The organism is Acidovorax sp., assembly GCF_046314175.1.
Lineage (GTDB): Bacteria > Pseudomonadota > Gammaproteobacteria > Burkholderiales > Burkholderiaceae_C > Acidovorax.
Genome location: NZ_JBKBXG010000011.1, coordinates 1 through 56,658 on the forward strand (window position 1 = coordinate 1; position 56,658 = coordinate 56,658).

Annotated in this window: 51 protein-coding genes and 1 tRNA gene (1 of these 52 only partly in view); 26 read left to right on the forward strand and 26 right to left on the reverse strand. The window is 64.1% G+C overall.

Annotation, left to right across the window (positions count from 1 at the left end; translation table 11 throughout):
• The first annotated feature begins 104 nt into the window (after positions 1–104).
• From rpsP to ACK4OE_RS04640, 6 genes are all read left to right on the forward strand, one after another.
• Positions 105–356: a 30S ribosomal protein S16 gene (rpsP, locus tag ACK4OE_RS04615; protein WP_409883356.1), complete on the forward strand. Its 252-nt coding sequence runs from the start codon at positions 105–107 to the stop codon at positions 354–356.
• 75 nt (positions 357–431) lie between these two features.
• The gene (rimM, locus tag ACK4OE_RS04620; RefSeq protein WP_409883357.1) at positions 432–1,001 is read left to right on the forward strand and encodes a ribosome maturation factor RimM; all 570 of its coding nucleotides are present in this window, start codon (positions 432–434) and stop codon (positions 999–1,001) included.
• A 28-nt stretch (positions 1,002–1,029) separates the two neighbouring features.
• Positions 1,030–1,788: a tRNA (guanosine(37)-N1)-methyltransferase TrmD gene (trmD, locus tag ACK4OE_RS04625; protein WP_409883359.1), complete on the forward strand. Its 759-nt coding sequence runs from the start codon at positions 1,030–1,032 to the stop codon at positions 1,786–1,788.
• A gap of 128 nt (positions 1,789–1,916) precedes the next feature.
• Positions 1,917–2,309: a 50S ribosomal protein L19 gene (gene rplS, locus ACK4OE_RS04630; protein WP_409883360.1), complete on the forward strand. Its 393-nt coding sequence runs from the start codon at positions 1,917–1,919 to the stop codon at positions 2,307–2,309.
• A 118-nt stretch (positions 2,310–2,427) separates the two neighbouring features.
• Positions 2,428–3,123 (forward strand): CoA pyrophosphatase, encoded by a 696-nt coding sequence (locus tag ACK4OE_RS04635; RefSeq protein WP_409883361.1) that lies wholly within the window; start codon positions 2,428–2,430, stop codon positions 3,121–3,123.
• Positions 3,124–3,179: 56 nt separating this feature from the next.
• A complete protein-coding gene (locus ACK4OE_RS04640; protein ID WP_409883363.1) occupies positions 3,180–4,166 on the forward strand; it encodes a CobD/CbiB family protein in 987 nt (328 codons plus the stop codon).
• A 119-nt stretch (positions 4,167–4,285) separates the two neighbouring features.
• Here the strand turns inward: ACK4OE_RS04640 and rsgA are convergent, their stop codons facing one another.
• The 3 genes from rsgA to ACK4OE_RS04655 are packed head-to-tail and all read right to left on the reverse strand — an operon-like array spanning position 4,286 to position 6,908.
• A complete protein-coding gene (rsgA, locus tag ACK4OE_RS04645; protein WP_409883365.1) occupies positions 4,286–5,230 on the reverse strand; it encodes a ribosome small subunit-dependent GTPase A in 945 nt (314 codons plus the stop codon).
• A gap of 23 nt (positions 5,231–5,253) precedes the next feature.
• Positions 5,254–5,595, reverse strand: a complete 342-nt coding sequence (locus ACK4OE_RS04650) for a 4a-hydroxytetrahydrobiopterin dehydratase (protein ID WP_409883436.1) — start codon at positions 5,593–5,595, stop codon at positions 5,254–5,256.
• A complete protein-coding gene (locus ACK4OE_RS04655) occupies positions 5,592–6,908 on the reverse strand; it encodes a M48 family metallopeptidase (protein ID WP_409883366.1) in 1,317 nt (438 codons plus the stop codon). Before ACK4OE_RS04655 ends, ACK4OE_RS04650 begins: the two co-directional genes overlap by 4 nt.
• A gap of 37 nt (positions 6,909–6,945) precedes the next feature.
• On the opposite strand from ACK4OE_RS04655, the gene orn reads away from it, so the two are divergent.
• The 3 genes from orn (at position 6,946) to ACK4OE_RS04670 (ending at position 11,385) form a co-directional block, all read left to right on the forward strand.
• A complete protein-coding gene (gene orn, locus ACK4OE_RS04660) occupies positions 6,946–7,524 on the forward strand; it encodes an oligoribonuclease (protein ID WP_409883367.1) in 579 nt (192 codons plus the stop codon).
• A 310-nt stretch (positions 7,525–7,834) separates the two neighbouring features.
• Entirely contained in the window at positions 7,835–9,772 is a 1,938-nt protein-coding gene (locus tag ACK4OE_RS04665; RefSeq protein ID WP_409883368.1) for a DEAD/DEAH box helicase, read from the forward strand.
• Positions 9,773–9,915: 143 nt separating this feature from the next.
• Positions 9,916–11,385 (forward strand): diguanylate cyclase domain-containing protein, encoded by a 1,470-nt coding sequence (locus ACK4OE_RS04670; RefSeq protein ID WP_409883369.1) that lies wholly within the window; start codon positions 9,916–9,918, stop codon positions 11,383–11,385.
• A 27-nt stretch (positions 11,386–11,412) separates the two neighbouring features.
• Here the strand turns inward: ACK4OE_RS04670 and ACK4OE_RS04675 are convergent, their stop codons facing one another.
• The 3 genes from ACK4OE_RS04675 to ACK4OE_RS04685 form a co-directional block, all read right to left on the reverse strand.
• Positions 11,413–12,645, reverse strand: coding sequence for a multidrug effflux MFS transporter (locus ACK4OE_RS04675; protein ID WP_409883370.1), 1,233 nt, complete (start codon positions 12,643–12,645; stop codon positions 11,413–11,415).
• Between the two features lie 78 nt (positions 12,646–12,723).
• A tRNA-Lys gene (locus ACK4OE_RS04680) sits at positions 12,724–12,799 on the reverse strand.
• An 80-nt stretch (positions 12,800–12,879) separates the two neighbouring features.
• On the reverse strand, positions 12,880–13,800 hold the full coding sequence (locus ACK4OE_RS04685; RefSeq protein WP_409883371.1) for an NAD(P)-dependent oxidoreductase: 921 nt from the start codon (positions 13,798–13,800) through the stop codon (positions 12,880–12,882).
• 105 nt (positions 13,801–13,905) lie between these two features.
• Between ACK4OE_RS04685 and ACK4OE_RS04690 the strand changes: the two genes are divergently transcribed.
• Complete coding sequence (locus ACK4OE_RS04690) at positions 13,906–14,796, forward strand: alpha/beta hydrolase (RefSeq protein ID WP_409883372.1); 891 nt, start codon at positions 13,906–13,908, stop codon at positions 14,794–14,796.
• Between the two features lie 24 nt (positions 14,797–14,820).
• Here ACK4OE_RS04690 and ACK4OE_RS04695 read toward each other — a convergent pair whose 3' ends face one another.
• From ACK4OE_RS04695 to ACK4OE_RS04705, 3 genes are all read right to left on the reverse strand, one after another.
• On the reverse strand, positions 14,821–15,798 hold the full coding sequence (locus tag ACK4OE_RS04695) for a GMP reductase (protein ID WP_409883373.1): 978 nt from the start codon (positions 15,796–15,798) through the stop codon (positions 14,821–14,823).
• A gap of 206 nt (positions 15,799–16,004) precedes the next feature.
• Complete coding sequence (locus ACK4OE_RS04700; RefSeq protein WP_409883374.1) at positions 16,005–16,724, reverse strand: hypothetical protein; 720 nt, start codon at positions 16,722–16,724, stop codon at positions 16,005–16,007.
• Positions 16,703–17,311, reverse strand: a complete 609-nt coding sequence (locus ACK4OE_RS04705; protein WP_409883376.1) for a hypothetical protein — start codon at positions 17,309–17,311, stop codon at positions 16,703–16,705. Before ACK4OE_RS04705 ends, ACK4OE_RS04700 begins: the two co-directional genes overlap by 22 nt.
• Positions 17,312–17,384: 73 nt before the next feature.
• Between ACK4OE_RS04705 and ACK4OE_RS04710 the strand changes: the two genes are divergently transcribed.
• Together ACK4OE_RS04710 and ACK4OE_RS04715 are read left to right on the forward strand one after the other, a co-directional pair.
• The gene (locus ACK4OE_RS04710) at positions 17,385–19,838 is read left to right on the forward strand and encodes a UvrD-helicase domain-containing protein (RefSeq protein ID WP_409883378.1); all 2,454 of its coding nucleotides are present in this window, start codon (positions 17,385–17,387) and stop codon (positions 19,836–19,838) included.
• A gap of 41 nt (positions 19,839–19,879) precedes the next feature.
• Complete coding sequence (locus ACK4OE_RS04715; protein WP_409883380.1) at positions 19,880–20,347, forward strand: hypothetical protein; 468 nt, start codon at positions 19,880–19,882, stop codon at positions 20,345–20,347.
• A 136-nt stretch (positions 20,348–20,483) separates the two neighbouring features.
• Here ACK4OE_RS04715 and ACK4OE_RS04720 read toward each other — a convergent pair whose 3' ends face one another.
• Genes ACK4OE_RS04720 through ACK4OE_RS04735 form a run of 4 tightly spaced genes read right to left on the reverse strand, consistent with a single transcriptional unit; the run spans position 20,484 to position 25,504 of the window.
• The gene (locus ACK4OE_RS04720; RefSeq protein WP_409883381.1) at positions 20,484–21,653 is read right to left on the reverse strand and encodes a DUF1513 domain-containing protein; all 1,170 of its coding nucleotides are present in this window, start codon (positions 21,651–21,653) and stop codon (positions 20,484–20,486) included.
• On the reverse strand, positions 21,643–22,776 hold the full coding sequence (locus ACK4OE_RS04725; RefSeq protein WP_409883382.1) for an imelysin family protein: 1,134 nt from the start codon (positions 22,774–22,776) through the stop codon (positions 21,643–21,645). Before ACK4OE_RS04725 ends, ACK4OE_RS04720 begins: the two co-directional genes overlap by 11 nt.
• Positions 22,773–24,266 carry a di-heme oxidoredictase family protein gene (locus ACK4OE_RS04730; protein ID WP_409883383.1) on the reverse strand — a complete coding sequence of 498 codons (1,494 nt, stop codon included), beginning with the start codon at positions 24,264–24,266 and terminating at the stop codon, positions 22,773–22,775. The genes ACK4OE_RS04725 and ACK4OE_RS04730 overlap by 4 nt, the downstream gene beginning before the upstream one ends.
• Before the next feature lie 5 nt (positions 24,267–24,271).
• Positions 24,272–25,504 carry an imelysin family protein gene (locus tag ACK4OE_RS04735; RefSeq protein ID WP_409883384.1) on the reverse strand — a complete coding sequence of 411 codons (1,233 nt, stop codon included), beginning with the start codon at positions 25,502–25,504 and terminating at the stop codon, positions 24,272–24,274.
• 395 nt (positions 25,505–25,899) lie between these two features.
• Between ACK4OE_RS04735 and ACK4OE_RS04740 the strand changes: the two genes are divergently transcribed.
• Positions 25,900–28,125, forward strand: a complete 2,226-nt coding sequence (locus ACK4OE_RS04740) for a PhoX family protein (RefSeq protein WP_409883386.1) — start codon at positions 25,900–25,902, stop codon at positions 28,123–28,125.
• 127 nt (positions 28,126–28,252) lie between these two features.
• On the opposite strand, the gene ACK4OE_RS04745 is transcribed toward ACK4OE_RS04740, so the two are convergent.
• The 4 genes from ACK4OE_RS04745 to ACK4OE_RS04760 form a co-directional block, all read right to left on the reverse strand.
• Entirely contained in the window at positions 28,253–29,038 is a 786-nt protein-coding gene (locus tag ACK4OE_RS04745; protein WP_409883387.1) for an iron dicitrate transport regulator FecR, read from the reverse strand.
• Complete coding sequence (locus ACK4OE_RS04750) at positions 28,971–29,840, reverse strand: BPSS1780 family membrane protein (RefSeq protein ID WP_409883388.1); 870 nt, start codon at positions 29,838–29,840, stop codon at positions 28,971–28,973. The genes ACK4OE_RS04745 and ACK4OE_RS04750 overlap by 68 nt, the downstream gene beginning before the upstream one ends.
• Before the next feature lie 166 nt (positions 29,841–30,006).
• On the reverse strand, positions 30,007–30,960 hold the full coding sequence (locus tag ACK4OE_RS04755; RefSeq protein WP_409883389.1) for a homoserine kinase: 954 nt from the start codon (positions 30,958–30,960) through the stop codon (positions 30,007–30,009).
• Positions 30,961–31,065: 105 nt separating this feature from the next.
• Positions 31,066–31,425, reverse strand: coding sequence for a hypothetical protein (locus tag ACK4OE_RS04760; protein WP_409883390.1), 360 nt, complete (start codon positions 31,423–31,425; stop codon positions 31,066–31,068).
• 53 nt (positions 31,426–31,478) lie between these two features.
• On the opposite strand from ACK4OE_RS04760, the gene polA reads away from it, so the two are divergent.
• The gene (polA, locus tag ACK4OE_RS04765) at positions 31,479–34,277 is read left to right on the forward strand and encodes a DNA polymerase I (protein WP_409883392.1); all 2,799 of its coding nucleotides are present in this window, start codon (positions 31,479–31,481) and stop codon (positions 34,275–34,277) included.
• Between the two features lie 157 nt (positions 34,278–34,434).
• Here the strand turns inward: polA and ACK4OE_RS04770 are convergent, their stop codons facing one another.
• The 3 genes from ACK4OE_RS04770 to ACK4OE_RS04780 are packed head-to-tail and all read right to left on the reverse strand — an operon-like array spanning position 34,435 to position 35,814.
• A complete protein-coding gene (locus ACK4OE_RS04770; RefSeq protein ID WP_409883393.1) occupies positions 34,435–35,067 on the reverse strand; it encodes a demethoxyubiquinone hydroxylase family protein in 633 nt (210 codons plus the stop codon).
• Positions 35,046–35,351 carry a high-potential iron-sulfur protein gene (locus tag ACK4OE_RS04775; protein WP_409883394.1) on the reverse strand — a complete coding sequence of 102 codons (306 nt, stop codon included), beginning with the start codon at positions 35,349–35,351 and terminating at the stop codon, positions 35,046–35,048. Before ACK4OE_RS04775 ends, ACK4OE_RS04770 begins: the two co-directional genes overlap by 22 nt.
• 49 nt (positions 35,352–35,400) lie before the next feature.
• Positions 35,401–35,814 carry a thiol-disulfide oxidoreductase DCC family protein gene (locus tag ACK4OE_RS04780; RefSeq protein WP_409883395.1) on the reverse strand — a complete coding sequence of 138 codons (414 nt, stop codon included), beginning with the start codon at positions 35,812–35,814 and terminating at the stop codon, positions 35,401–35,403.
• Positions 35,815–35,913: 99 nt separating this feature from the next.
• On the opposite strand from ACK4OE_RS04780, the gene ACK4OE_RS04785 reads away from it, so the two are divergent.
• From ACK4OE_RS04785 to ACK4OE_RS04810, 6 genes are all read left to right on the forward strand, one after another.
• Positions 35,914–37,056 carry a MerR family transcriptional regulator gene (locus tag ACK4OE_RS04785; protein WP_409883396.1) on the forward strand — a complete coding sequence of 381 codons (1,143 nt, stop codon included), beginning with the start codon at positions 35,914–35,916 and terminating at the stop codon, positions 37,054–37,056.
• Positions 37,057–37,128: 72 nt separating this feature from the next.
• Positions 37,129–37,521, forward strand: a complete 393-nt coding sequence (locus ACK4OE_RS04790; RefSeq protein ID WP_409883398.1) for a DUF4149 domain-containing protein — start codon at positions 37,129–37,131, stop codon at positions 37,519–37,521.
• A 51-nt stretch (positions 37,522–37,572) separates the two neighbouring features.
• Entirely contained in the window at positions 37,573–37,770 is a 198-nt protein-coding gene (locus ACK4OE_RS04795; protein WP_409883399.1) for a hypothetical protein, read from the forward strand.
• A gap of 208 nt (positions 37,771–37,978) precedes the next feature.
• Positions 37,979–39,103: a YihY/virulence factor BrkB family protein gene (locus ACK4OE_RS04800; RefSeq protein WP_409883400.1), complete on the forward strand. Its 1,125-nt coding sequence runs from the start codon at positions 37,979–37,981 to the stop codon at positions 39,101–39,103.
• A 395-nt stretch (positions 39,104–39,498) separates the two neighbouring features.
• The gene (gene yghU / locus ACK4OE_RS04805) at positions 39,499–40,407 is read left to right on the forward strand and encodes a glutathione-dependent disulfide-bond oxidoreductase (protein WP_409883401.1); all 909 of its coding nucleotides are present in this window, start codon (positions 39,499–39,501) and stop codon (positions 40,405–40,407) included.
• Positions 40,408–40,429: 22 nt separating this feature from the next.
• A complete protein-coding gene (locus ACK4OE_RS04810) occupies positions 40,430–41,062 on the forward strand; it encodes a glutathione S-transferase family protein (RefSeq protein ID WP_409883402.1) in 633 nt (210 codons plus the stop codon).
• 187 nt (positions 41,063–41,249) lie between these two features.
• Here the strand turns inward: ACK4OE_RS04810 and ACK4OE_RS04815 are convergent, their stop codons facing one another.
• Entirely contained in the window at positions 41,250–42,140 is an 891-nt protein-coding gene (locus ACK4OE_RS04815) for an NAD-dependent epimerase/dehydratase family protein (RefSeq protein ID WP_409883405.1), read from the reverse strand.
• 95 nt (positions 42,141–42,235) lie between these two features.
• Positions 42,236–44,614: a PAS-domain containing protein gene (locus ACK4OE_RS04820; RefSeq protein ID WP_409883406.1), complete on the reverse strand. Its 2,379-nt coding sequence runs from the start codon at positions 44,612–44,614 to the stop codon at positions 42,236–42,238.
• 249 nt (positions 44,615–44,863) lie between these two features.
• Here ACK4OE_RS04820 and ACK4OE_RS04825 point away from each other — a divergent pair, with 249 nt between their 5' ends.
• From ACK4OE_RS04825 to arsA, 3 genes are all read left to right on the forward strand, one after another.
• On the forward strand, positions 44,864–45,760 hold the full coding sequence (locus ACK4OE_RS04825; protein WP_409883407.1) for a dienelactone hydrolase family protein: 897 nt from the start codon (positions 44,864–44,866) through the stop codon (positions 45,758–45,760).
• Positions 45,761–45,913: 153 nt separating this feature from the next.
• The gene (locus tag ACK4OE_RS04830) at positions 45,914–46,768 is read left to right on the forward strand and encodes a ZIP family metal transporter (protein WP_409883409.1); all 855 of its coding nucleotides are present in this window, start codon (positions 45,914–45,916) and stop codon (positions 46,766–46,768) included.
• Positions 46,769–46,857: 89 nt separating this feature from the next.
• Positions 46,858–48,684, forward strand: a complete 1,827-nt coding sequence (arsA, locus tag ACK4OE_RS04835; protein ID WP_409883411.1) for an arsenical pump-driving ATPase — start codon at positions 46,858–46,860, stop codon at positions 48,682–48,684.
• 230 nt (positions 48,685–48,914) lie between these two features.
• On the opposite strand, the gene ACK4OE_RS04840 is transcribed toward arsA, so the two are convergent.
• Positions 48,915–49,664, reverse strand: coding sequence for a LytR/AlgR family response regulator transcription factor (locus tag ACK4OE_RS04840; protein ID WP_409883412.1), 750 nt, complete (start codon positions 49,662–49,664; stop codon positions 48,915–48,917).
• Positions 49,645–50,919, reverse strand: a complete 1,275-nt coding sequence (locus ACK4OE_RS04845) for a sensor histidine kinase (protein ID WP_409883414.1) — start codon at positions 50,917–50,919, stop codon at positions 49,645–49,647. Before ACK4OE_RS04845 ends, ACK4OE_RS04840 begins: the two co-directional genes overlap by 20 nt.
• A gap of 51 nt (positions 50,920–50,970) precedes the next feature.
• Here ACK4OE_RS04845 and argH point away from each other — a divergent pair, with 51 nt between their 5' ends.
• The 3 genes from argH (at position 50,971) to ACK4OE_RS04860 (ending at position 55,097) form a co-directional block, all read left to right on the forward strand.
• Entirely contained in the window at positions 50,971–52,458 is a 1,488-nt protein-coding gene (gene argH, locus ACK4OE_RS04850; RefSeq protein ID WP_409883416.1) for an argininosuccinate lyase, read from the forward strand.
• A gap of 42 nt (positions 52,459–52,500) precedes the next feature.
• Positions 52,501–53,490 carry a Bug family tripartite tricarboxylate transporter substrate binding protein gene (locus ACK4OE_RS04855; RefSeq protein ID WP_409883419.1) on the forward strand — a complete coding sequence of 330 codons (990 nt, stop codon included), beginning with the start codon at positions 52,501–52,503 and terminating at the stop codon, positions 53,488–53,490.
• 98 nt (positions 53,491–53,588) lie between these two features.
• On the forward strand, positions 53,589–55,097 hold the full coding sequence (locus ACK4OE_RS04860) for a diguanylate cyclase domain-containing protein (RefSeq protein WP_409883420.1): 1,509 nt from the start codon (positions 53,589–53,591) through the stop codon (positions 55,095–55,097).
• A gap of 30 nt (positions 55,098–55,127) precedes the next feature.
• On the opposite strand, the gene ACK4OE_RS04865 is transcribed toward ACK4OE_RS04860, so the two are convergent.
• Positions 55,128–55,736, reverse strand: a complete 609-nt coding sequence (locus ACK4OE_RS04865; RefSeq protein ID WP_409883422.1) for a hypothetical protein — start codon at positions 55,734–55,736, stop codon at positions 55,128–55,130.
• 51 nt (positions 55,737–55,787) lie between these two features.
• Positions 55,788–56,658: the end of a catalase gene (locus ACK4OE_RS04870; protein WP_409883423.1), read on the reverse strand. Its footprint extends 1,247 nt past the window's final position; the window shows 871 of its 2,118 coding nt (coding positions 1,248–2,118); the start codon falls outside the window, past its right edge; its stop codon occupies positions 55,788–55,790.

A 56,658-nucleotide genomic window follows, 5' to 3' on the forward strand; every position in this document is an offset into this window, starting at 1 on the left:
CTGGCCGGGTGGCCATGTCGCGTGTCTCAAGCGTTGCGAATATGGTTGCGAACACTGTGGCTCAAGGCAAATGTTGCCGGAGTTCACCACCCGAAGGATAAATCATGGTCGTCATTCGACTTTCCCGCGGCGGCTCTAAAGGTCGTCCTTTTTTCAATATCGTCGTTGCTGACAAGCGCGTGCGCCGTGATGGCCGCTTTATCGAGCGCATCGGCTTCTACAACCCCACCGCCAAAGAAACCGAAGAAGGTCTGCGCATCGTGCAAGACCGTCTGTCCTACTGGGTTGGCGTGGGTGCTCAAACGTCGCCTACTGTGGACCGTCTGATCAAGCAAGCCGCCAAGAAGGCTGCTTAATAGCTCCCTGAAAAGGGCGGGTTTCGCTGGGCATGCCCACGGAACCCGCCCTTTTCCTATTCTGGAATCACTCCCATGGCTACCAACCTGACCCTCGAACCCGCAGAGCTGCCCGCCGATGCCATTGAAGTGGGGCGCATTGCAGATGCCTGGGGCGTCAAGGGCTGGTTCAAGGTGGTGTCACACAGCAGCAGCCCCGAGGCGCTGTTTTCGGCCAAGCGGTGGTATCTGCAGCCCTCCGAGCGCGGCGCCAAGACGTTCGCTGGAACCGTGCAGCTTTCGATTCGCCAGGCCAAGGACCATTCGGACGCCGTGGTCGCCTGGGCGCAGGGCATTGATGACCGCGATGCGGCCGAAGCCTTGCGCGGCGCGCGCATCTTTGTGCCACGCTCGAGCTTTCCGTCCACCACTGAGGACGAGTATTACTGGGTCGATCTGATTGGCCTTGATGTTGTCAACCGCGAAGGCGTGGCGCTAGGGCAGGTGAAGGAGCTGATGTCCACCGGCCCGCAGACGGTGCTGGTGCTGGCCTATGAACAGGACGGCAAGGCGCAGGAGCGCATGATTCCTTTTGTCTCTGCCTTTATTGACAAGGTGGACTTGGCTGAAAAGCGCATCACGGTGGACTGGCAGCCCGACTACTGACCAGCGCCCACGTCCTGTGCTGCGTACCATGCGCTTTGACATCATCACCCTGTTCCCGGAGCTGTTCGCCCCTTTTCTAGCGAGCGGCGTCACGCGGCGTGCCTATGCCAGTGGCCAGGTGGATGTGCGTCTGTGGAACCCGCGCGACCATGCTGACGGCAACTACCGCCGTGTGGATGACCGCCCGTTTGGCGGCGGCCCCGGCATGGTGATGATGGCCGAGCCGCTGGCGCGATGCCTTGCCGCTATCCGGGTTGGGCGTGAAGAGCCCGAAGGCAGCCATGCGCCGCTGGTCCTTTTTTCCCCCATTGGCGAATCACTCAACCATGCTGCTGTGGAACGCTGGTCTGCCAGCGAAGGCGCCATCTTGCTGTGTGGTCGGTACGAAGGTATCGACCAGCGCTTTATAGATGCCTATGTCGATGTGCAGATGAGTTTGGGTGACTTTGTGCTGTCTGGTGGCGAGATCGCCGCGATGGCCCTTCTGGATGCAGTGGCGCGCCTGCAGCCCGGCGTGCTCAATGACGAGGGCAGTCACCAGCTCGACAGTTTTAATCCTGCGCTCGATGGACTGCTCGACTGCCCGCACTACACACGCCCAGAGGAGTGGGCGGGGCAGCAGGTCCCGGCTCCCTTGATGTCTGGCCACCATGCGCAAATCGAGCGCTGGCGGCGCGATCACCGGCTGTCCATCACGGCGCGCCATCGCCCCGATCTGATTGCGGCAGCGCGGCAGGCGGGACTCTTGGCTGCTGCTGACGAGGCTGTATTGGCCAATCTTGGCTGAATTGCTATAATCAAAGGCTTTTCGATCCTCTGCCCGGCCGTTTTGACAGGGAATTCTCCCGCAGAACACTGAGACGTCAATCCCGACGCAGCCATTTGTGGCGCGGCCAAGATCGTTGGATATCAAACATGAACCTGATTCAGACCCTGGAAGCGGAAGAAATTGCCCGCTTGAACAAGACCATCCCCGAGTTCGCCCCTGGTGACACCGTCATCGTGAGCGTGAACGTGGTGGAAGGTACCCGCAAGCGCGTGCAGGCTTACGAAGGCGTGGTGATTGCCAAGCGCAATCGTGGCCTGAACAGCGGCTTCACCGTGCGTAAGATCTCCAGCGGCGAAGGCGTGGAGCGTACGTTCCAGACCTACAGCCCGCTGATCGCCGGCATCGAAGTCAAGCGCCGCGGTGACGTGCGCCGTGCCAAGCTGTACTACCTGCGCGACCGCAGCGGCAAGTCGGCACGTATCAAGGAAAAGCTGCCACAGCGCGTCAACAAGGCCAAGGCTCCTACCGCAGCCGCATAAGGCGCGGGCTTGCCCTGACCTAAGCCGCTACAGCGTTTGCCTGTAGCGGCTTTTTGCATTTTGAGGTTGTCCTGTTATTTGTAGTGAGCCCGTTGCTTTGAACCCGTCTGCCACCCCTGTGTCGTCTGTGATCGCGCCGCTGACATCGCTGCCCGATTTCGATCCGCGCCTTGTCCCGGTGTTGGGCGTGGATTCGCACCTTCCTGCAGTCTCGCGGAACGCCCAGACGCATCAGGCCCTTCGTGCACGTTTTGCGAAGCCTCCTCTGTGGCAGCCTGAGGTGGTGCTGGAAAAGAAGTTCATGAACCGCGAGCCCGCACATGCTTCAGTGCTGCTCGCCATCGTGCTGCGACAAGAGCCCATGGTGCTGTTGACGGAGCGCACGGCACATCTGTCCACCCATTCGGGACAGGTGGCCTTCCCGGGCGGCAGGGCCGATGCCGAAGACGCCAGTCCGGCGGACACGGCCTTGCGTGAGGCGTACGAGGAAGTGGGCCTGGGCCGCGAGTTTGTTGAGGTGCTGGGGAACTTGCCGACTTATGTCACCGGTTCGTCCTTCATCATCACGCCGGTGGTGGCGCTGGTGCAGCCCGATTGCGTGCTCACCCCAAACCCCTATGAAGTGGCAGATATCTTTGAGGTGCCGCTGGCGTATCTGCTAGACCCCGCCAATCACCAGCGCCACGTGTTCGACCTCGATGGTGTGCGTCGCGAGTGGTTTTCCATGCCTTACCAGGATGGTTCGAACAACCGCTACATCTGGGGTGCTACCGCGGGCATGCTGCGCAACTTCTATCGCTTCATGCAGGCCTGAACCCAGTCTGGCCATGATAGGAGCGCGGGGGTGAAGCCCCAGTATCATTACTCCCCATGAGTTTCTTCGCCATCCTGTTCGCATTGCTGATCGAGCAGGCCCGACCCCTGGCACGCAGCAATCCCATTCATGCAGGCCTTCGGGCATGGGCGCTTTCCGTGAGCCGCAATTTTGATGCGGGCAAATCGCACCACGGCTGGGTGGCGTGGAGCCTGGCGGTGCTGGTCCCCGCGCTTGTTACCTTGGCCATTCATTGGTTGTTGCTGTGGGGGCTGGGTTGGCCTTTTGCGGTGCTGTGGAGCGTGGCGGTGCTGTACGTCACGCTCGGGTTCCGGCAGTTCAGCCACCATTTCACCGGCATTCGTGATGCGCTGGAAGAGGGCGATGAGGATGCCGCCCGCGAGCGCCTTGCCCACTGGCAGCAGGTGGATGTGGGTGCGCTGCCGCGCAGTGAGATCGTGCGCCATGTGATTGAGTATTCGGTGCTGGCGGCACACCGCCACGTGTTTGGCGTGCTGGCCTGGTTCTCGGTGCTTGCCGCGCTGGGCCTGGGGCCAACCGGGGCCGTGTTGTACCGGCTGGCCGAGTTTGTATCGCGCTACTGGCACTACAAGCGGCGCACAGGCGCCCAGCCCGCCAGTGCCTCACTGCAACAGGCATCCGCCCAGGCATGGACGGTCATTGACTGGTTGCCGGCCCGCCTCACGGCGCTGAGCTTTGCCGTGGTGGGCAGTTTTGAAGAGGCGATCGAGGGCTGGCGCTTTCATGCTCAGAGGTTCCCAAATGACAACGACGGCGTGGTGCTGGCTGCTACGGCGGGAGCCATCAATGTCCGCCTGGGCGGCGAGGCCCTCAAAGCACGCACGGAGATGCACACGCCGCCGGGACTGGAGATTGACGCCGACATGGGCGACAGCGATTCCACCCCTGGCCGCGCGCCGGAGGTCGGGCATCTTCGCAGCGTGGTGGGGTTGGTGTGGCGCTCGGTCGTTGTCTGGATGCTGCTGCTGGCCCTGCTGACCTTGGCCCGGCTGCTGGGGTAGGGCAAGAAGCCCCCCTGAGTGGCCTTCGGCGCTTTCCCTCGGGGGGCGCAACCCCTGGACTGGCGAAGCCAGATCCACGGTGGCGCTGGCAGCGCCCGTTGCGGGCGCCCTCGGCCATATCAATACCGTGTGTGGCTCAGTTCTTCAAACAAGTCACTATAAATTTTGTAGCGTTTGGCGCTTATTCCACCAGCGCTAGGGCCCATTTTGACTGCGTCCAACACGCCGCAGCCCGGCTCGTGCAGATGGGTGCAGTTGTAGAACTTGCAGTGGTTTGCATGCGCCGCGATGTCTGGCATGCAAGCAGCCAACTGCATGGGTGCGATGTGGTGGAGCCCAAACTCTTGGAATCCGGGCGAGTCGATGAGTGCCGTGGTGCGCGCTGGATCCATCCAGTACCAGTGCGTGCTGGTGGTCGTGTGCTTGCCCGAGTTAAGGGCTTGGGATATCTCGCCGGTAAGCACCGTGGCACCCGGCACCAGCAGGTTGATCAGAGTGCTTTTGCCGGATCCGGAGGGGCCCAGCACCAACGTGGTCTTGCCCGCAAGGTGTTCCATCAGCAATGCGCGGTCTACATCGCTGGATAGTGCCAGCGACAGCGGCAGCACACCATAGTGTTTGCCTTCGCCCATGTGGCGGTAGGGCAGTAGCCGCTCCCATGCGCGGGCGAACGGTTCGACCAGGTCGCTCTTGTTGAGCGCGATGATGGGTTTGATGCCCTCGGCCTCTGCCGCGATCAATGCGCGGGAGAGCTGGCTTTCAGAAAATACAGGCTCGGCCGCGATCAGGATGAGCACCTGGTCGAGGTTGGCGGCGAAGGATTTGGTGCGGATCTCGTCCTGGCGATAGAAAAGATTCCGCCGCTCCTTGACCTTTTCGATGGTGCCTTCGTCGCCCTGGCCTGGTGGCGGCGACTGCCACAGCACATGGTCACCGACCACGGCCTGGCTCTTTTTGCCGCGGGGGTGGCAGATGCGGCGTTCTCCGTCGGGTGTCTCGACCATGCAGTGGCGCCCATGGCTGGCCACCACCGTGCCGTCCATCAGGGCACTGCGTTCAGCCATGGTGTTTTTGCTGGGTCATGCGGTCAGGCCACCAGCGCATCGAACTGGGTCGCGCAATCGAAGTCGGTGGCAGAAATTCCGTTGACATCGTGGGTGTTCAGGCGAACCACGCAGCGGTTGTAGTGCACCGACATGTCGGGGTGGTGGTCTTGCGCGTTGGCGATGAAAGCCACAGCGTTCACGAACGAAATCGTCTCGTAGTAGTTGGCGAACTGATAGGTCTTTTCGATGGCCACATCGGCACCATCGCCGCTCAGGCTCCAGCCTTCGAGCTTGGCCAGGTTTGCTACAACTTCAGTAGCTGTCAGCGCTCGGCGGGTAAGCGCTGACCAGTCTTTTTTCTTCAACATAGTGGTCATGGTTATGCAGGGGCGTTCATGCGCGCCAGCCGTTCTGTGGCGGGCGGATGAGAGTAGTAGAACTTGACGTACACCGGGTCAGGGGTGAGGGTGGAGGCATTGTCCTCGTACAGCTTCAGCAGGGCTGATGAAAGATCTGCACCGCTGGCCTGGGCTGCGGCATAGGCATCGGCCTCGAACTCATGGCGGCGCGAGAGCTGCGAAAACAAGGGGGAAATGAAGAACGTGAAAACCGGCAGCACCAGCATGAACAGCAGCAACGCCAGCGCATCGTTGGGCGCTACCGCCGCCACGGAAGGGTCAAACGAGATGTTGGGCCGTACCCCCAGGCCCGTGTAGAACCACACCTGGGCAGACAGCCAACCCAGCAGGGCGAACCCCGCCAGGCTCAGCGCAAACATCATCACGATGCGCTGGATGATGTGGCGGTGCTTGAAATGTCCCAGCTCATGCGCCAGCACAGCCTCTACTTCACTGGGCGCCAGCTGGCGCAAAAGGGTGTCATAAAACACCACCCGCTTGGCGGCACCGAACCCGGTGAAGTAGGCGTTGGCATGGGCGCTGCGGCGGCTTCCATCCATCACGAAAAGGCCTTTGGCAGAAAAGCCGCAGCGCTGCATAAGGGCAGTTACGCGCGCCTTCAGCGATTCGTCTTCAAGCGGCTGGAACTTGTTGAACAGGGGCGCGATGAAGGTGGGGTAAATCACCATCAGCAGCAGGTTGAACCCCATCCAGAACGCCCACGCCCACAGCCACCACAGCGGGCCAGCGGTACCCATCAGCCACAGGATCAGCGCTGCAATAGGCAATCCAATGAGCGCGCCCACCAGCAGTCCTTTGAGGGCATCGGCCAGCCACAGGCGCCAGGTCATTTTGTTGAAGCCAAACCGCTCTTCCACCACAAACGTCTGGTATAGCGAAAGTGGCAGGTCGATGAGGCCACTGATGGCTGCAAATGCCCCCAAGAGCGCCAGTTGCTGCCACATGCCACCGCCCAGAGCTCCCAGCAGGGTCTGGTTCAAGGCGTCGAGGCCGCCGAGCAGCGTCCAGCCGAGCAGTACTGCGGCGCCCAGGGCCATCTCTACCAGCCCTAAGCGTGCCTTCGTGATGGTGTAATCCGCGGCTTTCTGGTGTGCTGCCAATCCAATGCGTGCTGCAAAGGGCGCTGGGACCTCCGCTCGGTGACGGGCCACATGCCGCACCTGGCGCGTTGCCAGCCAGAATTTGAGCGCCAGGCCCAACACCAGGGCAGCGGCAAACGCCAGCGTGAGCACCATGGAGGGCGAAAAAGTGTCGGTGAGCGTGTCGGTGGTGGGCATGTGCGGCGAGTTTAGGCCATCGGCGACAATGCGCGCCATGTCAGAAGCCAACAACCCTACCCCTCCCACACTTGCCAAATCTGACCAAAACCTGGTCTGGCTCGACTGCGAAATGACCGGGCTGGAGCCCGACACGGACCGTTTGCTGGAGATTGCCGTCATCGTGACAGGCCCCAGCCTAGAGCCCCGCATTGAAGGGCCGGTGTTTGTTATTCACCAGTCAGATGAGCTGCTGAACAAGATGGATGCTTGGAACAAGGGCACCCATGGCCGCAGCGGCCTGATCGACAAGGTAAAGGCTTCCACCGTGACCGAGGAAGAGGCCGAGCAGCAGATCCTTGCCTTTCTGAGTAAATATGTGCCCAAAGGCACTGCGCCCATGTGCGGCAACAGCATCGGCCAGGACCGGCGGTTTTTGGTGCGGTACATGCCCAAGCTCGAACGGTTCTTCCACTACCGCAACGTCGATGTCAGCACCCTGAAAGAACTTGCTAAGCGCTGGAAGCCGGAGGCCTATACCAGCTTCAAGAAGGCCCAAAAGCACACGGCGCTGGCAGACGTGTATGAGTCGATTGATGAACTGGCGCACTATCGGCAGCACCTGCTGTCTGTGTAGGGCCAAACTCGCACGGCGGCTGGCTGGCAGCCTTCTTCCAGCGCTTTTGTAAAAGGGCCTTGCGGGGAAACCCTAAAGCATGCAATAATCGTCGGCTGCGCAGGAATCACTACGCAGATTGTGCATCTCCCCTCACACACCGGGCTGCCAGCCGACTGTCTACGACAGTTCAGGACTTGCAAGTAACGCCCACCCGCACCGGCCTAGCTACAGAGCCAGCGCAGGTTTCGTTTGATGGTTGATGTTTTTTAACCATTTGACGAAGCCTATCGCGGGCAGCGCCTGCGACCGTCTTCGTGAGAGAAAAATCATGACCGACACTTCTTTGGTGCAGGGCGAATTCGCGCCTGCCGACACTTCCTTTGCTGCCGACCTTTCCGTGCAGTCTTCTCCCCTCGACGCCGTGCTGGAATCCGCTGCTGAAGCCGATGCCGCCGTGACCGCCGAACCCAATGGTTTCGTAGAACTGGGCCTGGCGCCTGAGCTCGTGCAGGCTGTGGCCGATCTGGGCTACACCCAGCCAACAGGCGTGCAACTCAAGGCCATTCCCCTGGCCATGGGCGGTGGCAATGACTCTACCAAGTTCATCGACCTGATGGTCTCTAGCCAGACAGGCTCTGGCAAGACTGCCGCCTTCTTGCTGCCTGTGCTGCACACGCTTATCAACCAGCAAGCCGCCGCTGAAGCCGAAGAGCGTGCCGCTTTCGATCGCTCCGTGGCTGAAGCCGCCGAACGCGGCGAACCGGCTCCCAAGCGCGCCAAGCGCAAGGACCCCACCAGCTCGCGCAACTTCAAGGCCGCCACCCCTGGCGCACTGATCGTTTGTCCAACACGTGAACTGGCCCAACAGGTCGCTCATGACGCCATCGATCTCGTCAAGCACTGCCGTGGACTGCGTGTTGCCAACGTGGTGGGCGGCATGCCTTACCAGTTGCAAATCGCTAAGCTGCAGAACGCTGACCTGGTAGTGGCCACCCCCGGCCGCCTGCTGGACCTGCAGCGCTCGATGCAGATCAAGCTCGACAAGGTGCAGTTCCTGGTCGTCGACGAAGCCGACCGCATGCTCGACCTGGGCTTCTCGGACGATCTGGCCGAACTGAACCAGCTGACCAGCCAGCGCAAGCAGACCATGATGTTCAGCGCCACGTTCGCGCCCCGCATCCAGCAACTGGCCATGCGTGTGATGCATGACGGCGGTTCGTCCGTGCAGAAGGTGACCATCGATTCTCCGCAAGAGAAGCACGCCAACATCAAGCAGATGCTGTACTGGGCCGACAACGCCCAGCACAAGCGCAAGTTGCTGGACCACTGGCTGCGTGACACCACAATTAACCAGGCCATCGTTTTCGCCAGCACCCAGGTGGAGTGCGACGGCCTGGCCAACGACCTGCAACAAGAAGGCTTCTCGGCCGTGGCATTGCACGGCGCCCTGAGCCAGGGCCTGCGCAACCGCCGCCTGATGGCGCTGCGCGCAGGTCAGGTGCAGATCCTGGTAGCAACCGATGTCGCAGCCCGCGGTATCGATGTGCCCACGATCACCCACGTGTTCAACTTCGGCCTGCCCATGAAGGCAGAGGACTACACCCACCGCATTGGTCGTACCGGCCGTGCAGGGCGTGATGGCCTGGCCGTGACCTTTGCCGAGTTCCGTGACCGCCGCAAGATTTTCGACATCGAAAGCTATAGCCGTCAGCAGTTCAAGGCAGAAGTGATTGCCGGGATGGAGCCTTCGCAGCGTTCGCCCCAGGCACCTCGTGGTGGTGACTTTGGCGGTGGCGGTGGCCGTGGCGCTCCAGGCCGTTCGTACGACAACCGTGAAAATCCATCGCGCGGCCGTTTCGGTGGTGCTGCACGCAGTGGCGGTGACCGTGGTGGCAACGACCGTGGCGGTTTCGGTGGTGGCTTTGGCGGCGGCTTCGCTGGCCGCGGCAGCGACAACCGTGGCGCGCCGCAAGGCCGTGATGCTGGATACCAGGGCCAAGGCGGCAATGGCGGTGGTTTTGCTGGCCGTGAAGACCGCGGCTTCGGTGGTGGTGCTCCCCGCCGCGATGCGGGTGACAGCTATGGCCGCAAGCCAGGCTTCGGTGATGCCGGCCAGGGTCGTTTTGCTCCCCGTGCCGATGCAGGCGCGCCGCGTGGTGACTTTGCTCCCCGCAAGCCAGCGTTCTCCAAGCCGGCGGGTGCGGGCGGTGGCAAGCCGTTTGTGGCCCATGACGCGCGCAAGCGTCCAGCCCGCCCAGCACGCTGATCTCTGTTCGCGCTGAATCCTTGATTTGAAGGTTTCACAAAGGGCTGGCACCGTAAGGTGTCAGCCCTTTTTTGTGTTGGAGAAGCACGCGACCGGGGTTTTGCGTGGCACGTCGTCAATAATTGCCCACGGAGGAATTTGTTGTGGTGTCTTCTCTATCCTCGGGGGCCGATTTCGAGAACATGTTCGAGTTGGCGCCGGTCTCGCTGTGGCTGGAGGATTTCAGCCAGCTCAAGCGATTGTTTGACAGCTGGCGCGAACAGGGGGTGGTCGACCTCCGCGCGCATCTGGCGCAAGATCCCGCTCGGCTGCGTCAGTGCAGCGCCTCGCTGCGCATCTTGCAGGTCAACCGCCGCACCTTGGAACTGTTCTCCGCAGATAGCCAGCTGCACCTGGAGGCCAATCTGGACCAAGTCTTTCGCGATGACCGGCACGATACCGCCACTCACGAGCTGGCGCAGTTGTGGGACGGCCAGCTGGAGTTCTCCAACCAGACCGTGAACTATGCGCTCGATGGCAGGCGTCTGGACGTGCTTGTCCGTGCGCGCATCCTGCCGGGTCACGAGCACGACTGGAGCCGTGTGTTGGTTTCGCTCGAAGACAACACCGTGCAGCTCAGTGGTGCGCGTCGGGTCCAGCGCAGCGAGCAGTACGCGCGTGACCTTTTTGAGCACTCTCCTGTATCGCTTTGGGTGGAAGACTTTAGTGCCGTGAAAAGCCTGCTCGACGGCGTGCGCGCCCAGGGCATAGGCGATTTCAAGACCTTCCTCAAAGTGCATCCGGATTTCGTCGCCCGCTGCATGCAGGAGATCCGTGTGATTGACGTCAACCAGCAGACCTTGCGCATGTTCGGCGCATCCAGTAAGGATGTATTGCTCAACAACATCGGCCGCGTGTTCAGGGGCGAGATGCACGAATCGTTCGCCGAGCAGCTGCAGGATCTGTGGGATGGCAAAACCTTCCAGCAGCGCGAGGTTGTGAATTACTCACTGGCAGGTGACGCGGTGAACATTCACATGCAGTTTTCGGTGCCCGACAGCAATCTGCACGATTGGGGTCTGGTGCTCCTATCGCTGGTGGACATCACTGCGCGCAAGAAGGCAGAGGCCTATCTTGAATACCTTGGCAAGCACGATGTGCTGACCCAATTGCGTAACCGCGCCTTCTATGCCGAAGAGCTCAACCGGCTTACGCGCAAGGGGCCGTGGCCGCTGTCCGTCATCGCTATCGACCTCAACGGCCTCAAGGTCGTGAATGACGAGCAGGGTCATGCAGCGGGTGACTCCATGCTGCGCCGGGTGGGAGAGGTACTGGCCAAGGCGGTGGACGCCCCTGCATGTGCGGCGCGCATTGGTGGTGACGAGTTCACCGTACTGCTGCCCGGAACTGACGAGCGCGGAGCCCTGGCATTGCAAGACCGCATCATCTCCATGCTGGAGTTGAACAACCAGTTCTACCCAGGGCAGCATCTGAGCCTGGCTATGGGCATTGCCAGTTGTCACTCGGGCGATGTGGTGGAAGCGGCAATAAACCGCGCCGACCAAGCCATGTATGCAGAGAAAAACCGCTACTACCAGCAAAAGAACATCGACCGCCGGCATCCAAGCGCTTAGCGTGCAGCGCCACGTTGCACTGTCTGGCTACAGATTGGCTGGTGTGCGGCCGATATCAGGCCAGCGGTGGTGCAAATAGATCCATGCCAAAAGCCCGATACCCAACATCAGCAGTGATGCCAGGGCGAGCAGGGCGGTCGAGTGCATCACCAGCGGCGCGATGACGCCTGCCACAAGACCATTGGCCGTGGAGCCGACGAATGCTTGCATCGAAGAGGCCAAACCGCGGCGCTCGGGGTACAGGTCCAGCACCAGCAGCGTCACCACGGGCACCATCAGCGCCCAGCCAAAAGCAAAGACTGCAATCGGCGCCAGTGCCCACCAGGCGTGGGGTGCAAACAGCAGGTTGGCCGCCAGGTTCAGGACTGCAACGGTGAACATGATCACAAATCCGTGTCGGATCTGCCGCTTGGGCGGGATGCGCCCCGCCAAGCGGCCGCTGAGCCAGGCCCCGCCCATGATGCCGGAGATTGTCAGTACAAAAAACCAGAAGAACTGCGTGGGTGCTAGCGCCAGGTGTTCGCCCAGGAATGCAGGTGCCGACAGCACGTACAGGAACATGCCGTTGAAGGGCACGCCGCTGGCGAGGGCCAGCAACACAAACCGCGCGCTGGAACCCAGTTGAACATAGCCCTTCATCAGGTGGCGCACATTGAACGGCTGGCGCTGTTCCACATGCAGTGTTTCGGGTAACAGCCGGAAGTTGGCTGTCCACAGCGCCACACCCACGAGGGTTAGGAACCAGAAGATGCTGTGCCAGCCGGTATGCACGAACAGCCAGCCGCCGATGATGGGCGCTATCGCCGGGGCGACGCCGAAGTAGATCGTGACCTGGCTCATCACCTTCTGGGCCTGCGCGGGCGGGAACATGTCGCGGATCACTGCGCGCGAAACCACGATACCTGCCCCGGCAGACAAACCCTGCAGCGCGCGGAACATCACGAGTTGCCCAATGGATTGGGACAGCGCGCATCCTGCGGATGCCAGTGTGAATACGGCAATGCCCCAGAGGATGATGGGCCTGCGGCCAAAGCTGTCGGCCAGCGCGCCGTGGAACAGGCTCATGAAGGCGAATCCGAACAGGTAGGCAGACAAAGTCTGTTGCATCTGCACCGGCGTAGCGCCCAGTGCCGCAGCAATGCCCGAGAACGCGGGGATGTACGTGTCGATAGAAAAAGGCCCCAGCATGCCCAGCACCGCCAGCAAGACCGCCAAGGCCCAACGGGGCGCTGTCCAGAGCAGATGGGCTTGAGGATTCATGAGAGCGGCTTCATGCGTTGGAAATAAAAAAGCCTGCTACTTTGGGTAGCAGGCTTTTTATGCCCTTGGGCTTTGATTTGGTGGGTCCTGAGTGACTCGAACACTCGACCTACGGATTAAGAGTCCGCTGCTCTACCAACTGAGCTAAGAACCCAAATCTAAAATTTGTCTGCATTGCTGCAGAGCCTCGAATTATGCACCAGTTTTCTGGCTGCTGGCAAGTGACGTCAAAAATTATTGCATGGCGTTGCGGCTGGCCAGCTCAACAAAAAGCCCGCTGTGGTCGAGTTCGCCCAGTCCGTGCTCGATGCCTTCGGCATACAGCGTTTCAAACAGCGTGGTCACCGGTGCGTCAAAACCAATTTCGCGAGCAGTGGCCAGGGCGTTGCGCATGTCTTTGAGCTGCACCGCCATGCGGCCGCGCGGGGCGAAGTCGCGGTCCACCATGCGCTGACCATGCAACTGCAGGATGCGGCTGTCTGCAAAACCGCCGCTGATGGCTTCACGCACTTTGGCCATGTCCGCACCCCCCTTGGCGGCGAACAGCAATGCCTCGGCCACCGCGCCAATGGTGATGCCCACGATCATCTGGTTGGCAAGCTTGGTCAGTTGCCCCGCGCCGTGGGGCCCCACATGCGTGGCGCGACCAAAAGCCGCAAACACGGGTTGCGCTCTTGCAAAGTCGTCAGCCCGCCCTCCGACCAGAATGGCGAGGGTGCCAGTTTCAGCGCCGACCGTGCCGCCAGACACGGGTGCATCCAGATGCGTCAGACCCATCTCGCCCAGGCGGGCAGCATGGTCGCGGGCTTCGCGGGGCTGGATGGATGCCATGTCGATAAACAGCGCGCCCTTGCGCATGGCCTGGGCAACGCCCATTTCAAAGAGCACCTGCCCCACCACCGGGCCGTTTTCCAGCAGGCTGACCACCATGTCGGCGCTGCGGACCGCGTCGGCGGGCGATGAATGCACCGTGATGCCAAAAGTCTCCAGCGGTTCAGCCTTGGAGCGGGTGCGGTTCCAGGCGTGAACCTGGTGGCCGGCTTCACGCAGGCGGTATGCCATGGGTCGCCCCATCATTCCAATGCCGAGAACGGCGATGCGAAGTGGTGTTGTAGTCATGGCGTCACTCTTTTTGGGTGTTGTCTCTGCCTGCATCATGGGCTTTTTTGGTGCGCCTCCCTGTCATGGAGCTTGCAGCTTGGGCAGATTGCAAAGATGATGGCCGCGCAACGAGGGATTCACCTAAAGGAGACATCATCCATGACCTTGCCTCTGCACGACCCCGCCTGGCTGGAGCGCATGTACAACAACCGCGCGCTGGTGCCCGACCACATGGACTATCTTCAGCGCTGGGCCCAGGACTCTGCCCAGGTGCGCGCCAATCTGCCCTGTGTGCTTGATGTGGCTTACGGCGCGGGCGCCGGAGAAACGCTGGACATCTTTCCGTCTGCGCGAGCTTCCGGAGCAACGCGCGCACCCGTGCCGGTGCTGGTCTTCATCCACGGCGGCTACTGGCGAGCCCTGGACAAGTCTGACCATTCCTTCATCGCACCGCCGTTCACGCAGGCCGGGTTCTGCGTGGTGGTCGTCAACTATGCGCTGTGCCCTGGCACACCAGAGGCGCCCGTGACAATTCCGCACATCCTGCGGCAGATGGAAAAGGCGCTGGGCTGGGTGTGGCACAACATCGCCGCCCACGGGGGCGACCCGAAGCGAATCACCGTGGCCGGGCATTCGGCAGGAGGGCACCTGGCCGCCATGCTGTTGACCAGTGTCTGGTCGCTGATCGGGAAAGGTCTGCCGGACGGGCTGGTGCGCAATGCGCTGTCGATCTCAGGCATCCATGACCTGGATCCCATCATGTACACCCCGATGTTCCAGTCCGTCCTGCATCTGACAGAACAGCAGGTTCTGCAATGCAGCCCGGCCCGGCTGCTGGAGCCGCCCACAGGGCAGTTGTACTGTGTGGTCGGCGGCGATGAAAGCCCCGAGTTCCTGCGGCAGAACCAGTTGATGCAGGACGCCTGGGGCAGCCACTATGTGCCCCGCAGCCAGGCGTTGCAGGGGCTGCACCATTTCAGCGTCCTGGATGCCCTGGCAAAGCCTGGGCATGATCTGCATCACATGGCGCTTAATCTGCTGCGAGCCTGACCGTGCTCGCAGCAAAGGCGGCGTTTACATCAGCAGGTGTTCCCCTGCGTTGTCGCCGCCCAGGATCACGTAGTTCACCTTGCGGACATCCATCAGTTTTTTGCCGCCCGCATAGCTGATGGAGCTTTGCACGTCCTGCTCCATCTCGATCAGCGTGTTGGCCAGCTTGCCCTTGATGGGTTCGAGGATGCGCTTTCCTTCGACATGCTTGTACTCACCCTTGTTGAAGTCGCTGGCAGAGCCGTAGTACTCCTTGAACAGCTCGCCATCCACTTCCACAGTCTGCCCGGGTGACTCTTCATGGCCTGCAAACAGCGAGCCGATCATCACCATGCTGGCGCCAAAACGGATGCTCTTGGCGATGTCGCCATGGCTGCGGATGCCGCCATCGGCAATGATGGGCTTGGTGGCCACGCGGGCGCACCACTTGAGCGCTGACAGCTGCCAGCCGCCCGTGCCAAATCCGGTCTTGAGCTTGGTGATGCACACCTTGCCTGGGCCCACGCCCACCTTGGTGGCGTCCGCGCCCCAGTTTTCCAGGTCGATGATGGCCTCGGGCGTGGCCACGTTGCCCGCAATCACAAACGCCTTGGGCAGGTGTTGCTTGAGATAACCGATCATGTTCTTCACGCTGTCGGCATGGCCATGGGCGATGTCGATGGTGATGTACTCGGGCGTCAGGCCCAGCGCCACCAGCTGGTCCACGGTGTCGTAGTCGGGCTTTTTTACGCCCAGCGAGATCGACGCGTAGCAGCCCTTGGCATGCATGTCTTTGACGAACTGGATGTTGTCCAGATCGAACCGGTGCATCACGTAGAAATAGCCGTTTTGTGCCATCCAGGCACAGATTTTCTCGTCCACCACCGTTTTCATGTTGGCCGGCACCACAGGGATGCGGAACGAGCGGCCGCCCAGTTCCACGCTGGCGTCGCATTCCGAGCGGCTTTCCACACGGCATTTGCGGGGCAGCAGCAAAACATTGTCGTAGTCGAAAATTTCCATCAGATTCCAAGCTCCATAAAAGGACGCAGCAAAACGATTTCTGCTGCGGTGGGCGCTTGGCTTTCAGGCCGGCCTTGTGGGCATGAACGTGACAGTCCGTACCGAACCCTGCTGAGCGCAGGCACAAAAAAACCGGACGTCAAGAAACTTGGGCCCGGTGATTGATTCTACCCGCCTCAAAAATAGCCGTCATAACGGCGGCGGTATTACCTGCATACGGACTGGGCTGCTGCCACGAGGCGGCCTGTGGGGTCTTGCACCCAGCCCACAAGGCGTAGCCGCTCAGCTTGAGCACCATCTGGAATTCGCATTGGGCGGTTTTCCATCCATGCCTTCGATGTATTGGTTCGGCCATCATCCTTAAGCCACGTTCCTTGCAAGCTATTTCTCACCAGATTACGAGGTACCGGACTCCCTTCCTCGCCCGCAGGTATGGACTCCACCAAAAGCATCGTGAACTGGTAGCTGGCGGCGCCGCTGCCGCGATGGGTGAAACGGATGCCAGTCCCCAGATAGTCATTGAATGCCGGCCCCTCCGCAACGCGCAACTGAGCAGATGCAGCCGTTGGGCGCCCGATGTCTGCAATGTGGCTGTCTGTTTGTTCGGGGATGGGGCGATTCAATTCTTGAAGGCGCGTCAACGCGTCACGGGTTGCTGCCGCCGACAAGGGGGCGTCATCACCCAGGCGGCCGGGAACGACCCAGTCCACCACCAAAGCCGAGGGCCCGGGGACATGGGATGGTGCGCTGACCCAGCAAGTGTCGCAATCCGCATTGATGAAGCGTTCGTACACCGCTACAGCGCTGGGTTGCCCATCGCTGGAACATGTGGACTGTGCAGCGACCAGCACCGGCGCACTGGCCAAGAGGGCAAGACTTAAAGAGGCGCGCATGGCGAAACGGGTCACAAGGAGGTAGTTGTACATTCTGGCGGCAGGGGCGGCGCCGTGGGGAACACCGGTCCTGGCTTGCACGGGTCGGGTGCGGGCACCTGCTGAACGCCGCTGGTGTACTCCTCTTTGGCGATCTGGTCGGCTGTGCTGTCCTGCATGTAGGCACTGAAAGAGTATGAAAACGCTGTTAAGTTTTGGGCGTCCACGCTGAAGCCGTATTTGCACGAGGCTTCCTGAGCCCACACCTGGCTGCTCGAATATGCCGCCATCCCTTTTGCATCGATCTGGGGGACGTAGTGAGACTGCAGTACCCAGAGGTTGCTCCAGACTTGATACTGCGCAAGCCCAGCGGCATTGCGCAACGGCTTGTCGACCTTTTGGATTTCAACAGGAGGCCATGTGCGCGGTCCGACCGTTTGTGCTGGCCACACAAAGGGCTTGATATTTGCAACCATCCAGGCGCACACGGTAGGGTCGGGTGTGTACGTCAGTAATGGGGCGGGCGTGTTCACCAGTGGGGGCTCGGAAGGCGTTGTGCTGTCGCCGCCGCCGCAAGCCGACAGACCCATGCAGATACTTGTCGTCCACACAAGGCTTTGTTTGAAGAAGTTGCGGTTCACTGTGTACCTTTCTCTGTGTGAATGAAGAGACCCGGGTTCGCCGGTTCGACGCATGGCTTTCTACAATGGTCGCATGTTCCCACAAGACCCGTTTTCGGGCGCACCAGATGCCCTGGTGCCCCCACACGCTGGTGCGGCCTCGGCCGCATCGCCCCTTCTGGCCAATCTGAACGACGAGCAACTGGCTGCCGTCACGCTGCCCGCAGGCCACGCGCTCATCCTGGCGGGCGCGGGCTCGGGCAAGACCCGCGTGCTGACCACCCGCATTGCATGGCTGCTGCAAAACGGCTATGCCACGCCCGGCGGCATTCTGGCCGTCACCTTCACCAACAAGGCCGCCAAGGAGATGGTGGCGCGGCTGTCGGCCATGCTGCCCGTCAACGTGCGCGGCATGTGGATTGGCACCTTCCACGGCCTGTGCAACCGCCTGCTGCGCGCACACCACAAGGCGGCAGGTCTGTCGCAGTCCTTTCAAATTCTGGACACGCAAGACCAGCTCTCGGCCATCAAGCGCCTGTGCAAGCAGCACAACGTGGACGACGAGCGCTTTCCGCCCAAGCAGCTGTCGTACTTCATTGCCAATTGCAAGGAAGAAGGCCTGCGCCCCGGCGATGTGGAGACGCACGACAGCGACGCCCGCAAGAAGGTCGAGATCTACCAACTGTACGAAGAGCAATGCCAGCGCGAAGGCGTGGTGGACTTTGGTGAGCTGATGCTGCGCAGCTACGAGCTGCTGCGCGACAACGACCCGATCCGCGAGCACTACCAGCGCCGCTTTGCGCACATCCTGGTCGATGAGTTCCAGGACACCAACAAGCTGCAGTACGCGTGGCTCAAACAACTAGCGGGCAATGAGGTGGACGGGCGCTTTGAAGCCCGCGGCAGCGTGATTGCCGTGGGCGACGACGACCAGAGCATCTACGCCTTTCGCGGCGCGCGCGTGGGCAACATGACCGACTTTGTGCGCGAATTTGATGTGCAGCGGCAGATCAAGCTGGAGCAGAACTACCGCAGCTACAGCAACATTCTTGATTCGGCCAACGCCCTCATCAGCCACAACAGCCGCCGCCTGGGCAAGAACCTGCGCACCACGCAGGGCGCGGGCGAGCCGGTGCGCGTGTACGAGGCCAGCTCTGACCTGGCGGAGGCGCAGTGGATGGTCGATGAGATCAAGCAACTCGTGCGCAACGACGGTTTTGAGCGCAAGGAAATCGCCGTGCTCTACCGCAGCAATGCGCAAAGCCGGGTGATCGAATCGGCGCTGTTCAATGCCAGCGTGCCCTACCGCGTGTACGGCGGCCTGCGGTTTTTTGAGCGGGCCGAAATCAAGCATGCGCTGGCCTACCTGCGCCTTTTGGAGAACCCACACGACGACACCAGCTTCACGCGGGTCGTCAACTTTCCGCCGCGTGGCATCGGTGCGCGCAGCATTGAGGTGCTGCAAGACGCCGCCCGGGCCGCAGGTTGTTCGCTGCACGATGCGGTGAGCGCCGTGCCCGGCAAGGCGGGCGCCAACCTAGGGGCGTTTGTGGCGATGGTGGATGTGCTGCGGGAGCAGACGCAAGGCCTGAACCTGCGCGGCATCATCGAGCAGATGCTCGAATCCACGGGCTTGGTCGAGCACTTTCGCACCGAGAAGGAAGGCGCTGACCGCATTGAGAATCTGGAAGAACTGGTCAACGCAGCCGAGAGTTTTGTGACGCAAGAAGGCTTTGGACGCGACGCCGTAGCCCTGCCGCTGGACGAGCACGGCACGCCGCTGACGCAAAGTGCCGTGAGCCAGGGAATCGACCCCGACGCGCCCGTACTGGACGAGCCCCTGAAACCTGCCATCCCAGGCATCGTTGATATTGACACCGGCGAAACCCTCTCGCCCCTGGCTGCCTTCCTGACCCACGCTGCACTCGAAGCGGGCGACAACCAGGCCCAGGCTGGGCAAGACGCTGTGCAACTGATGACCGTGCACGCCAGCAAGGGGTTGGAGTTTGACGGCGTGTTCATCGGCGGCATGGAAGAGGGCTTGGTGCCGCACGAAAACTCGTCTACCGAACGCGACGGACTGGAGGAAGAACGCCGCCTGATGTACGTGGCCATCACCCGCGCGCGCAAGCGCCTGTACCTGAGCCACTCGCAAACCCGCATGCTGCACGGCCAGACGCGCTACAACGTCAAGAGCCGTTTCTTCGACGAACTGCCCGAAAGCGCGCTCAAGTGGATCACGCCAAAGCAGCAAGGGTTTGGATCATATGCTCCTAATTCAGGAGCTGGTAGCGCTTATCCATCAAGCGCTAGAGGCCAATTTGGCTTTAAATCCGAGACATTTGCCAGTCCACCGGTACCCGTGCAGAAGACCGCGCCGTCCCACGGCCTGCGCGCAGGCATCAACGTGTTCCACACCAAGTTCGGTGAAGGCAAGGTGCTGGGCATTGAGGGCACGGGCGACGACGCGCGTGCGCAGGTCAGCTTTCCACGCCATGGCACCAAGTGGCTGGCGCTGTTGGTGGCCAAGCTGACGGTGGTGGAATGACGTGACGGAACCTGGCACGGTGGCGGCTGCGCCCGCGCACCGTGGTTGCCGCAGTGGCGTGCGCGGTGCTGCTGTCCGTGGCGTTGATGTGGGCCGCATTTCTTTTCCTGGTGTCGCAAGAGGACTACCAGCCAGCGCCCGGCACGCTCACCTATTACCTCGGCATCTCTTCGCTGGTGCGGGGTGTGGTGTTGCCGGGCGCTGCAGGGGCCCCGCATTACTACGGTACCGTTGGCGACGGCAATAAGCAGGCGCGCTCAGAAGTGGCGTACGACGTGCCGCCCGAGCGCCTGGACGAGGCCGTGGCCGCCGTACACGCCTACCTGCTGCGCAATGGTCTGCATGAACGCGCGATGGACGCACAGGGGCGTGCCGTGGTGCAGACGCACTACGGAGAACTGGTGCGGTATGCCGAATACAAGTCGCCGCGAGGTGGGCTTGTGGTGCTGATCGTCGAGCCGCTGCGTGGTGAGCCCAACCATCGACTCAGCGTGTCGGATTACGAATGAGCATGTGGCAAGGTGGAGCCAGTCCTTTCGCAGCGGCGTCGTTCACCCGCTTCATTGTGCGGCGGGTGGGTGTCTGAGTGCTATGTTTTGAATAGCTGTCAGCGCTTATCCATCAAGCGGTAGGGCCGTTTTCTATTCATATTTTCCAGTTTGTGAGGGGACTTGCCACCACCCAGTGGTTGTCCAGCCGTGCCCCCTGTAGCCCAACGCCGTGCAGGTGCTCTAGCGGTGCCGCAGCCTGTGAAGCTTGCAGGCTACTGGCAAGCCCGCCCGACCACAGCGTGCCGCCGTGCACCGCCAGCGGGCAGACCTCGGGCAGGGGCATCAGGCCCCGCCATTCGCCGTGCAGTGAAAACGTGGCGATGCCATGGGCGCGCGGGCAGCTCACGGCCCAGCCCGTGGGGGTGGCGGCCATGCTGCCGCCGTAGCCGCGAAGCTGGGCCGCGATGGCGTCTGGCGTGGGCGCGGTGTGCAGCGTGGTGCCGCCAAACAGGGCGAGCACGGGGGCTGCGTTCTTGCGTGCGACGTCGTCGTGCTCGGCCTGCAGCGCAATGCCCAGCGTGCGTCCATCGGGGCTCCAGGCCAGGTGGCGCAGGCTCAGGCGCGGGTCGGCCTTCAGGCGCCACTGGCCCAGCAATTGGCCAGTGCGCGCGTTGAGCCGCACCAGGGACGAGTCCATGCTGTGCAGGTCGCGCTTGACGCGGCCGGTTTCGGGCGCGGTGGGCACGCCGCCGTTGGCGACGATGAGGGTGGGTGCGCCGCTGGCGGTGTGGCGCATGTCCCAGACCAGCTCATGCGCGTCGATGCCGTGGGTGGGCCATTCGGCGGTTTTTTGCAGGGTGCGCGCATCGCGCACGGTCACCCAGCTGGCGCCCGTTTCGGCGTCGGTCTCTGTGGTGTAGAGCTGGCGGCCGTCGGGGCTGGCCAGCACGTGGCCGTTGAAGGTCCGCTCTCCGTCTTGCCACAGCCATTGCGGCTCTGTGCCCCGGCCGGGTTGCCAGCGCGCCAGCCAGTCGCCGGGGCGGCGCGCTGTGGCCACCACGTCACCACCCGGTAGCACGCACAGGCCGTGGGCGCGGGTGGGAACGCTGAGGCTGGTGCGAACGTGCAGGGCTTGCCCGGCGCCTGATGGCGTGGTCAGCACGCCGATGTGAAAGCTGCCTTGGTGCTCCCAGGCCGCAGCCAGTTGCACAACACCGTGCCCCGCAGCCCTGGACCACGCGGCGCGTGGCGCCAGCGCCCACACGCCCAGCCCCGCCGCCATGGCGGCCAGCGCGGCGCGGCGGTGGATGGGATCAGTCCCCATCGGCGTCCGAGAACCCAATGCTCACCTGCAGCGCAGGCGCTATTTCGGATTCGGCCAGGAACTTGAGCGCGGCCAGGTCCTTGGCGGTTTGCTGGATGGCACCCTTGTCCTTCAGGCCCGCCTTTTGCACTTGCGCCATCGACGCGCCCACTTTGCCGGTGGCCTGGTGCAGCTTGTCGGCCAGCGGGTTCAGACCCTTGCCGCGCAGGTACATCTCCAGCGGCACCAGCGCCTCGCCGGGTGCGGGCAGGGCGGTGCGGGCAGGCAAGGCGGTCACGCTGCGCAGGCCTTCCCAGGTGGCGGCCCAGGCACTCAGGGTGCTGCCGCTGGCGGTGCGGGGGTAGTCCGGCGCACGTGTTCCTTGCGCGGCGCGCAGGGGCTTTTCCATCTGCGCCCAGCGCAGGCGTTCGATGCCGCCCACCCACTGGTTCACAAACTCGCTGATGGCCTGGGTGGATGCATCCTGCTCGTCCTCGGCGCCCCAGTCGGTGCCTGCGGCGGTGGTGAAGGCGGCTTGCAAAGCGGCGGATTCGCGCGCCACGTCCTGCGCCACTTCGTGCGCGTAGCTGCAGGCGGGGCTGCCGGGCTGAACGGGGCGGGTCCAGAGCAGCCATTCCAGCGCGGGCAGTCCCTTGGCGGGCGTTCCGATGCGCTCGAACGCCTTGGCGCCCTGGGGCTGGGTGACGATAGCTTTCTCGATGAGCGCAGGGCGGGTGGGCGTGAAGTCAATGGCGCGCTGGCTGCTGCGGGCGATGACGGGGCCGATCGACACGGCCGCCAGTTGCTCCCAGGCACGTGCTGTCGTTTGCCATGCGGTGCGTGCGACGGCCAGGGCGGCTTTGCTGTCGCTGGCTGGGGCCTGGCACAGCGCAGCCACGGCAGGCACCAGGGCGCGGGCGCTCTGGTCAAAGTCTTTGGCGCGGGGTAGGGCCCAATGCCCGTAGATGCCATGCAGCGCGTGCACGGTGTCGTAGAACGGCACGGCCTCGCGTTGCCAAGTGGGGGCGGCTGCCGCTGTCTGGGCCTGCGCAGCTACGGGGGGCAACGCAGCCACTACAGACGCCAGCAACAGCGCCGAGGCGCGTGTCGCTGTGCGGAGGGCTTTTGGAACGGGGGTGGTCACAGCGACTCCACAAATTTCACCAAGGCGTCCCGGTCGGCCTTCTTCATTTTCAGCACCTGGTCCTTGGCCTCTTCGGCCTCGCCGCCGTGCCACAGCACAGCCTCCAGCACGCCGCGCGCGCGGCCGTCATGCAGCAGGCGGGTGTGGCCGTTCACGTCCTTGATGAGGCCGGTGCCCCACAGCGGCGGGGTCTTCCACTGGCGGCCGCTGGCACCAAAGTCGGGGCGGTTGTCGGCCAGGCGTTCGCCCATGTCGTGCAGCAGCAGGTCGGTGTAGGGCCAGATGCGCTGGCCGTTCAGCGCCTTGCTCGACAGCGTGGGAAACGGACCTTCCTTGGTCACGTAGCTGGGCCGGTGGCAGGTGGCGCACTGTGCTTGCGCAAACAGGGCCTGGCCGCGCAGGACCTGCGTGTCGTTCACGTTGCGGCGGGCGGGGGGCGCCAGCGTGGCCTGGTAGAAGATCACGTCGGCCAGTGTCTTGTCGTCGATCTCCACACCCGGCTGGCCTTGCACGCTGGCACCCTCCTTGCCACTTTGGCCGCTGGGTGCTGCCAGGCAGTCTTTTTGCGCGGGGGTGCAGGTTTCATTCGAAAAGTGGCGCGATGTGATGCCCATATCGCCCTGAAACGCGCCACCCGTCTGGTGCGCAACGGTGGCGACGTTGGCCTTCCAGCCAAAACGACCCAGCATCATGCCGCCCGAGGGCGCGTCCCACACCTTGTTGGCTTGCCCCTTGATGGGGCCAGGCGCCGCCGCCTGGTCGGCTGCGTTGGCCAGAATGTCGGCTTCTGCAATCGCTTCGAGCAGGCCCACGCCGATGATCTGTGGCGCAATGCGCGGGCTTGCCATCACGTCGGGGTGCATGGGGCCGTAGCCCAGGTCGGCAAAGCCGTACACCGGCTTTTGCAGCGTGTACGGCGTGCCGTCGGCAAACTTGCCGTTGATCGTTTCGTAGCGCAGCGTCACGCGGCCCTCGGGCTTGACGCCCTGAATGGCGGCGTTGTTGAACTGGTCGCCATACACAGGGTCGGGCTTGGGGCCGCCGTGCGTGTCTTTGCCCGGAATGGACAGGCGGATCAGCAGCGCAACGGTGGGGTCTTTGGTCTCGCCCAGTCGGTTGAAGATTTCTGGCGGCTCGCCGCGCCCGTCCTGCACATGGCAGCCGCCGCACGACCGTGCAATGAAGTGCGGGCCCAGGCCATCGCGCGCCTTGGTGGAGGCGGGCGCCTCGACCCAGTTGCGCTTGAAGAACGAGTTGCCGATGACAAACCGCGTGCGCTCGGCGTCTTCCAGATTGGCTGCGGGGAACGAGAACGCGTTGCGGCCGGTGGCGTACACCGTGGTCTCGCCTCCAGTTTTTTCACCCAGTGGGTCGGGCTGGGGCGCTGCCGTCAGCGATTGAATGCCCACGCCACCCAGGACAACGATGACGGTGCTGGCTGCCGCCAGGCGTACGGTGCGCTGGCGGCGTTTGTCTTGCGAAAGCTGCATATACGTCAGGGCTGGACCAGCGTCAACTTGGTGATGCCAATGGCGTTGGCGGCGGCGACCAGGTCTTTGCTTTGTTGCGTCAGGCTGTCGATCGTCTTTTGAATGCGCAGGCGGCCCGGGGCGTCCTTGCCGCCAATGATTTCTCTGTCGAACGGTGCCTGAATGCCTTCGGCAGCGGCCACCGACGCGGCGATCTGCAGCGTGGTCTTGTCGGCCAGTGCTGCGTCCTTGGCGGCCACCAGGTCACGCAGCGAAGGGCCTTGCAGCACGGTGCCGTTGGCCTGCTTGTACTGGCCCAGCCACACGTTCTGGATGCCCAGTGCGTTGGTCACCGCATCGCGGTGGGTGTTGTCCGAAAAGCATGAGTGCTCGTCTTCCTGGTCCTGGCTGTTCAAGGCCACTTCCAGGCGCTCGCCCGCCAGTTCACCGCGCGACAGCGAGCCCAGGCCCACCAGCATCTTGCGCACCGATTCACGTCCGCCCTTGGCAAAGCGTGCGCGGTAGTTGTTCTTGGCGTCGGGCGCCCAGGCCTTGACCAGCGTGGTGAGGTCGTCGATGAGCAGCTCGGTCACCACGTGCAGGTACTGGCGGCGGCGGTCGGCATTGGGGGCCTTGCCATCCACAAAGTCTTCAAAGTTGCGCTCGCCGGGGCCGGTGTCCGACAGGTCCTGGCCCCACAAAAAGAACTCAATGGCGTGCCAGCCCGTGGCAATGTTTTCCTCGCCGCCGCGCTCGTTCTGGGCAGACAGGTTCTTCTTGTTGATGGCGAACTTGCGGTTGTTCACCAAACCGGCGTTGGGCTTGCCTTCCACGCTGTCCACAAACGATTCGTCCATGGGCCAGGCGTTAATGCGGCCTTCGGGCCCGTTGTCGTCGTCGATGGGGCCGCCGTAGAAGCGGAAGGCCTCGGTCTGCCCATAGAACTCGCGCGCGGCCAGCCAGGTCTTGCGGGCCTCCGCCAGAGTTTCTGCAGAGGGCTTGGCGGTGAACGCCAGCACGGCGGTCTGCATGGCCTTGGCGGCGTTCAGGGTGTCGTTGTAGTTGGCGTGCACCAGGTGCGCATAGTGCGCGGCCACAGGTTGGAATGCGGCGGCTGACGACGCTGCTGTGGCGACTGATTGCGCTGGCTTTGCGGCGGCCGCAGTGCCCGTCTGCGCGTGCGCGCTGGCGGCAAATACCCCCGTGGACAGGGCCGCAATCAGGATCGAATGCTGGAACGAGAAGTGGGGGAAGGTCATGCCGTGGTCTCCGCAAAAATGGCATGCAGGCCGCTGTCCGCCACCGCAAAAAAGCGGCAAGCGGGCCGGGCGCCGCAAGGGTGATGGATTCGGACGGGGCGCTCTGGCTTTGACGGGGCCGCACGGGAGGCGCTTAGCGCGCACCTTGGCGGGGGCATGGCTGGGGCGACAGGGAAGCCGTGATTATACAAATGGCAATGATTCGTATTTGCTCTCCATCCAGGCAGCGAAAGGGTATTGCAGCAGGCGGGTCCACGTTTGCGATGGGCCGTGGCGCGTCTGCCGGTGGGTTTCGCAGCGCTGTCATCAAAATGCCGCAAAAGCTTCATGGTCACGTCACGGTGTGTTTCTACGCTGCAAGGGTTTTGTTACACCCACAACCCTAAGGAACCCCGATGAACCACCGCGTGGATGCGCCCGAGCAGGCGATTGACTTCAACAACGAGAACTCCAACACCTCTGCCAACCCCACGTTTGACTCTGTGCTGGGTGCGCGCCTGTCGCGCCGTGGCTTGTTGCGCGGTAGCGTGGGTTCGGTGGGCACTGCGGTGCTGGCCGGTTTTGGCGTGACGGCCTGCGGTGGCAGCGATGACCCGGTTGTGGTGGAGCCACCCGCAGCCCCCAAGCTGTTGGGTTTTGGCGCCGTGCCCAAGAGCCTGGCCGACGTGGTGGCCGTGCCTGCGGGCTACACCGCCAGCGTGCTGTTTGCGTTGGGCGACCCCATGGCGTCTGGCGTGGCTGCTTACAAGAACGACGGTACGGACACCGACTACGACAAGCGCGCTGGTGACCACCACGACGGCATGGAGTGGTTTGGCCTGGGCGCCGACGGCAAGCGCAATGACAACGCCATCGAGCGCGGTCTGCTGGCCATCAACCACGAAGCCACCACAGACGAAAAACTGTCCTCGTTCTTCCTGCATGCCAACGGCGGTGCATCGACCCTGCCGCGCCCAGCATCCGAAGTGGACAAGGAAACCGACATCCACGGTATCGCTGTGGTCGAAGTGGCCAAAAGCGGTGGCAAGTGGTCGTATGTGCAGAACTCTGCGCAGAACTTCCGCCTGACTGCGCTGAGCCCTATCGAAATCGCAGGCCCCGCCCGCGGCAACGCTCAGCTCATCACCAAGTATTCGCCTACCGGCACCATGACCCGCGGTACGCTGAACAACTGCGGCACCGGCAAGACGCCTTGGGGCACCTTCCTCACCGGTGAAGAAAACTGGTTTGGCTACTTCACCCGCAGCGCTGCCGACGATGCAGCGCGTGGCAACGACAAGAGCGTGACATCGCTCAAGCGCTATGGCCGCACCCAAGGCGCCGCATCGCGCCACGGCTGGGAAACCGGTGGTACTGACGACAAGTACCAGCGCTGGAACAACAGCAAGACGGGTACGTCGGCCAACGGCAGCGACGACTACCGCAATGAAATGAACGGCATGGGCTACATCGTCGAGATTGATGCCTATGACAAGACCCGCACGGCCAAGAAGCGCACGGGCCTGGGTCGCTTTGCACACGAAAGCGCCGCGTTCGGCAAGGTCGAAGCCGGCAAGCCGCTGAGCGTGTACATGGGTGACGATTCGCGCGGCGAATACATCTACAAGTTCGTGTCCACCGCAACGTGGAACCCAGCAGACGCCAACGCCAACGACCGTTTGGCCATTGGCGACAAGTACCTGGATAGCGGCAAGCTCTACGCGGCGAAGTTCAACGCAGACGGCACCGGTACCTGGGTGGAACTGTCGCTGTCCAACACGGCTATTTCGGGCTATGCCGCGTACAGTTTTGCTGACGCTGCCGACATCGCCATCAACACCCGCATTGCTGCCGATGCAGTCGGCGCCACCAAGATGGATCGCCCCGAGTGGAATGCGGTGAACCCTGCCAACGGCGAGATCTACTTCACGCTGACCAACAACAGCAACCGCAGCGTGAACCCCACGGGCAGCCAGTACCTGCCTGACGCAGCCAACCCACGCGCCTACACCGACATGAAGGGCACATCGGCACAGAACGGCAACCCCAACGGTCACCTGGTGCGCATGAAGGAAGGTGCATCCACCACCAGCTTCAGCTGGGACGTGTACCTGTTTGGCGCTGAAGCGGGTGCCGACAAGGCGATGGTCAACATCTCTGCACTGACTGCAGATCAGGACTTCTCCAGCCCCGACGGCCTGGTGTTCAGCAAGGCCACGGGCATTTGCTGGATTCAGACAGACGATGGCGCCTACACCGATGTGACCAACTGCATGATGCTGGCCGCTGTGCCCGGTAGCGTGGGCGATGGCGCCAAGAAGACGCTGAGCTACACCAAGGCCGACGGCAGCAAGATGGACATCGTCACCCCCGTGGGCAAGGCCGCAACGGACAGCACCCTCAAGCGCTTCCTGGTCGGCCCCAAGGGCAGCGAAATCACCGGTCTGGCCGAAACACCAGACGGCAAGGCGATCTTCGTCAACATTCAGCACCCTGGTGAAACCACGGCCATGGCTAACATTGGTGACCCTACCAAATACACCAGTCAATGGCCTGCCAACGCGGGCTATGGCGCAGGCAAGCGCCCTCGCTCGGCCACCATCGTGATCACCAAGAACGACGGCGGCGTGATCGGCAGCTGATCTTGGTGAGTGATTGAGGAAGGGGGCTTTGACCCCCTGCTACGCAAAAGCCGCCAGTGCCTCCTTCAACGGAGTGCACTGGGCGGCCTTTTTTGCTTGGGGGTGCGGCAGCTGGGGAGCCGGGTTTTCAGTCCCTCGATCCGGGAGGCCCCGACGTGTACGGCGGTGCCAGCGCTCCGCTGCCATCCTTGGCGCCCTTGCGTCCGGAAATTTGCCAAGCGGTGCGCTGGTTGACCAGCCCGGCCAGAAACTCCAGCTCATCATCGGTGTGGTTGATGGCGCCCGCAGGCGTCAACATGCGGCCGTTGCGTGGGGCTACTTCGCCCCAGAACGCCTGGTGGTAAGACGCCTGGCTGACCACACTTTCGCCGCCTGCGGCAAGGTCCACCGTACCGTAACAGTTGCAAAAATAGCTGCGGTTGTCCTGGTCGGCAAACACTTCGGCATACACCCCGGTGCCCCGGATGCCCGCAGTGGCCGTGGGCAGGATGATCTGGCGATCACTCCCGCGCCCCCATACGCTGGCCACAGCACCCGTCACGATGCGCAACACCTTCACGGCGGCGGGCGTGTCGCCCTCCAGCGCCACACGCGAGTTTTGCCGCACCATGAACGCGCTGTTGCCCACCGCAAAAACAAGGTTGGACCCAGGCCCGGTCTCGATGCGGTCGCCTGGCGCAATGCTGTGCTCACGGGTCAATGTCTCGCCATTGCGGAGCACGTCGCCGCGCAGTTCCACTACGTTGCTGCGCGACTGCGCCTGTGCTGCAGACCATCCGCCTGCTGCCACCCACATCCCGGCGGCCAGCACCAGGCTGCGGCGCTGGAACCAGGTCAACTCGTCTTCAGTTCGGCCCTGGAGTTGGTGGATCGACGGGTTCGGGAGCGGTGGCCTCGGTGGCGTTTGTGTCATGGTGGGGCGCCTCTGTGTCGGGGGTCGAAGGGGGCTCAAAGCAGTCACGGAAGGTGAGCACTACCGAAGTGAAGAACATGGCCGCCATCATCATCGCAGCCCCCACCATGATGCCGCCAGCGGCAGAGCCCGCAAGCCCCGCCACGGCCAGCAGTGTCGAGATGATGGCCACCACCAGCCCGCCCAGCAGAAACACGCCCAGCCAGCCCAGGCCGTACACCGTGAACGCGCCGAAGTTGCGAATGCACGCCACGATGCTGAAGAACAGCGCCTTGACCGGCGGCACCCCATGCCAGTGCACCAGTCCGGGTGCATGCCAGAACAGCAGCGACAGGGGCAAATACAGAATCATGGACAGCCACATGGCGCTTTGAAATGCCGGGTTCTCGGCCACTTCCTTCGTCAGCGGCGCGCCACCCAGGTACACCTGCGCAAACTGCCCGCCGTCAATCAAGGCCGACAGGCCCATCACGCCCAGAAAGCACACCGCATACAGGGCACCCAGCACCAGCATGTCGCGCAGACGCTGGCGTCCCGTGCGAAACGCCACCAGTAGCAAAGCGGGCGTTGGAAACTGCCCTTGCGAGGCCTGCGCCGCCGCCACCATCATGGCCAGCGTGGCCGACGGCAACAGCGCCAATGCAATGGCCGGGCCCACCAGCGGCACCATCGTGGCCAGCGACATGGCCGCCATGGTCATGAAGAACAGCGCAGCCAGCGCCATGGGCTGACGCCAGAACGCCCGTATACCAAGCTTGACCCAGGCCATGCCGGTGCGTGCGGGGACGATTTGGAGTTTCATGAATGCGTTGGAATGGAATGGGAAGCCGGCGCGGGTTGCGGCGCTGGCAGTGCCTGATGGTGAGGCGAAAACGTCGAATTTACCCCACGGCCCCAAAACAGGCGCACGGCACGGGCTAAGGCGCTATGCACCGGACGGGCGTTGGGGGGACGGGAGTATGAACGAATCAGGCTGCGTGCACGGGGCGTGCTATGCGCCCACGCAGCACCCGCTCGAAATGGGTGGGGTCGTGCGGGGTGAGCATGGACGCCTCGCGCGGCAGGTAAAAGTCCCACAGGCGTGAGATCCAGAACCGAAGAGCCCCTGCGCGCAGCATGGCGGGCAGCAGTTCGCGTTCGGCCGCGCTGAGTGGCCGCACGGCCTGGTAGGCATCCAGCATGCGGGTGGCGCGCTCGGCGTCATGCGCACCCGTGGGCAGGTCAATGCACCAGTCGTTCAGGCACACGGCCAGGTCAAACAGCCAGGTGTCCACGCCTGCAAAGTAAAAGTCGAAGAAGCCCGTGAGTTCTTCGCCATCAAACATCACGTTGTCGCGAAACAGGTCGGCATGCACCGGGCCGCGGGGCAGTGCGGTGTAGGCCGAACTGGCGGCCACATGGTTCTGGTAGGCCAGCTCAGACCGCAGCAGTGCGGCCTGGCCTTCGTCGATGTGGGGTAGCACCACGGGCACGGTGTCGTTCCACCACGGCAGCCCGCGCAGGTTGGGCTGGTGCCTATCAAACCCGCGCCCCGCCAGGTGCATGCGCGCCAGCATGGTGCCCACAGCGGCGCAGTGCACGCCCTGGGGTGCCAGCTGGCTTTTGCCGCGCAGCTTGTTCACCACCGCAGCGGGCTTGCCGCACACGCTGTGCAGGATGTCGCCGTTCTTGTCGGCACGCGGGTCGGGCACCGGCACGCCGCCGTGCGCCAGGTGCTTCATCAGGTACAGGTAAAACGGCAACTGCTCGGCCGTGAGGCGCTCGAACAGCGTCAGCACGAACTCGCCCTGGTCGCTGGTCAAGAAGTAGTTGGTGTTTTCAATGCCGCCTTCGATGCCGCGCAGCTCTACCAGCTCACCGAGTTGCAAACGGCGCAGCAGTTCGCGCGCCTCTGTGTTGGAGACTTCGGTAAAAACGGCCATCGCTCAGAGGGGTCGAAAGTTGAAGGGGAGGAGGGTAAAGACTGCACGCCGTGGCGTGCGGGGGCTGCAGCGCAGCGGTGGCGCTGGGGCGTTGCGCCCGGTGTGTCAGAACTTCAGCACGTTCCAGACGCGGGGGGCGGTATTGGTTTCGGCGCCGTTCTGGCTGCCAGCGCGGCTGCGTGCGCCGTCGGGCGACTGTACTTCGTAGCTGGGCATGTTGCCCGCCTTGGGCTGCACCGAAATCGTCTGCGTCTGGCCGCCTACGCGCAGCTCGTCTACACGGCTGCCCGCGTCTTCGATCTGGATGCGCTCTGTGCGCTGGTTGCTGCGGCCGGACAATTGCTCGGGATTTTGTAGCGCCTCGCGCTTGTCTGCCGTGCCTTGGGGGGCATTTTGGCTTGGAGTCTGGGCCAGGGCGGTGCTGGAGGCAATGCCCAGCAGCAAAAGGAGGTGAACAGCGCGCATTGGGCGATTGTAGAGCGCTGCCCAGGCGTGGCCTGCCCGTGCACAATCTGTGCATGACTGACAAAAAGACCCTGGTGCTGGTGGACGGCTCCAGCTACCTCTACCGAGCCTTTCACGCCATGCCCGACCTGCGGGCCGTTCCCGGCGACCCCAGCAGTGCCGCCACTGGCGCCATTCGCGGCATGATCAACATGATGCAGGCCCTGCGCAAAGAGGTGACAGCCGACTATGCCGTCTGCGTGTTCGACGCATCGGGCCCCACCTTCCGCGATGCCCTGTACACCGAATACAAGGCCACGCGCTCGCCCATGCCCGACGACCTGCGCAGCCAGATCGAGCCCATCCACCAGGTGGTGGACCTGCTGGGTTGGAAGGTAGTGGCCGTGCCCGGCGTGGAGGCCGACGACGTCATCGCCACCTTGGCCAACGTGGCGGCCGCGCAGGGCATTGAAGTCATTGTGTCGAGTGGCGACAAGGATTTGAGCCAGCTGGTCAACGAGCACATCACCATCATCGACACCATGAGCGGCAAGCGCCGCGATGTGGCGGGCGTGACGGCCGAGTTTGGCGTGCCGCCTGCGCTGATGGTGGACTACCAGGCGCTGGTGGGCGACACCGTGGACAACGTGCCCGGCGTGACCAAGGTGGGCCCCAAGACGGCTGCCAAGTGGCTGGAAGAATATGGCTCGCTCGATAACCTGATTGCCAACGCCGACGCCATCAAGGGCGTGGCGGGCAACAACCTGCGCGAGGCGATTGCCAGCGGCCAACTGGCCTTGAGCCGCCAGCTCGTCACCATGAAGACCGACTGCGCGCTGGCCGACTACATACCCGGCCTGCCCGCGTTTGACGACATCACACTCGACGCGCCGGACAACACCGGCTTGCTGCCGTTTTACGAAAAGTACGGCTTCAAGGGCCTGGCCAGCGCGATCAAGGGTGCAGCGGCCCCCGCCGCTACAGCCCCCACCGTCGCCATGCCCGGCCAAAGCGGCGACCTTTTTGCCGACCACTCCGCCAGCACCGTGGCCGAAGAAGTCCAGCGCCGCACGGTGGTGTACGACACCATCCTCAACTGGGCCGACTTTGACCAGTGGCTGGAGCGCCTGCACAAAGCCCCGCTCACCGCCCTCGACACCGAAACCGATTCCCTCGACGAAATGCGTGCGCAAATCGTGGGCATCTCTTTCAGCGTGCAAGCAGGCGAGGCCGCCTACATCCCCTTGCGCCACGAAGGACCCGACGCGCCCGAGCAATTGCCCATCGACGAAGTGCTCGCCCGCCTCAAACCCTGGCTCGAAGACGCCAAGCACCACAAGCTGGGCCAGCACATCAAGTACGACCGCCATGTGTTCGCCAACCACGGCATCGAGGTGCAGGGCTACACACACGACACCATGCTGCAAAGCTACGTGCTCGAAGTGCACAAGCCCCATAACCTGACCAGCCTGGCCGAGCGCCACACGGGCCGCAAAGGCATCACCTACGAAGACCTGTGCGGCAAGGGCGCGCACCAGATTCCGTTTGCGCAAGTGCCCGTAGACAAGGCCGCCGCCTACTCGTGCGAAGACTCCGACCAGACCCTGGACGTGCACAACGCCCTGTGGCCCCTGCTGCAGGCCGATGAAAAACTGCGCTACATCTACGAGCTGGAGATTCAGAGCAGCGAAGCCCTGTACCGCATCGAACGCAACGGCGTGCTGATCGACGCGCCCACGCTGGCCGCACAAAGCCACGAACTGGGCCAGCGCATCTTGCAGCTCGAAACCGAGGCGTACGAAATTGCAGGCCAGCCCTTCAACCTGAGCAGCCCCAAGCAGCTGGGCGAAATCTTCTTCGACAAGCTGGGCATGCCCGTGGTCAAGAAGACCGCCACCGGCGCCCGCAGCACCGACGAAGAAGTGCTGGAAAAGCTGGCCGAGGACTACCCCCTGCCCGCCAAGCTGCTGGAGCACCGGGGCCTGGTCAAGCTCAAAGGCACCTACACCGACAAGCTCGCCCAGCTGGCCCTGCCCCGCACTGGCCGCGTGCACACCCACTACGCGCAGGCCGTGGCCGTCACCGGGCGCTTGTCCAGCAACGACCCCAACCTGCAGAACATCCCCATCCGCACCCCCGAAGGCCGCCGCGTGCGCGAGGCCTTTGTGGCCCCTGCAGGCCGCGTGATTGCGAGTGCCGACTACTCCCAGATCGAGCTGCGCATCATGGCCCACCTGAGCGGCGACCACTCGTTGCTGCACGCCTTCCACGCCGGGCTGGACGTACACCGCGCCACCGCTGCTGAAGTGTTTGGGGTGGAGGTCGATCAGGTAACCAGCGAGCAACGCCGTTACGCCAAGGTCATCAACTTCGGCCTCATCTACGGCATGAGCAGCTTTGGCCTGGCCAAGAACTTAGGCATCGAGACCAAGGCCGCTGCCGCCTACATCGACAAATACTTTCAGCGCTATCCCGGCGTGAAGCAGTACATGGACGAGACCAAGGCCGCCGCCAAATCCATGGGCTACGTGGAGACCGTGTTTGGCCGCCGCCTGTACCTGCCCGAAATCAATTCCCCCAACGGCCCCCGCCGCGCCGGGGCCGAGCGCGCCGCCATCAATGCCCCCATGCAGGGCACGGCGGCTGACTTGATCAAGCTGGCCATGGTGGCGGTGCAGAAGGAGCTGGATGCCCACAAGCCCAGCATCCAAATGATCATGCAGGTGCACGACGAACTGGTGTTTGAACTGCCCGAGAGCGAGGTGGACTGGCTCAGGACCCACATCCCGCGCCTGATGGCGGATGTCGCGGCTCTCAAGGTGCCTTTGCTGGCCGAGGTGGGGGTGGGACCTAACTGGGACAAGGCGCACTGACCAACCAGGCGTTGGGCTGTGAAACCGATTCCGGCTGTACCGCACCCATGCACACCGCCTCGACAGTCGCACTGAGCGACACGGTGATGAGCCATCCCTTGTTACGTGGCGTCAGCCGCTTGGCGGTGGCTGCGTAGCTTGGCCGAGTTTTTGTCGGTCAGACGTAGCGGCAGACGTAGACCGCTGCGCGAGACCCGGCGTCCACCAGGGCGCACCACGCACGGGTGATAAGCCCACGTTGCCCCGATCCCTGCGCAGCGGCTGCTTCGTCGCGGTGGTGCACCTCATCGCGCTGGCAGTCCAGCAGCGTCCGGCGCAACGCGCTCAAGTGGGGCTCGCTTCTCAGCCGTGCGATTTGTTGAGCGTAGTGCTGGTCAACAAAGCGCTCTACGGCTTCGATGGTGATGTAGGTGGCACGTGGTCCTGCCAATGCAGGCAATGCGCCCGTCAGCCAGCCGGCCAGTCGCCACACAGGGAGCAGGTGGGTGTGTTGGTTGGCTGGCAGCCACTCGCTGATGTGTAGCAGGTGCGCCTGCTCGGTGGCCAGGTGGCGGATGGCAAAGGCGCGCACGTCCGCATCCCGGCTGGCCCACAGCACGCCAGCGTAGATGCATACGGCACCTACCTCGCCCGCATGGTCGGTGCGCAGGTCGGCAATTACATCGGGCGGCAGGGTGTGGCCAGGTGCCGCGATGTCTGGTGTGGTGTTGTGCCCGCTCGACTCGCTTGGGCAGCTCTGCCCGCTCTGCCGTGACCCAGGCCGGGGCGTCAGCTGGCTTTCTTGGCCCATGCACCACACCAGCCTTTGCCCACCACCTGCTTGCCCGGAAAAATCGCACAGCCACCCAGGGCGTCGCTGGCTTTGCCCTGGTACAAGGTGCAGTTGGTGCACAGCTGCCCGGTGGCGTACTTTGGATACTTTTTGACGTCGGCTTTGCTCGCGTCTTCCACGTAGCCCAGCGCCACGGCCTGGGGGTCTTTTTCGCTCAGTTTGGGTGGAGTCTGGGCGACTGCTGCGAGTGAGACGCCGCCAGCGGCCAGCGTCATGAAAAATGTGCGTCGTGTGTTGCTCATGGGGTTTCCTTTTTCAGTGGGGTTTTGGCAAGCCGTATCAGCATTACGCTTACTGCTGGCGGTTAGACACCTCAGCCGGTGGGGTGTTGGTCGCTGGCGTCGCTGGGCGCCATGCCCGGCGAAGCACCAGAAAAGATCGGTAGCCGGCTTCCAGCAGCCACAGCGTGGCGCGCGTGCCCAGCAGGCGCCCCAGCCACGCCCAGCTGGGCAACGTGCGCCAGAGGGTGGTAAAGGCTTGCGCACCACTGACAAGGCTGCCGTCTGCGCGGCGCATGTGCAGGCGGGCCATTGCCGCGTCGCGCGTCAACCCGGAACCCAGTTCTTCAGGGGCGCAGCGCGCCACATCCACCCAGCAAATCCCATCAGCACCCGGTTGGCGCTGGTACATCGCCACTTCCCGCGAGCACACAGGACAAGCGCCGTCAAAGTAGACAGTAGGGTGGAATTGAGTTGGTATTGACATGGCTACATAGTAGACAAATCAAACTCAAAACCGCTGTCTGTATTTATACTCTGGCGTAGCAGTGTGATATTGCAACTCAAAGCGAACTCATTGAAACCCATGCACCCCAGAAATGCGTCCTCGGAAGCCGTCCAACCGCTGCAGCATCCTGAGCAGCCCGTTTTTCGCAGCGGTTCCGTAGCGCGCATGGCGGGCATGCCTGTGTCCACTCTGCGGATCTGGGAGCAGCGCTACCAGGCCGTGGGCCCCAGCACCTCACCGTCGGGTCACCGCCTTTATTCCGCTGCCCAAGTGGAGCGCGTTGTGCTGCTGCGGCAGCTGACCGAGCAGGGGCATGCGATTGGTTCGCTGGCCGGCCTTGACATCGACCAGCTGCGCCAAGTGGCCCTGGCGCAGGCCTCTGTCGAAACAACGATGGAGGCTGAGACCAGCGACCACCTCAGTGCGGGCCCCGCCCATCCCAGCCCTGACCTCGCTGCTGAGCTGCGCTCGCCCTTGCGCATGGTGGTGGTGGGCCAGGCGATGGCGCGCCGTCTGCGGCGCGCGGCCGTGCTCCGAGCCTGCGTCCGACCGCCTCAGGTTGTCGCCGTGTTCGATTCGCTCACGGAGGCCCTGTTGGGTGCCGCCAGCTCCAGCCATCAGGGCGTGGACGTTCTGTTGTGGCAAACAACGGGGTTGCAAGAAGGCCTTTTGCCCGAACTGATGGCGGCCCGCGAAGCCTGGTCGCCCCGCCGCGCGGTGGTGGCCTACCGGTTTGCCGGTGGGTCTGCGGGCGACGCCTTTGCTGCGGCCGGAGCCACGGTAGTGCGCGAACCGTCCGACGACGCTTCGCTGGGGGCTTGGCTTGCGGCGCTGGAAGCGGCGCTGCCAGAAAACACCCGCCTTGCCGCGACAAGCGCTGGCGATACCCGCCACGGTGCTGCTGCGTCCCCCACAGGGCCTGCCAATTTCTGGCGTCTGCCAGAACAAGACCAGGCCTTGCCCGCCCGCCGCTTTGATGACGCCACGCTCACCGACTTTGCCGGGCTGTCCTCCGGCGTGGCGTGCGACTGCCCCAGCCATGTGGCCGAACTGCTCATGCAGATCGCCGGCTTTGAAGCCTACAGTGCGGAATGCACCGATCGCAGTCCGGCCGACGCGCAGCTGCACGCCTACCTGCATCGAACCGCAGGCGTTGCGCGTGTGCTGTTTGAAAAAGCGCTGGAACGCGTGGCCCTGGCTGAAGGCTGGGCCCTGCCCTGACATGCTCGTCGCTATGTAAATCGCCGCTCGAAACCCGCCATCCCGCAGCACGACCCACCACGCCTTTTCACCATGACGCACGCCCTCGCTGTCCTGATCACTTCCCTGTTGTTTGGCGGCATGACGCTGTACTCCTTCGGCTTTGCCGCCTTCTTGTTCCATGCGCTACCTGCCGCCACTGCGGGTACGACACTGCGCAAGGCCTTCCCGTGGTTCTATGCGTTCGTGATCGCGGCGGCAGGCGTGGCTGCAACGTTCTGGTGGTGGCACGACACGGTGTTTGCCATCGTCTTGGCGACGGTCGCCATCACCACCGTCCCTGCGCGCCAGCTGCTGATGCCCGCGATCAATCGGGCCACCGACGCGGGGCAGCGCCGCCGATTTCAGTGGCTGCACAGCGTGTCGGTTGTGGTCACTCTCGCCCACATTGGTGCAACCGGCTGGGTGTTGGTGAGCATGGCCTGAGGCCGCCGTACACGAACCCTCAAGTCCAAGACGCACATTCGCCGCCTCGCCATGCCACGCCGAAATTCACCCCAGGTCATCCGCAACCTGGATGACCTCAGCCATCTGAGTGAAGTAGTCGCAGACAAGCGTCTGGGCCAGCGGTCAGCGGCCAAGAAGAACCGGCGCAACCGCCACTACGAGAAGCAGTTCATCCGTAACGCCATGAGTCACCGCGCACCTGAGCTGGCAGACCCTGAGGGAGTTTGAGCCTTTTAGGGCTCTATCGATTATCCAGTAAGCGATAGCAGCTACAAAATTCATAGTGGTGCGTCAAACATGTACCCATGCCGGCCATCGCAGGCGGCTTGGGCAAGCGCTGCGGTGCGCCCGCCCAGCCACCAGCGACAAGGGGCCGCGACCTACACGCCGCACGCTGCCCGGACGGTACAAACGGCTTTTCACCTCCTCGCTCGCCGTGAAGCCATCCACACTCCTGGACATTTGCAAGAAGACCGTCGTTGCCTGGGTCGACGACTACGCGCCCAGCATGGGTGCGGCCATCTCTTACTACACCGCGTTCTCCATTGCGCCGCTGCTGGTCATCGTGATCGCCATTGCGGGCTACGTGTTCGGCGAAGACGCTGTCCGGGGTGCTCTGCAGGGGCAGATTGCCGGGCTGGTGGGCAGCGACGGAGCGGTGGCCATACAGGGTTTGATCAGCAGCGCCAGCGAGCCCACGGAGGGGCTGATCGCCAGCGGGGTCAGCCTTGTGGTTCTGCTCATCGGCGCCACCACGGTGTTTGCCGAGATTCAAAGCGCACTCGACCGCATCTGGCACGTGCCTGAAAAAGCCAAGCCCTCCGGTCTGTGGGGCCTGCTGCGTGCGCGTTTTCTATCGTTCGGGTTGATCCTGGGGCTGGCCTTCCTCTTGATGGCGTCGCTCACGGTGGGTGCGGCGGTCGCGGCCATGGGCAGCTATTTCTCCACCTTGCTGCCCGGGTGGGAGGTGCTGCTTCACGGCATCAATCTGGGGATGTCCTTGGTGGTGGAGACGCTGGTGTTCGCCATGATTTTCAAGTTCATGCCGTCCACCAAGATTGCCTGGAGCGATGTCTGGGTGGGCGCAGCGGTGACCGCAGCGCTGTTCGAACTTGGCAAGCTGCTCATTGGCCTGTACGTAGGCAAGGCCGGCATCAGTTCCACCTATGCAGCAGCGGGCTCTATCGCCGTCATCCTGATCTGGGTGTACTACGCCGCGCAGATTTTCTTGCTCGGCGCCGAATTCACCAAGGTGTATGCGGGCGAGCGCGGATCGCTCCGTACTGAGCCCGCAACGCTTGCGCCCGAAACGCCGGTTCGCAGCCGAGACCCTGTCCCCGTGACTGCGGCGAGCGCCTTGCGCACCTCGGCGTCAGGCGGACCGCAAGTCTTTGCGTGGCGGCGGAGCGAAACCGTGCAGGAGATTCCGCTGGAAACGCGCATTGGCATCGTGGTGGTCGTCGGTGGGGCGCTGGCGGTGCGCGCAGCCGTGCTGGCGTTGTTTGAGCGAGGCAAGTGGCGCAAACAACGCAATGAGGGCACAGCCCGGCGTGGCGCATGACGATGCGGGGGTGGGCCTGCATCTTGTCGCTCCTTCGCGGCAGCGTCGTCCGGCGTGTTTCGCTCTAACCGTCAGTGCGGCGACAGCTCGACATGGGCCCCAGCGCGGGCGACCAGAGCGTGCCGGCGAGCTTGGAAAATGCGTGGGACATCCGAACTGCGCGCTGTCTTGCGCATGCGCTGCTGAGTTCTGCACCGCTTTGAACTTGTGACCTAGGAGCAGCTGCGTCGGTGGCTGGTGCAGGGTGTATGGCGTGTGTGCCCTGGGTGGCGCGCGTGGGTATCTTCGCGGGCATTTGTGCGTGCTCTGCAGATCGGGCATTGCATCGCTAAACTCATCCGACAGCGGGCCGCCACGGCCTCCAACACCTTTTGATTTGCCCTGGAGACTTCTGCATGTCCGACACCACCCCCTACACGCCACCCGCCATCTGGCAATGGAACAAAGAAAACGGCGGCCAGTTCGCCAGCATCAACCGACCTGTTGCCGGTGCCACGCACGACAAGGAACTGCCCGTAGGCCGCCACCCGCTGCAGCTGTATTCGCTGGGCACGCCCAATGGAGTCAAAGTGACGGTGATGCTGGAAGAGCTGCTGGCGCAGGGCCACAGCGGGGCGGAGTACGACGCGTGGCTGATCCGCATCAACGAGGGCGAGCAGTTTGGCAGCGGGTTTGTGGCGGTGAACCCCAATTCAAAGATCCCGGCCCTGCTGGACCGCACCGACCCCGCCAACCCGGTGCGTGTGTTCGAGTCCGGCGCCATCCTGATGTACCTGGCCGAGAAGTTCGGTAGCGCCTTCTTGCCCACCAGTGGCGCAGCGCGGGCCGAGTGCCTGTCTTGGCTGTTTTGGCAGATGGGCAGTGCGCCGTTTTTGGGTGGCGGGTTTGGGCATTTTTATGCGTACGCACCCGAGAAGTACGAATACCCCATCAACCGGTATGCGATGGAGGTCAAACGCCAACTGGACGTGCTCAACCAGCGCCTGGCCGAGAACGAGTTTCTAATTGGCAGCGAGTACACGGTGGCCGACATCGCCATCTGGGCCTGGTATGGCCTGCTGGTAAAGGGCCAGGCCTACAACGCGGGCGAGTTTTTGCAGGTGCACGAATACACGCACGTGGTGCGTTGGGCCGAGCAGGTGGCCAAGCGCCCGGCGGTGCAGCGCGGGCGTAAGGTGAACCGTGTTCAGGGCGACCTGGCCAGCCAGTTGCGCGAGCGGCATGACGCCAGTGACTTTGACACCAAGACGCAGGACAAGATTGAGGCTGCTGCTATGGCCGCTTCGTCTTCGCCCGCAGCCTGACCGCATTGCAAGGCGCCACACCATGATCACGTTGTACGACTGCGCCACGGCGCCCAGCCCGCGCCGTGCACGCATCCTGCTGGCTGAAAAGGGCATTGCCCACGACACCGTGCAGGTGGACCTGCGCAATGGCGAGCAACTGGGCGATGCCTACCGCCGCATCAACCCGCAATGCACGGTGCCTGCGCTGCGCACGGAAGACGGTTTGCTGCTGGCCGACAACGCGGCGATCACGGCCTATGTGGAGGCGCGGTACCCACAACCAGCACTGCTGGGAGAAACGCCTGCCGACAAGGCTGAGATCGCCAGCTGGAACTGGCGCATGGAGTTCGAAGGCCTTTTGGCCATTGCCGAGGCGCTGCGCAACAGTGCGCCTGCCATGGCCAACCGGGCGCTTCCCGGCGCGGTGGACTACCCGCAAATCCCCGCCCTGGCCGAGCGCGGGCTGGTGCGTGTGGGGCAGTTCTTCCAGCTGCTCAACGAGCGCCTGGCGGACCGCGACTTCATTGCCACCGACCGCTTCAGCGTAGCCGACATCACGGCGGTGGTGGCGGTGGACTTTGCGCGTGTGGTCAAGCAAAAGCCAGGTGAGCAGCACCCGCACCTGCTGCGCTGGCGCGCGGCCATGGCTGCGCGGCCGTCGATATCGTTGTAGCGGTAGCTGCCGGGGTGTCAGCGCTTTGCCGGATGTGCCAGACGGTGGATTTGACAGTGACGGCCGTGCTCTAAATGCTGCTGAATAGATAGCTGTTGGCGCTTTCTGGATAAGCGCTGAGGGGCGTTTTGATTTGAATTTTGGTGCAAACAAGCGGGGCCGTGCGCCGCGCCTTGCGCTCGTCTGCTTATCGCCAGGCGCTGGCCACCAGCTGGCTGTAGTGCACGCCGTTGCGCCCCAGCAATTGCTCAAACACCGCCGGGTTGCCCACGTTGTCGCTGCCCAGCATGCTCAAGGTTTCGGTGCACCAGGGCACTCCCGGAACGGCGTCGCCCAGGCGGGCGCTCAACTGTGTCAGCGGGTCGGGCAGGCGCAGCACGTGTGCGGGTGGGCTGCCCAGTTGCTGGCGCAGGCTGGCGATGAAGGCACCCATGGTCAGCGCCTCGGGGCCTGTGCATTCGATGATTCCCTGGGTCTGTAGCGCCGGTCCCATCAGGGCAACGATGGCAGCGGCAAGGTCGTGCACCGACACGGGTTGCACCCGCGCCGTGAGCATGGGGCCCGGGAACAGTGCCACAGGCAAGCGCGCCAGGTTCATGAACAGCGCGCTGCTGTCGCCGCCCTTGCCAAACACCACACTGGGCCGCAGCACGGCGGCATTCAGGGTGCCTTGCGCCACCAGCCCCAGCAGGTGCGCATCGGCCGCGCGTTTGGTGCTGGCGTAGCGCGTGCTGCTGCCCTCGATGCCCAGTGCCGAGATGTGCACCACGCGCTTTACGCCGGCCTGCGCGCATGCGGTGAACAGGGCAGTGGGCGTGTGCTGGTGCACTGCGTCGATGGGGCGCTTGCTGCTGTCGCGCAGCACGCCCACGGCGTTGACCACGGCATCGATTCCAACGAGGCGGGGCAGCCACACTTCGGGGGTGGTGTCGTGGGCAAAGTCCATGGGGACCTGTGTTGGCAGCACGGTGCGCTGGCGGGGAGACACCCCGCCCCGCACGGTGTGGCCTGCGCGGGTGAGCGCAGCAGCCACGGTGTGGCCTACAAAGCCGGTGGATCCGGTCAACAGAATGTTCATGCGCAATGCCTCGTGAAACGGTTGGCGTGTTTTGGCGGGGCCAGACGCAGATCCTGTGCCTTCGTGTTCATGGTCGTGTTCGTCTTTTTCTTTTTCTAGCCCGCGGGGTCGAACACCTCGATGCGGTTGCGACCGCCGTTCTTGGCGCGGTACAGGGCTGCGTCGGCGGCCTGCACGAGTGTGTCAGACCTGGCGTCTGGGCGGGGCACCAGGCTCGCAATACCCATGCTGAGCGTGATCACGGGGGCCGTGGGTGAACTGGAGTGGTCCAGGGCTGCGTCGCGCAGGCTGTCCATGCAGCGCTGCGCCACTACGGTGGCATCTGCCAGAGCCACGTCTGGCAGCAGCAGCACAAACTCTTCGCCGCCGTAGCGGGCGGCCACCTCGTCGGCTCGCCGGGTCATGGCTTGCAGCAACTGGGCCACTTTACGCAGGCATTCGTCCCCCGCCAGGTGTCCGTAGTGGTCGTTGTAGAGCTTGAAATGGTCGATGTCGATGAGGACCACCGCCAGCGGCATCTGGTTGCGGCCACAGCGTGCCCATTCGGTGGCGAGGCGTTGGTCAAAGCGGCGGCGGTTGCCAATGCCGGTTACCCCGTCGGTGCTGGACAGCAGCGCCAGCTGCGCGTTGGCCGCGGCCAGTTCCTGCTCTTTGCGCACCAGCTGGGTGACATCGGTCCGCACACCTGCAATGCCGCCCTGGGGGGTTCGGCGCTCGTCGGCCTGCACCCACCGGCCTTCGGGCAGGCGTTGCAGCACCGAGTGTTGGGCCGCATGGTGGGCTGCCACGCGCTGCACCAGCCACCGCTCTTCGTTGCCTATAGCGTCCAGGTACTGCCCGCGTTCCACGCCATAGCGCGCGATCTGCTCGAACGTGCTTCCGGGCACGATCATCGGTGCCGAGATGGGGTACAGGCGCCGGTACTGCGCGTTGCACACCACCAGCTTGTCGTCGGCGTCGAACAGCGCAAAGCCTTCAGGCAACGACTCCACCGCATCTTGCAGCAACTGGCGCGCTTGCTGGGCAGCGTCCTGGGCGGCCTCCAGCGCCTGGCGTTGCTCGATCAGGTCGGTGATATCGAGGCGCACCGCTACCACATAGTTCTCGGGGGTGCGGGTTTCGTAGATGTTGATCCAGCGCCCGTCGGCCAGCCGCTGCACCAGGTTGGATGTGCGGCTGCCGTGCTCAGACAGGCGCTCGGCAATCCATGCCTCTTCGCGGCCGTGGGCCGAAGGCACCAGCCCCCGCTGCACCGAATGGCGCAGGATGTCGGCAAAGTGCTTGCCCAGGTGCTCCGTGTAGTCCATGTGTGGGTACATGCGCGTGAGCTGCTGGTTGTACAGAACCAGCCGGTCCTGCTCGTCAAAGATCTCGATGCTGACGGGCAGGGCCTCTACGGCGCGCTCCAGCAACTGGCGGATGCGCTGGCTTTCCTGGCGGGCTTCCTCAACCTTCTGGCGCTGCTCGATCAGGTCGCTGATGTCCAGCCGCACCACCACAGTCATGCCAGACGGGGTGCGTTTCTCGTGCATGTGCATCCATGCGCCGTTGGGGTAGTGACGTACCTCGGGGCCGGGCCGGTGGCCGCGCAGCGCCATCTCGTGCGCCAGCCACAGCTCTTCCTGTCCGCGCGCTTCTTCGGGAATGCCGTGTTTCAGGCCCTCGCGCAGCAGTTCTTCGTACGTTTTGCCGAGTGACGTCTGCACGGGCAGATGTGGTCGCAAATTGGCCATGAAACTGTTGCAAAGCACCAGCCGGTCATGCTCGTCATAAATGTCGAGGCCCGCAGGCATGGCATCCACCGCTTCGCGCAGGCGGCGTTCGGCGCGCTCGGCGTCGTCCAGCGCCTGTTTCAGCGCGCGCTCCTTGTGCACGGTGTCGGTGATGTCGGATCGCAGCACCACCACGCCGCCACCGTCCAGGTTGCGCTCGGTGATGTGCATCCAGCGGTCGCCGCGCAGTTCTTGCACTTCAGGCCCGGCCGGGGAGCGGTGGCGCGCCATGCGGCCTGCCAGCCAGGCTTCGGTGTCCTGCAATGCCGCGGTGATTTCGCCCGATTCCGCAGCACGGCGCAGCACGTCTTCAAACCGGGTGCCGTACTCCACCGGCATGGTGGTGCCCGAAACCACCTCGCGGTATTGGGCATTGCACAGCACGAGGCGATCTTCAGCGTCGTAGATGGCCAGCCCGTCCGGCAGGATGTTGAGGGTCGCACTGAGCTGTGTACTCGCCCGCTGGGCATCCTGCTGCGCCGTGCTGGCTGCGGCGCGAAGTGCAGCGGCGTTCTGCGACAGCCGCCGCCACAAAAGGCCCATCACCACCAGACCAAGCCCCGCTGCTGCCAGGGCCGTGCGGACTACAAGGGGAAGCGCCTGGCTGGCCAGGGCCCACACCAGCAGCCCCAGACCGCCCGCACCGCACAGCGCCACCACGGGCAGCGCCAGAGGGTGTTCGCGGTGTGGGGCGGGGTTCATTGTGCGGGGCATCCCCAAGTGGCGGTCGCCGGACTTTCTTGATTGCAGAGGGAGGGGCTCCTCATTGGCACCGCTGTGGTGCAAAACGTCGCAAGGAGCGCTCGTTCCTTGAACAGGTTGTCAGAAAGTCTAGCAGTGGTATCTGATTTCTCATATCCGGAAATGCCGGGAAGGCGCAAACGCCCTAGACTGCGGGTCCGTTCCCGCCTGTCTGTCGTTCCCCCCCTTTTTTTCTACTGGAGAAACCCGATGCTCAATGACGACCTTCATTCCGACACCGTGGCGTTGGTGCCCGGCCGCACCACCGAAGCGGGCGCCACCCGCCGCACTGCACTGCAGGCCGCGCTGGGCCTGGGGTATGCCGCAGCTGCTGCGCCGGTGATGGCCCAGACCGCCATTGCCACACCGGCCGACGGCCTGACGGTGGGCGAGGTGAGCTTTACGGTCAACGGCTTTAAGGTGCCCGCCTACCGCGCGGCGCCTGCGGGCAAGACGGGCCTGCCCGTGGTGCTGGTGATCCAGGAAATTTTTGGCGTGCACGAATACATTGCCGACACCTGCCGCCGTTTTGCCAAGGCGGGCTACCTGGCCATTGCCCCCCAGTTGTATGCGCGCCAGGGCGACCCGGCCAGCTACACCGAAATCGCCAAGCTGCAGGCCGAACTGGTCTCTAAAGTGCCCGATGCGCAGGTAATGGCCGACCTGGATGCCGCTGTGGCGTGGGCCGCTGCCAATGGCGGCGACGCAGCACGCGTGGGCATCACCGGGTTTTGCTGGGGTGGCCGCATCACCTGGCTGTATGCCGCGCATGGTCCCGTCAAGGCGGGTGTCGCCTGGTACGGTCGCCTGGTGGGCCAGGCCAGTGCACTCACGCCCAAGCACCCGGTGGACATCGCACCCATCCTCAAGGCGCCCGTGCTGGGCCTGTATGGCGAAAAAGACACCGGCATCCCTCTTGACACGGTTGATAAGATGAAAGCTGCCCTGGCCAGTGGTTCGCCACAGGCCAAGGCTTCGGAGTTTGTGGTGTACCCCGACGCGCCCCATGCCTTCCATGCCGACTACCGCGCGAGCTTCCGCAAGGAAGCAGCCGAAGACGGCTGGAAGCGGGCCCTGGACTGGTTCAAAAAAAACGGCGTGGTCTGACCGACTGCGATACCGGCCTGGCGGTGAGTGCGCCGCCCGCAGCCGCCCCGCACTGTGGGGCGGCTTTTTTTGGTTCTGTGGCGGGCGTGGCGAGGGGGATGGAAATATGAATAAAAATGGCCTACAGGGCTTATCTATAAAGCGCAAGAAGCTATGACTTTGGTAGCAATCATTCTGGCCACTTTGGCCGCGGGTATTGGCAGCGTGTGGCTGGCCGCACTGCTGATGCGCATGGGCCTGGGCGGGCGGTCCGGCAGCGTGGGCCCCCAGCATCTGCTGAGCCTGGCGGCGGGCGCCTTGCTGGCCACGGCCTTCATGCATCTGTTGCCCGAGGCGTTTGAAAGCCAGGCCAGCGCACACGACCTCTTTGCGACGCTGCTGGTCGGCGTGGTGTTCTTCTTTCTGCTGGACAAGGCCGAGCTGTGGCACCACGGTCATGAGCACAGCCACGCTGAGCCTGCCAAGCCGGAGCACGGACACGACCACGCGCATGCGGACGAAGGCCATGACCACGGCCATGATCATGGCCACGCGCACCACCATCAGCACGGCCCGCGCGCGGGTGGCTGGGCTGTGCTGACCGGCGACAGCGTGCATTGTTTTGGCGACGGCATCCTGATTGCATCGGCCTTCATGGCCGACTTCCGCCTGGGGGTGATTGCCGCCGTGTCGGTACTGGCGCACGAGGTGCCCCACCACATGGGCGACTTGGTGGTGCTGCGCCAGAGCAGCCCCAACCGGCGCATGGCACTGGTCAAGGTGTCGCTGGCCGGCGCGGTGACGGCGCTGGGCGGGCTGCTGGGCTACTTTCTGGTGGGGCAGCTGGAGGACTTTCTGCCGTACTTTCTGGCCGTGGCGTCCAGCAGCTTCATCTACGTGGCGCTGGCCGACCTGATCCCGCAGCTGCAAAAACGCCTGACGGCCCGCGAAACCGTGGTACAGATCGCGTGGCTGGTGGCGGGTATGGTGGTGGTGACGTTGGTCAGCGGCGTCGCGCACGCGCATTGAGGCCCTTGGCCTGTTGAGGGACGATGGTTGAGGGACGCGGCCTTGACCTGGCTCAAGGCCCGCCAGGATGGATCTGTCACTCTGGTGGCATGACCTCTCTTCACGCTGCCACTGTCACCCTGGGCCTGCTGGCGCAGCCCAGCCGATTCCTCTTCTTCACAGGCAAGGGCGGCGTGGGCAAAACATCGCTGTCCACGGCGGCGGCCATTGCACTGGCCGACGCCGGGCGCAAGGTGCTGCTGGTCAGCACCGACGCGGCCTCCAACCTGGACGAAATGCTGGGCGTGCCGCTGTCCAACCAGGCGGTCGCAGTGCCCGGGGTGCCGGGGCTGCACATGCTCAACATCGACCCCGACACAGCGGCCGAGGCCTACCGCCAGCGCGTGCTGGCGCAGCTCGAATCCACCGCCACCGCCGACGAGCGCTCCACCGTGCGCGAACAGCTGTCGGGCGCCTGCACTACTGAGATCGCGGCGTTTGATGAATTTGCAGCATTGCTGGCCAACGAGGGCAGCGTAAGCGGCCAGGGGTTTGACCATGTCGTGTTCGATACCGCGCCCACCGGCCACACGCTGCGGTTGCTGAGCCTGCCCAAGGCGTGGACCGGGTTCTTGGCGGGCAATGATCGGGGGGCGTCATGCCTGGGCCCGCATTCGGGTCTGAAGATGCAGGAAGAGCGCTTCAACGCCGCACTGGCCGCCCTGAGCGATCCGGCCCTGACCACTGTGGTGCTCGTCACCCGACCTGACCCGCGCCCTATGCAGGAGGCCGCGCGCACCGCGCAAGAGCTGCGTGCGCTGGGCCTGGCCAACCAGCGGCTGGTTATCAACGGCGTGTTCCACGCCAGCCAGCCGGGCAGGGACGCGGTGGCCGATGCCATCGAAGCGCTGGGCCGCGAGGCCTTGGCCTCCATACCCGACACCTTGGCTGCATTGCCCCGCGATGAAGTGCCCCTGCGCGCTTTTGACACGGTGGGTTTGCCCGCGCTCAGGGGCTTGCTGGGCGGCGGCGTTGCGTCCACTTCAGCCGCATCGTCTCCATCTTCTGCCCTTCCAGACCACCCTCTGCAGGCAGCGCCTCTGGCCGCCATGGTGGATGCGCTGGCGGCCAAGGGCCACGGGCTGATCATGGTGATGGGCAAGGGCGGCGTGGGCAAGACCACCATCGCCGCCGCGCTGGCCGTGGGCCTGGTGCAGCGCGGGCACGCAGTGCACCTCACCACCACCGACCCGGCCGCCCATGTGCAAGGCCAGCTTGACGGCAGCTTGCCGGGGCTGAAGGTAGGGCGCATCGACCCACGGGCCGAAACATCGGCCTACATCGACAAGATCATGACCACGCGCGGCAAGGCGCTGGACGACGCGGGCCGCGCGCTGTTGCTGGAAGACCTGCAGTCGCCCTGCACCGAAGAGGTGGCTGTGTTCCACGCCTTCAGCCGCGTGGTGAACGAGGCCCGCAGCGCCTTTGTGGTGCTGGACACGGCGCCCACCGGCCACAGCCTGCTGCTGATGGACGCGACCGGCGCCTACCACCGGCAGATGACGCAGCAGTACGACGGCAGCGCCAACGCCAAACACATCATCACGCCGCTCATGCGCCTGCAGGACGCTGACATGACCCACGTGGTCATCGTCACGCTGCCCGAAGTCACGCCCGTCAGCCAGGCCGCTGCCCTGCAGGACGACCTGCGCCGCGCACACATCGAGCCCTGGGCCTGGGTCATCAACAAAAGTGTGGCCGCCACCGGCACCAGCGACCCGCTGCTGCAGGCCCGCCTGGTGGGCGAGCGCCAGCAGGCAGCGCGCATTGCCAACGGCTTGGCGCAGCGCACCTATGTATTGCCCTGGTTGCCTACGCCGCCGGTGGGTGTGGCTGCGCTAGGAGCGTTGGTGGCGCCGGACGTGGTGTTGGGGTGAAACCCTCCGAACAGCAGCAGGCGGGTGTCGGTGTACTTCAAAATTCATAGCTACTAGCGCTTGATGGATAAGCGCTAGAGGCCAAAAAGGCTTAAATTTTCGGAGTCAGAGGCTGAGAGTTTTTTAGCCGAGCCGGGGCGTTTTGGCGTGCAAGGCGGGCATGGATAAAAGACTCTCAGCCTCTCAGGCAGCACAACGGCTGGGCTGCCGCGCCGCGTCTGCGCGGGTGTTCAGCGCGCCAACTCTTCCCGTACTGCTGCGAGTTGGCGGCGCGACACGATCAGCAGCTCGGTCGACCCCTGCAACCGCACGGCCCAGCCTTCGCCCTCTTCAGGGTCGTAGTGCTTTTCCAGCGCGCGCAGGGCGCGGCGGGCCACCAGGGCGTTGCGGTGGATGCGCAGGAAGCGCGGGGCAAACCGGGTTTCCAGGTCGCTCAGCGCGCCGTCCATGATGTAGCTGCGTGTGGCGGTGCGCACGGTCACGTACTTTTGCTCGGCTTTGAAGTACAGCACCTCGGCCAGCGGCAGGCGCTCGGTGCGGCCCCGGTCCTGGATCAGCAGGGCGTCACCGTCTTGCGCGCTGGGTGCGGTGGTCGGCAGGGGCGCGCGGGTGCCGCGCTGCACCTTGGCCAGCGCCTGCTGCAGGCGCTCGCGGCGCACGGGCTTGGTGAGGTAGTCCACGGCATCCAGCTCAAACGCACTCACTGCGTGGTCGGCATGCGCCGTCACGAACACCACGGCAGGGGGCTGTGGCAGGGTCTGCAGCGTGTGCGCCAGGGCCAGCCCGTCTTGCCCGGGCATGTGGATGTCGAGCAGCACCAGGTCAAACGCGCGCCCGCCGGTGGGGCCCAGCAGGGCCATGGTCTCGGCAGCGTTGGAGGCCTCGGCGACCGTGGTGCGGTGGGTGTCTGCGCAGTCGGCCAGCAGGGTGCGCAGGCGGCTACGGGCCAGGGCTTCGTCGTCAACGATGAGGATGTTCATGGTCGGGTAGGGATGTGTCTGCGGAAGCGGCGGGGTTCATCACGACCCCGCGGCGCGGGGTGTCGCTGCGGCGCCGGGAGTTGCCGCTGCGCTGGTCGCGGGTTCTGCCGGGGGCGGACCGGCGGGGTTTGGTGTCGGCGGCGGGCAGGGTGATGCGCACCTGGTACAGGCCGTCCAGCACACCCGCCGTGAACTCGCCCTGCACATCGTGCAGCAGCGCCAGCCGTGCGCGCACATTGGCCAGTGCAATGCCGTGGCCTTTGGTGGATGGCTCGTCGCCGTTGCCGTTTTTGGCGTCCTTGGGCGGCAGGGTGTTGGTGATGCGTATCACCACGCGGCTGCCGCGCAGCTCGGTCAGCACCCGCAGCTTGCCGCCGCGCGCGCTGGGCTCCACGCCGTGCTTGACGGCGTTTTCGACCAGCGGCTGCAGCAGCAGCGGGGGCAGGCGGGCGCTGTCGGTGCGCGGGTCCAGGTTCCACTGCACCTGCAGGCGCGACCCAAAGCGCACCTGCTCAATCGCCAGGTAGCGGCGCGCCAGCGTGATCTCTTCGGCCAAGGTCACCGATTCGCCTTGCTCGATGAGCGCGTGGCGAAACAGGTCGGACAGGTCTTCCAGCAGCGACTCGGCCTTGGCAGGCTCTTCACGCACCAGGGCGATGGCGCTGTTGAGGGTGTTGAACAAAAAGTGCGGACGAATGCGCGACTGCAACTCGGTCAGGCGCGCCGTGGTGGCCGCCGGGGTGCGCCCCCGCGCACGCAGTACCAGGGCTGCCACCAGCAGGGCGGCCAGCAGGGCGCCGGTGGCCGCGCTGGCCAGCCAGGGCGGCGATGCGGCTGCGCCAACCAGTGCGAGCATGGCGCAGGCATAGGCGCCGGCCAGCGCGCCCAGCACTACGCCCGCCACATATTGCTGCGCCATCGACAGGCGCTGCAACAGGGTTTTGAGACTGCAGGCGGTGATCAGCCACACCAGCGTGGCGGGCAGTGCGCCCCCCGTCAGCAGCGCCAGGCTGGCCAGCCACTCAACGGGTGTGGCAGACCCGTACATCGCGCCCACGCCCAGCACCAGCTCCACAAACAGCACGGCGCGCAGCACCACGCCCACCTGGCACGCATCAAATACCAGCGCCCGGCCCCGGGGAGGCTGGCCCCCAGGCCCACCGCCAGCGGCAGCCCGCACGCTGCGCGCAGAGCCCTCTTTCAGGGCGGAATCCGGCAGCGGGGGCTGGGTCGATAAAATTTGGGTGTTTTGCATTGCGGCATCCGGGCAGTCCGGGTGTCTGAACCACCGGATTATTGCCCTCCTATGTCCAAAGCCCAAGCCACCAGCGCCGACTCTGCGCCATCCCACAACCAGCTCGACACCAAGTCCCAGGCCTGGTCTGCGCTGTTTTCCGAGCCCATGAGCGATCTGGTCAAGCGCTACACCTCCAGCGTGTTCTTCGACAAGCGCCTGTGGCAGGCCGACATTGCAGGCAGCCTGGCGCACGCCGAGATGCTGGCAGCGCAGGGCATCATCGGTGCCGATGACCACGCCTCCATCCAGCGCGGCATGGCGCAGATCACCTCCGAGATCGAGTCCGGCGCGTTCGAATGGAAGCTGGACCTGGAAGACGTGCACCTCAACATCGAGGCTCGCCTGACCCAGCTGGTGGGCGATGCCGGCAAGCGCCTGCACACCGGCCGCAGCCGCAACGACCAGGTGGCCACCGACGTGCGCTTGTGGCTGCGCGGCGAGATCGACCTGATCGGTGATTTGCTCAAGGAACTGCAGGTGTCGCTGGTGGATGTGGCCGAGCAGAACGTCGAGGTGATCCTGCCCGGCTTCACCCACCTGCAAGTGGCCCAGCCCGTGAGTTTTGGCCACCACATGCTGGCCTATGTGGAGATGTTCAAGCGCGATGCCGAGCGCATGGCCGACGTGCGCCGCCGCACCAACGTGCTGCCGCTGGGCAGCGCGGCCTTGGCAGGCACCACCTACCCGCTGGACCGCGAGCGCGTGGCCAAGACGCTGGGCATGGTGGACGCGAGCGGTGCTCCCATGGTGTGCCAGAACAGCCTGGACGCCGTGAGCGACCGCGACTTCGCCATCGAGTTCACCGCCGCCGCCAGCCTGTGCATGGTGCACGTGAGCCGCCTCTCTGAAGAACTCATCATCTGGATGAGCCAGAACTTCGGCTTCATCAAGATTGCGGACCGCTTCACCACGGGCAGCTCCATCATGCCGCAGAAGAAGAACCCCGACGTACCCGAACTTGCGCGCGGCAAGACCGGCCGCGTGGTCGGCCACCTCATGGGCCTGATCACCCTGATGAAGGGCCAGCCCCTGGCCTACAACAAGGACAACCAGGAAGACAAGGAGCCGCTGTTCGACACCGTGGACACACTGAAAGACACGCTGCGCATCTTTGCCGAGATGGTGGGCGGCCAGCTGAACCCCGCCACGGGCCAAAAGGAAGGCGGCATCACCGTGAACGCGCAGGCCATGGAGCAGGCCGCCCTCAAGGGCTACGCCACGGCCACCGACTTGGCGGACTACCTGGTGAAAAAAGGCCTGCCCTTCCGCGACGCGCACGAAACCGTGGCCCATGCGGTGAAGGCGGCCACCTCGCACGCGTGCGACCTGTCGGAGCTGCCTTTGACGGTGCTGCAGGGCTTTCACCCCGCCATCGAGAAGGATGTGTACGAGTGCCTGAGCCTGCGTGGCTCGCTCAACGCCCGCAACACGCTGGGAGGTACGGCTCCGGCCCAGGTGCGCGCACAGCTGGCTCGGCACCGGCTGCGGTTGGCCTGATTCTTGCGCCGACTCGAGCACATCCCATCTGGAGCCTTTGCCATGATCCCATCGCGTCGCAGCCTGCTTTCCCGTCTCTTGCGCACCAGCGCCTTTCTGGGGGCCGCGCTGACCGTGGGGCTGGCGTCGGCGCAGTCGGGCAAGCCCATACGCCTGCTGGTGGGCTTCCCACCGGGCGGAGGGTCGGACGCCATTGCGCGGACCTTGTCCGAAAAGCTCAAGGACGAACTGGGCGTGCCCGTGGTGGTAGAGAACCGGCCCGGCGCGGGCGGGCAGATCGCGGCGCAGGCGCTCAAGGCTGCAGCGCCCGACGGCACCACGCTGTTCATCACGCATGACCACACCATTTCCATCCTGCCCCAGGTGGTGAAGAACCCCGGCTATGACCCCGTGCGCGACTTTGCGCCCGTGGTGGGGTTTGCCACGTTTGTGAATGCGTTTGCGGTGTCGGGTGGCACGCCCGCCAAGTCGTTCACCGACTATGTGGGCTGGGTCAAGACAGCGGGTGGCGGCAGAGGGGCGGTGGGCATTCCAGCGCCCGCGTCCACGCCAGAGTTTCTGGTCAAGCTGATTGGGCAAAAGTACCAGCTGGACCTGGTGTCCGCACCGTACCGGGGCAGCGCGCCCATGATGGCGGACATGCTGGGCAACCAGATCGGTGCAGGGGTTGCGTCGGTGCAGGACTTCATCGAGAACCACAAGGCAGGCAAGGTGCGGGTGGTGGGCGTGCTGGGCACCAAGCGCCAAGCGGCCATGCCCGATGTGCCCACCTTTGACGAAATGGGCCTCAAGGGTTTTGAAGACCTGCCGTATTACGGCATCTACGCGCCCACTGGCACACCGCAAAAGTTCATTACCGACTTCTCCAATGCCATGGCCAAGGTTGTTGCCATGCCCGATGTGCGCGATCACCTCACGGCCATGGGGCTCACCGTGGGCCACATGTCGCCCCAGCAACTGGCCGCGCGCCAGCAGGCTTACACCGACGCCTGGGCCAAGATCATCAAGACCAGCGGGTTCGTGGCGCAGTGAACATCGGGTGGAGCTGAACGGTGCTGCTCGGCGCAGCCCCGTCATGCCACCGTTAAATCGCTGAACCTCCAAGCCGGTTTCTGTCGTACGCTCCCGCCATGCCCCCACGCCATCTGCCTGCCAACTGGATACACCACCGACTGCTGCCGCTGGCGGCGGGGCTTTGCAGCAGCACGCTGGCTGCCGTTCTGGCCTGGGTGGTGATCGATATCTCCCACAACAAGGCCCGCACCGAGATCACGGCGCAGGCGCAAAGCCACCTGCTGCAGATCCGTGACCGGCTGGACCGGCAACTGCAGAGCACTTTGTCGGTGCCCGAAACGGTGGCCGCCTTTCTGGCGGCCCAGGGCAGCATGACCCCCGAGATCTTTTCCACGGTGGTCGGGCGCCTGCTGGAGCATCAGCGCAACATCCGCAACCTGGCCCTGGCGCCGGACAACGTCATCAGCGACATCTACCCGCGCCTGGGCAACGAGCGCGCTTTGGGGCTGCGCTACCTGGACAACCCGCAGCAACGCGGCGCCGTGGAGCGCGCCATCCAGACGCGCCGCACTGTGGTGGCGGGGCCGATTCCGCTTGTACAGGGCGGTCTGGGCATCATCAGCCGCACGCCGGTGTTTTTGGCCCACCCTCCTGGGCGGGCGCCGGTGGATGGGCCCAAGTACTGGGGCATTGTGTCGCTCACGGTCAATGCCGACACGCTGTTTGCGGACGTGGGGCTCACCACCGAGCAGATGGGTTTTCAGATTGCCGCGCGGGGCCTGGACGCCACGGGGTCACAGGGCGCGGTGTTCATCGGGCGGCCTCAGATTTTTGACGAGTCCCCGGCCACGCTGGATGTGCCCCTGCCGGGCGGCGGCAGTTGGACCCTGGGTGCCGTGCCCACCGGTGGCTGGGCGGCCGCAGGCCGCGCGCCGGCGCTGGTTGTGATGCTGTCATACGCCTTTGCGCTGGTGGTGGGCTTGCTGAGTGCGCGGCTCATGCGTGCACACCAGCAGGTGTTGGCCCTGGCCACGCACGACCGGCTTACCGGGCTGCCCAACCGGCGTTTGTTTGAAGACCGCATTTCGCAGGCCATGCTGGCTGCCCACCGCGACCACCGCGCAGGCGCCTTGCTGCTGGTGGACCTGGACGGCTTCAAGGCTGTGAATGACGACCTGGGCCACGCAAGCGGCGACCAGGTGCTGGTGCGTGCCGCACAGCGCCTTGCGGGCATTGCGCGCGCCAGCGACACGGCTGCGCGGCTGGGTGGCGATGAGTTTGCACTGGTGCTCAACGTGGTGGAGTCGCCCGATGCCGCGATGGACGCTGCCCAGCGGGTGCTGGCCTCGCTGGCCTCTCCCATCGGGCTGGACAACGGCCAACACGTGCTGATTGGCGCCAGCATCGGTGTGGCCCTGTTCCACGGGCACGCGGTGGAGTCCCTGCCCGCGCTGATGGACCGCGCCGACCGCGCGCTCTATGCCAGCAAGCGCAGTGGCAAGGGGCTTGCCACCTTCGCTGAGGCATCGGGGGCTACCGGAGACCTGGGGGACGCTGGCATGGCGCGTGCGCCGTCGGCCGCTACTGCCACCGCGCCGGCCAGCCCTCCGCGTGCGCAGGGCTGATCGTCCTCGTTCCTTTGGGCGCCTGCACGGTTACAGCATGGCCGTGCGCTGCTGTTCAGCGCGTGATGCGCCAATGGCGGTCTCCACATTCTTAACCTCTTCAGGGGGTGGCAACACAGCAGGCATGCCCAGCGCTTCAATGGACAGCTCTCGGCACCAGCCCTTGGTGTGATAGAGGTGGTGGTCCTCGTCCTGCTCCACCGCCTCGTGGGCCTGTTTCAGCGCCTTGCCGATGTCTCCGGTGGCCACTTCGGCCACCTTGCCCAGCAGCTCCCAGTTGGCGTGGTCCTTGGTTTCAGCGTGCACCACACATTCGCAGGCCACCAGCTGGGCGGCTGCGGGTTTGCCGCCCTTTTGCGCCAGTTCCATGGCTTTCACCAGCGACTCGCCGATGTGTTTGACCACCGCGCGCGTGGGTGTCTGCATGTCCGGGTCCAGCCCCAGGGTGTCGCACAGGCTGCGCACCACGTTCTGATGGGTCAGGGTTTCTTCCAGATATTCCTCCCACTCCTTCTTCAGGTCGGGATTGATGGCGCAGGCGATGGCGGTGCGGTAGACCTGCTCGCCGCCGAGTTCGGTCTCCATCATCTGGATGACCAGGTCGTTGAGTTGTTGGCTGTCATAGCGGGCTTTGGACATCATGGGTCTCCTGGGTTGCCTTGGTTGATGAAAGAACAGGTAGAAAACAACTCATGCCAGCGTGCGCACCTTGGGCTCGCGGTCCCATTGGCGGGTTTGCGCGGCGGCGATAAAGCCCTGCGCGTCGGCCGGGTCCACCACGCCTGCGTCGGGCTCAATGCCACCGGCCTCCAAAATGGCCCGGGTGCCTTTGCAGGCAGCAATCGCCTTCAGGTGGCCAAACGCATCGCGGAACCAGTCCACCGCCGCAGCCTCCTTGGCCAGCACGGCACCCATGTCGGGCGACAGCACCGACGCCACCGCGTCAAACACCACCGACGGCGTACCTGCCAACTGTCCATCGGCGGGCAGCAGGGTGCCGTCCTTCAGCACCGCCCCACCCACCTTGGGCGACACGATCTTGACGGTGACTCCCACCTTTTCCAGCGCCTTGCGCAGGTTAGCGACCGAGGTGCCGTTGGAGCCATCGGCCACCAGAATGCCGATGCACCGCCCCTGCAGCGTGGGCTTCATGCGGTCGATGATGCGCAGCGCGGGCGACAGGGCCAGGTCCTGCACCGGCTCGGCCGTCTGCGGCGCAGGCGGCAGAGCCTGCATGCCCAGGCCGTTGGCCACGCGCTGGGCCAGGTCCGCGTCCACGTGCTGCAGGTGGCCCACAACGGCTTCACGCACGTGCACGGTGGCTACTTTCGATAACTCGAACACCAGGGCTGACGCCATGTGCGCTTGCTCCAGCGGGCTTTGGCTGCGAAAGAACATGCGTGCCTGGCTGTAGTGGTCGGCAAAACTCTCGGGGCGCACGCGGCCCTTCACACCGTCGTCGGCCTGCGCAAAGTGCCGGAAGCCTTGTGCTTGTGATGCACGCGGCGTGTCGTTCTGCAAGCTGCTGGGCTCGTAGTTCACGCGGCCTTTGGGCACCTGC

Bases quoted from the DNA above. Each gene is read 5' to 3' on its own strand.
- ACK4OE_RS04730 (WP_409883383.1), bottom strand. From the start codon at position 24,266: ATGCAGCTTTCGCAAGACAAACGCCGCCAGCGCACCGTACGCCTGGCG.
- ACK4OE_RS04760 (WP_409883390.1), bottom strand. From the start codon at position 31,425: ATGCGCGCTGTTCACCTCCTTTTGCTGCTGGGCATTGCCTCCAGCACC.
- ACK4OE_RS04740 (WP_409883386.1), top strand. From the start codon at position 25,900: ATGAACCACCGCGTGGATGCGCCCGAGCAGGCGATTGACTTCAACAAC.
- ACK4OE_RS04865 (WP_409883422.1), bottom strand. From the start codon at position 55,736: ATGTCCAAAGCCCGCTATGACAGCCAACAACTCAACGACCTGGTCATC.
- ACK4OE_RS04695 (WP_409883373.1), bottom strand. From the start codon at position 15,798: ATGGAAATTTTCGACTACGACAATGTTTTGCTGCTGCCCCGCAAATGC.
- ACK4OE_RS04755 (WP_409883389.1), bottom strand. From the start codon at position 30,960: ATGGCCGTTTTTACCGAAGTCTCCAACACAGAGGCGCGCGAACTGCTG.
- orn (WP_409883367.1), top strand. From the start codon at position 6,946: ATGTCAGAAGCCAACAACCCTACCCCTCCCACACTTGCCAAATCTGAC.
- ACK4OE_RS04785 (WP_409883396.1), top strand. From the start codon at position 35,914: ATGCACCCCAGAAATGCGTCCTCGGAAGCCGTCCAACCGCTGCAGCAT.
- trmD (WP_409883359.1), top strand. From the start codon at position 1,030: ATGCGCTTTGACATCATCACCCTGTTCCCGGAGCTGTTCGCCCCTTTT.
- rplS (WP_409883360.1), top strand. From the start codon at position 1,917: ATGAACCTGATTCAGACCCTGGAAGCGGAAGAAATTGCCCGCTTGAAC.
- argH (WP_409883416.1), top strand. From the start codon at position 50,971: ATGTCCAAAGCCCAAGCCACCAGCGCCGACTCTGCGCCATCCCACAAC.
- ACK4OE_RS04825 (WP_409883407.1), top strand. From the start codon at position 44,864: ATGCTCAATGACGACCTTCATTCCGACACCGTGGCGTTGGTGCCCGGC.
- ACK4OE_RS04685 (WP_409883371.1), bottom strand. From the start codon at position 13,800: ATGCAGGCAGAGACAACACCCAAAAAGAGTGACGCCATGACTACAACA.
- ACK4OE_RS04735 (WP_409883384.1), bottom strand. From the start codon at position 25,504: ATGACCTTCCCCCACTTCTCGTTCCAGCATTCGATCCTGATTGCGGCC.
- ACK4OE_RS04690 (WP_409883372.1), top strand. From the start codon at position 13,906: ATGACCTTGCCTCTGCACGACCCCGCCTGGCTGGAGCGCATGTACAAC.
- ACK4OE_RS04775 (WP_409883394.1), bottom strand. From the start codon at position 35,351: ATGAGCAACACACGACGCACATTTTTCATGACGCTGGCCGCTGGCGGC.
- ACK4OE_RS04770 (WP_409883393.1), bottom strand. From the start codon at position 35,067: ATGGGCCAAGAAAGCCAGCTGACGCCCCGGCCTGGGTCACGGCAGAGC.
- ACK4OE_RS04815 (WP_409883405.1), bottom strand. From the start codon at position 42,140: ATGAACATTCTGTTGACCGGATCCACCGGCTTTGTAGGCCACACCGTG.
- ACK4OE_RS04780 (WP_409883395.1), bottom strand. From the start codon at position 35,814: ATGTCAATACCAACTCAATTCCACCCTACTGTCTACTTTGACGGCGCT.
- rpsP (WP_409883356.1), top strand. From the start codon at position 105: ATGGTCGTCATTCGACTTTCCCGCGGCGGCTCTAAAGGTCGTCCTTTT.
- ACK4OE_RS04750 (WP_409883388.1), bottom strand. From the start codon at position 29,840: ATGAAACTCCAAATCGTCCCCGCACGCACCGGCATGGCCTGGGTCAAG.
- ACK4OE_RS04655 (WP_409883366.1), bottom strand. From the start codon at position 6,908: ATGCCCACCACCGACACGCTCACCGACACTTTTTCGCCCTCCATGGTG.
- ACK4OE_RS04845 (WP_409883414.1), bottom strand. From the start codon at position 50,919: ATGCAAAACACCCAAATTTTATCGACCCAGCCCCCGCTGCCGGATTCC.
- ACK4OE_RS04640 (WP_409883363.1), top strand. From the start codon at position 3,180: ATGAGTTTCTTCGCCATCCTGTTCGCATTGCTGATCGAGCAGGCCCGA.
- ACK4OE_RS04790 (WP_409883398.1), top strand. From the start codon at position 37,129: ATGACGCACGCCCTCGCTGTCCTGATCACTTCCCTGTTGTTTGGCGGC.
- ACK4OE_RS04820 (WP_409883406.1), bottom strand. From the start codon at position 44,614: ATGAACCCCGCCCCACACCGCGAACACCCTCTGGCGCTGCCCGTGGTG.
- polA (WP_409883392.1), top strand. From the start codon at position 31,479: ATGACTGACAAAAAGACCCTGGTGCTGGTGGACGGCTCCAGCTACCTC.
- ACK4OE_RS04795 (WP_409883399.1), top strand. From the start codon at position 37,573: ATGCCACGCCGAAATTCACCCCAGGTCATCCGCAACCTGGATGACCTC.
- ACK4OE_RS04745 (WP_409883387.1), bottom strand. From the start codon at position 29,038: ATGACACAAACGCCACCGAGGCCACCGCTCCCGAACCCGTCGATCCAC.
- ACK4OE_RS04855 (WP_409883419.1), top strand. From the start codon at position 52,501: ATGATCCCATCGCGTCGCAGCCTGCTTTCCCGTCTCTTGCGCACCAGC.
- ACK4OE_RS04860 (WP_409883420.1), top strand. From the start codon at position 53,589: ATGCCCCCACGCCATCTGCCTGCCAACTGGATACACCACCGACTGCTG.
- ACK4OE_RS04830 (WP_409883409.1), top strand. From the start codon at position 45,914: ATGACTTTGGTAGCAATCATTCTGGCCACTTTGGCCGCGGGTATTGGC.
- ACK4OE_RS04665 (WP_409883368.1), top strand. From the start codon at position 7,835: ATGACCGACACTTCTTTGGTGCAGGGCGAATTCGCGCCTGCCGACACT.
- yghU (WP_409883401.1), top strand. From the start codon at position 39,499: ATGTCCGACACCACCCCCTACACGCCACCCGCCATCTGGCAATGGAAC.
- ACK4OE_RS04700 (WP_409883374.1), bottom strand. From the start codon at position 16,724: ATGTACAACTACCTCCTTGTGACCCGTTTCGCCATGCGCGCCTCTTTA.
- arsA (WP_409883411.1), top strand. From the start codon at position 46,858: ATGACCTCTCTTCACGCTGCCACTGTCACCCTGGGCCTGCTGGCGCAG.
- ACK4OE_RS04710 (WP_409883378.1), top strand. From the start codon at position 17,385: ATGTTCCCACAAGACCCGTTTTCGGGCGCACCAGATGCCCTGGTGCCC.
- rimM (WP_409883357.1), top strand. From the start codon at position 432: ATGGCTACCAACCTGACCCTCGAACCCGCAGAGCTGCCCGCCGATGCC.
- ACK4OE_RS04675 (WP_409883370.1), bottom strand. From the start codon at position 12,645: ATGAATCCTCAAGCCCATCTGCTCTGGACAGCGCCCCGTTGGGCCTTG.
- ACK4OE_RS04720 (WP_409883381.1), bottom strand. From the start codon at position 21,653: ATGGGGACTGATCCCATCCACCGCCGCGCCGCGCTGGCCGCCATGGCG.
- rsgA (WP_409883365.1), bottom strand. From the start codon at position 5,230: ATGGCTGAACGCAGTGCCCTGATGGACGGCACGGTGGTGGCCAGCCAT.
- ACK4OE_RS04840 (WP_409883412.1), bottom strand. From the start codon at position 49,664: ATGAACATCCTCATCGTTGACGACGAAGCCCTGGCCCGTAGCCGCCTG.
- ACK4OE_RS04810 (WP_409883402.1), top strand. From the start codon at position 40,430: ATGATCACGTTGTACGACTGCGCCACGGCGCCCAGCCCGCGCCGTGCA.